Raw genomic sequence first — 57671 nt, 5'->3', positions numbered from 1 at the left:
TGCTCAAGCACTTAGTGACGAGCAAATAGCAGATGCACTAACTTATGTTTATGCTAGTTGGGGAAATAACAAAACGGTAGTGACTACTGCTATGGTTAAAGCGCAAAGAAAATAATAATTTAAAACTAAACACGATGTTTGCAATACTAAAAGCGAAAATAATTTTGCAACTATTTTCTTTGCTAATAGCAACATCTATGCTTGCCCAAGACACTAAAATGGTTTCAATCAAAAGGGGGGCTTATGTTCCCCTTTATGGAACTACTGATAAAAAAGCAGTAGAAGTGCAAGGTTTTAATGTGGATGTTTATCCGGTTACGAATGCTCAATTTGTTACTTTTTTAGAAAAAAATCCAGAATACAGTCGCTCCAAAATTAAAGGCCTTTTTGCAGAAAAAAGTTATTTGGCACATTGGGAAAGTGATTTCAATTATGGAAAGAACAATTTAAGTAATGCACCTGCGACCAATGTTTCCTGGTTTGCAGCCAAAAAATACTGTGAGTGCCAAGGGAAACGGCTCCCTACCATGGATGAATGGGAATATGTGGCTATGGCCGATGAAAAACGAATCGACGCAAGAACAAAAGAATCTTTTAATCATTACATCTTAGCTTGGTATGAAAAACCAAAAACCTATGCCAATCCTGTAGGCGGCACCTTCAAAAATTATTGGGGCGTTTATGATATGCATGGATTAGTTTGGGAATGGACTTCAGACTTCAACAGTATTTTTCTATCGGGGGAATCCAGAAAAGATAAAGATACGGACAAGAACCTTTTTTGCGGAAGCGGTTCTATAAATGCTACTGACTTAATGAATTATGCCGCTTTTATGCGCTATGGTTTTAGAGCCAGTTTAAAAGCAAAATACACGACAAGGAACCTTGGTTTTCGATGTGCAAAAGATTTAAAATAGACACTGAGAATCAATATAAAATAACACAAATGAAAAAAATAGCTTTGGGATTACTCGTAATCCTTTTATCCTTACAGAGTTGTAATTCAAGGAAAAACACACCAAATACAGTTAATAAACCAATATCTGATTTGTCGATATATAACCTTCCTTCAAAATGGACTAATCAAAATGGGGAGAATATAGAAATGAAAGAATTGAAAGGAAAAGTTCTTGTGATGGTTATGATTTATACCTCCTGTAAAGCTGCATGTCCTCGCTTAGTGGCTGATATGCGTAATATCGAAGAGCATTTACCAGAGAATATCAAGAACAATGTAAAATTAGTTTTAGTGAGTATCGATCCTGTTGTTGATACTCCAAAGCGATTAAAATCCTTTGCCATCGAAAATAAAATGGATAGTGAACAATGGGTTTTCTTGCGCTCAACGGAAGAAAATACACGTGAATTTGCAGCAGTTTTGGCTGTGAATTACAAAAAAATAGCGCCTTTAGAATTCTCACATTCTAATATTATAAGCGTATTTAATTCCGAAGGGGAATTGGCTTACCAACAAGAAGGTTTGGGCGTAAGCTCTGACCAAACCATAAAAAAAATTACTGAGGAAGCTCAAAAATTAAATTAAATATGAAATTACTTAAAACAATCCGTTTATCATTGTTGACAATGGTAAGCATAGGAACTTATGCTCAAGAATTAGATGCTAACCTCCAAATCAGACCGCGTTACGAATACCGAAATGGTTTTAAAAGCCTGATACCAAAAGGAGAAGATGCAGCCTCATTTATTTCGCAACGTTCCCGTATAAATTTTAATTACAAACAAGACAAATTAAAAGCAAAATTAACGTTACAAAACGTCCGTACTTGGGGAGATGTCGCTACTACTATACAAGCCGATAAAAACGGAATTGCTTTATTCGAGGCTTGGGCACAATATGATTTTGATGCTAATTGGAGTGCTCGTTTAGGGCGCCAGGTAATTTCGTACGACAACCAGCGTATTTTTGGTGAAATCGACTGGGCACAACAAGGACAAAGCCATGATGCTGCTGTAATTACGTTTCATCCTAAGAACCATCAACTGGATTTAGGATTTGCATTGAATGCTGATAAAGAAAATTTATTAGATCCTAAAACGGCGTATACGACTAACTATAAATCCTTGCAATATGCCTGGTATCATACTCAGTTTAGTAAGCTGAATATGAGTTTATTGCTTTTAAATACCGGTTATGAGTTTGAAAAATCAATTGGTAATTTAGAAGTAGATTGCAAACAAACTTTTGGAACATATCTCACATTTAAAGATAAAAAATGGGATACAAATCTAGGTTTGTACGGACAAACGGGAAAAAGTAATGATAAAAGTGTGAGTGCCTGGTATGCTGGTGCAAATTTGGGATATGCAGTTACAAATACCTTTAAAGCTAGTTTAGGATATGAATATCTCTCTGGTAAAGACCAAGATGATGCTAGTGTAAAAATAAAATCATTTAATCCTATTTTTGGAACAAACCACGGATTTAATGGTTTTATGGATTATTTCTATGTGGGGAATCACCTGAATAGTGTTGGATTGCAAGATGCTTATTTAAAATTAAACTACACCCAAAACAAATGGCAGTTTAATGTAATTCCGCATGTATTCTGTGCTCCAAATACTGTTTTAGACGCCACCAATAAAAAAATGGATTGTTATCTGGGAACAGAACTTGATTTTACTGCAGGTTACACTATCCAGAAGGATATTGTTGCATCGGCGGGATATTCCCAAATGTTTGGTTCTGGAACTTTAGAAAGAATAAAAAATGTTGCTGATGCTTCAAATACCAATAATTGGGTTTGGGCAATGGTTTCCTTTAGTCCTAGACTATTTAGTTTAAAATAACCCGATTACTAACAGAACAATATACCTCATTTCGGTTTAAATGAGGATTGATAATCAGGCAGATAGGAAAAACGCTAAATACAAGATTTTGAATTCTCCTGAAATGAGAGAGGAAAAGTACATTATTTTCCTTAAACATGACCAAAATCATATAAATCACAACTCCTGATTCAATATCTTTACACCGTGAAAAAAATAGCATTCATAATAATCGTGTTCATGTTTTTAAAGCCACTGTTTCCGGTTTTAGAATATGCAGTTAATTATGAATATATTTCAAAAGTACTTTGTATCAATAAGGACAAGCCTAAAATGCAATGTAACGGAAAATGCCATTTGATGAAAGAATTGGCCAAAGCACAAGAAGGAGAAAAACAAACCTCTTCTAACAAAAAGAATGTAGCAGTGGATACCGTTGATTTAATTTTGGACATTAAAAACGATTTTTCCTTGTTTGTTTATAATGGAAATGCCAAAACAACAATACATTCAAAATTTAGTAATCTATATTCCCACCTGAATTTATATTCTATTTTTCATCCGCCCATTTTTATTTCTTAAATTTTTAGTTGAAACACTTTTGCGTGTGCTTTTTCATTTGATAAATTTCATTTGAAAGTCTCTTGTGCGTGCAATTAATTGAAAGGAATACTACCAAATATTTAAAAATAAAAATGAAAAATTTACTAAATAAAGCAATAGCTATTATTGCATTAAGCGCTGTATTTGCAGGCTGTACGAACAATGATGAGGTAATCTCAGGAATAGGAAAATTAGGAGTAGAATTCGATAATTCTTTTGGTTCAAATGACCTGATATTAAGTACACAAACCAATACGACTTCAAACAACGAAGTGTTGAAAATCAATTCAGTTAAATACATTATCAGTAACATCGTCTTGACCAAAGAGGACGGAACAACCTTTACTTATCCAAAAAACGAAAGCTATTTTATCGTTGACGAAGCCACTGAAATCAGCCATTTATTGGAATTGACTAATGTTCCTGCGGCAAATTATACCAAAATAAAATTTGGAATAGGAGTTGACAAAGCGCAATGGGAATTGGGCGCAACGGGTCAGGGAAATTTCCTGGCAACAGCTCAGGCAGCAGGAATGATGTGGAGCTGGTCTGCGGGCTATAAATTCCTGGCTTTCGAAGGCACATTTACCTCTGCAACAGTGGCTAACAGCACATCGTTTAAGGTTCATACAGGACAAACGGGAACAGATTATAACTACACCGAAGTAACGCTTGATTTGCCTACAAAAGCGATGGTGCGTACTACTATTGCTCCGGAAATTCACGTTGTGGCCGATGTGTCTAAAATTATTGACGGAACAAATAAAATCAAACTTTCTGACAATAATATGGGCGGAATGGGAGCCATGATTATGGGCGGAACCAGTTTGCCTTTAATCACGGCAAATCTTAACGGAATGTTTACCGTAGCCCACGTTCATAACGATTGATTCGTTTTGAATTAGAAGCTATTTCCTGCTATACATTGCAAGTCCTCGCTAAAAAATGTGGTTTTCTAAGCTGGAAAAAGAGCTTCCTTTGGTCGCTTTTTTCCAGCAAGAAAAACTACATTTTTCTGCTGCGGGCTTTCCATTACTATCAGGGCTAAAAAACGTGAAGATGTACAAATTAATAGTATTATTTCTCTTTTTGACTTTGCTTTCCAGTTGTTCGGATCAAGAGGATGTTTATGTCAATAAACCTTTAGATTTTCAAGTGCCGGCTAATTTTCCGGATTTGGCTTATAATATCGCACTGAATCCGCCAACAGAAAAAGGATTTGAACTGGGTAAAAAGTTATTTTACGATGGAAGATTATCTTCGGATGGTTTGATTTCTTGCGGTTTTTGTCACATTCAGGAAAACGCATTTACACATCATGAACATACGTTCAGCCATGGAGTTGGTGATAATATAGGAACCAGAAATACACCTTCAATTCAAAATCTGGGCTATCAAACGGCATTTATGTACGATGGAGCAACGACGCATCTGGATTTACAACCTATTATTCCATTGACAAGTGCGATTGAAATGAATGGTAATCTGACAAAAATTGTTGCGATGATGAAAGCAGATAAAACCTACCAAAAGCTTTTTCAGCAAGCATTTACTGATGGAGCCATAAATACCGAAAATATGCTGAAAGCATTGTCTCAATTTATGTTGATGGTAACTTCATCCAACTCTAAATTTGATAAATACCGACGTAATGAAACAGGCGGTACATTCACTTCGGAGGAATTGTCCGGTTATACTCTTTTCAATACAAAGTGTGCTTCGTGTCACGCCACGGATTTGATGACTGATAATTCCTATCGTAATAACGGCTTGGCGGTCAATCCGCAGATAAATGATGTGGGAAGATTTCGTGTGACGCAATTGGCAACGGATTATTATAAATTCAAAGTGCCCAGTTTGCGTAATGTTGAAAAGACGACACCTTACATGCATGACGGGAGATTCGGGACATTAGAATCCGTTTTGGATCATTATGCTTCCGGAGTTGTAAATGGGGCAACTTTAGACCCGATTCTGAATCAAAACGGAAATTTAGGAATTCCGCTTTCTGAAATTCAAAAAATACAATTAATTGCTTTCCTAAAGACATTAACCGATAATCAATATCTCACTGATAAACGATTCTCAGATTATTAAAAAAACGAACATTAATACATTTCGGGCTCAAAGAACTTAATGTTCTAAATGCTTAATGGTTTTAAAATTTTAAAAAATGAAAAAATACATATTACTTTTTCTAATTCTTTTTCAATTTGCAAATGCAACAGAAAAAGATAGCATTTCGAGATTTGCCTTTCAAAAAATGCAATTACTCGAAGATTTCGAAGATGATTGTGATGCCTGCGGTTGTTCCGCAAGTGGCGGAAGTATGGGATTCAGTTCTATGCTAAACAATAATTTTATAGGCTTGCGCTATTTCAATCAAAGTTATACCAGCAGAGACGGAATTTTTGCCAACTCGCCGTGGATTGACGAAAATTTCAATACGGTTCAAATTTGGACTAAAATTCCAATCACAGAAAAAATCCAGATTTCGGCATTGGTTCCGTATCATTTTCACAATCGCGAGCGTTCCACCGGAACCGAAAATATTAAGGGGCTGGGTGATATTTCCGTTATGGCAATGTATTCCGTATATCAAACGCATAAAAACAGTACCGTTTTTACCCATAAACTGCAATTGGGTGGCGGGGTAAAAATGCCAACAGGGAAATTTGATGAAGCCAACAATACCGGAAGTGTCAACCAGAGTTTCCAAGTGGGAACTGGCAGTTGGGATTATCTTTTGGTGTCGGAATATGTGATTAAAAAGAAAAATTTGGGATTAAGTACCATGCTGAATTATACTTTTAAAACTGAAAACCAAAAGCAGTACCAATTTGGAAATCAATTTAATTACGGCAGTACACTGTTTTATCTTTTTGATTTACCTTCGATAAAGCTGGTTCCGCAATTGGGTTTAGCGGGCGAAATCTATGAAACAAATAAGCAATATGGAGAGAAATTACCAGATACTTCTGGAGATATTCTTTTTAGTAAATTTGGTATTGAAGCCGGAAAAGGGAACTTTTCCATCGGAGTCAATGCGATGCTTCCTATCAGTCAAAATTTATCCAATTCAAAAATTGAAGCCAATTACCGTTGGAGTGTCAATTTGAATTACACTTTATAACAACAGAAAAGGAGCTTCAATTGAAGCTCCTTTTTTATAAATATATTTCTCGAATAAACTTATTCTTTCAATCGGCACGCTTTACTTTCTCCTTCAACAACCACTTCAGTCAAGCCTAAAGAAGATAAGTTTTTCATGGCTTTGTCCCATTTTTTACCGCTCAATTCCGATTTGATTTTCAATAATCCAAAATCCATTTTGCTGTCATTCGTTTTCAAGATCGCAACAATCAATTTCTCATCGTCTTCCAATTCAATTTGGACTTGTTTTTTCTCGGGTCTCATTTGAGGGAACAACAACACTTCCTGAATAGAAGCATTATTGGTCAAGAACATCATCAAACGGTCCATTCCGATTCCTAATCCAGAAGTTGGCGGCATTCCGTATTCCAATGCTCTAAGGAAATCTTCATCGATAATTCCGGTAGCTTCGTCATCTCCTTTTTCCGACAATCGCATTTGCTCTTCAAAACGCTCTCTTTGGTCAATTGGATCATTCAATTCAGAATAAGCGTTCGCTACTTCTTTACCGCAAACCATTAATTCAAAACGCTCTGTCAATTCCGGATTGTCACGGTGTTGTTTGCACAATGGAGACATTTCCTTAGGATAATCCGTGATGAAAGTTGGCTGAATATAATTCCCTTCGCATTTAGCGCCAAAAATCTCATCAATCAATTTTCCTTTACCCATGGTTTTATCCACAATAATGCCCATTGCTGTTGCTGCATCGAATAACTCTGTTTCATTTTTTCCAGAAATATCAAAACCAGTAAAATGTTTGATAGAATCCGTCATCGTAACACGAGCGTAAGGCGCTTTGAAGTTCACAGTGTGTTCTCCAAAAGTCGCTTGTGAAGTTCCGTTTACACCAATGGCGCAATGTTCCAACAAGTTTTCGGTGAATTTCATCATCCAGTTGTAGTCCTTGTAGGCTACATATATTTCCATGGCAGTAAATTCCGGGTTATGCGTTCGGTCCATTCCTTCATTACGGAAATTTTTCGAAAACTCATAAACCCCATCAAAACCACCAACAATCAGTCTTTTTAAGTACAATTCATTTGCAATACGCATGTACAAAGGCATATCAAGTGAGTTGTGGTGCGTAATAAAAGGACGCGCTGCAGCACCACCGGGAATCGGTTGTAAAACTGGAGTTTCCACCTCAAGATATCCTTTGTCATTAAAGAAAGAACGCATCGCGTTGAATAATTTTGTTCTTTTGATAAACGTTTCTTTTACGTGATCGTTCACGGTCAAATCCACGTAACGACGACGGTATCTTTGTTCCGGATCAGCGAAAGCATCGTGTGTTTTTCCGTCAGCATCCGTTTTTACTACAGGAAGTGGTTTCAAGGCTTTCGCCAAAACCGTCAATCCATAAACATGAACCGAGATTTCCCCAACTTGTGTTTTGAAAACCGTTCCACGAACCCCAATAAAATCACCAATATCCAATAGTTTTTTGAAAACCACATTGTACATTGTTTTCTCCTCATCAGTCGAAATATCATCTCTCGAAACATAGATTTGAATACGTCCTTCAGCATCTTTCAATTCCGCGAATGACGCCTTTCCCATGATACGCTTACCCATCAAACGTCCTGCTAAAACAACTTCCTTTCCTTCGTAGTTCTCGAAATCGGCTAGGATTTCGCTTGAATAAGCGGTTGTGATAAATTCGGCTGCTGGATAAGGCTCAATGCCTAAATTGCGTAACTCGGTAAGTGCTTCTCTACGTAATATTTCTTGTTCGGATAATGCCATTTTATGCTGTTTTTAAGAGCGCAAAGATACTGTATAAGTAGCAAAGTAACAAAGTGCTAAAGGTTTTTTGGAGCTATTTCCAGCTTTCCGTTGCAAATAAATTCACTGAACACCAAAAAAGATAGAAGTATGGTGAAGTAATCTTTTTATTTTTGGCAGCAAAAATAAAAAGGATTTTCACTTCAATCTGGGCTAGAAATTGTAGTTATTATTTTACATTTGGTAAAAATTACCATTCAAAATTATAAAAATTGAAAAATAAAATTTACATCTTCATACTTTTAGTCCTTCTAACAACAAGTTGTCAAATCACCGAAACCATCCATTTAAACCAGGACGGATCCGGAAAAATAGAATCCGAATCCCTTCGCGATGAGCATAGTTACATGCAATTAGCGGGTGAAAATTATTCTAAAGAAGAAAAATTCGAGGATACTTCTTATGTTTTCAAGGATTTTATAACGAAATATGCGGAGACGTTTTCAAAGCTTCCAACATCGGAAAAAGCTGTTTTTCAAAAATATGCGACCGTAAACGTTCATATCAAGAAAAGTTCCTTCGAGAAAGAATTTAGAACAAAAATCAGTCAAGAATTTGATAAAATTTCAGCAGTTCCGGATTTATACAAAACCCAGGAATATGCGGATGATTTAGAAAATAATTATGCACTAAGCGCCGAAGAACATTATTATAATGTGAGTTATGCTTTTGACGGAAGTCTTTTCAAAAGAACAGTGAAAGTTACAGATGAAGTCGAATTAAAAAAACAACAAGATAAAATTTCAGAATTGAAAACCCGAGCAGCCAATTTTAAAATCAATCAGCCGTATGTTTTAAAATATCATTTTCCTCGCAAAATTAAATCGGTTTCAAATGCAAATGCAAAAATAAGCGAGGACAAAAAATCAATGGAATTGCAATTTCTTATAACCGATTGTTTGGTAAATCCTGAGAGCACGAATTTAGAGGTGATTTTGGAACCTGATGAAGTCAATTAAAAAAAAACTTGCAGGAAAAAACAGTAAACTCAAAACTTTGTACCTTTGCGAATCAAAAATAAGGGGATGAAAAAAGTTTGCTTTGCTTCGTGCCTCGCAACTCCTCGCAATGAAAAATGAACAAAACAATCCAACTTCAAGATTTAGGAACTAAAGATTACAAGGAAACTTGGGAATACCAAGAAGAATTGTTCAAAGGAATCGTTGACTTAAAAATTAAAAATAGGAGGGAAGAACTTAATCTTGAAACTCCCAATTATCTCCTTTTTGTGGAACATCCTCATGTGTATACTTTAGGTAAAAGTGGCGATTTAAGCAATTTGCTTTTATCCGAAAAACAACTGGTAGCCAAGGGCGCGACTTTCTATAAAATCAATCGTGGCGGCGATATTACGTATCACGGACCCGGACAAATTGTGGGTTATCCGATTATAGACTTAGAAAATTTCTTTACGGATATTCATAAATACTTGCGTTTTCTGGAAGAAGCCATTATTCTTACCCTTCAAGAATATGGAATTTCTTGTGGTAGAAGCGAAGGCGAAACGGGTGTTTGGTTAGGTACAGGAACTCCATTTGCCAGAAAAATTTGTGCCATGGGCGTACGTGCTTCCCGTTGGGTAACCATGCACGGATTTGCTTTAAACGTAAATGCTGATTTAGGTTATTTTGATAATATTATTCCGTGTGGGATTCGTGGTAAAGCGGTAACTTCATTGAATGTAGAACTCGGAGTTGAAAGCGTAAACGAGGCAGAAGTGAAAGAAAAAATCCTGAAACATTTCGCTATTCTTTTTGACGCGACTTTTGAGAAATCTGAAATTGTTAATCAGTAGTCAAAAATCTAAATTTCTAATTTTAACTGTTCCGGCAATAACCGAAATGTCATTCGGTGGTATTTAGTTGTGCCGTATTTCCGTATTGCTTCACGATGTTCTTTGGTGGGATAGCCTTTGTTTTTTTTCCAATTATACATCGGGAATTCCTCATGAATGCGATCCATATAATCATCACGATACGTTTTTGCCAAAACTGAGGCAGCAGCAATACTCATATATTTAGAATCTCCCTTTACTATACTTGTATTTGGAATCGAATTTAAAATTTCGAGTTCAGCGTAAGTAAAAATTTTTCCTCCACGGTTTTTTATTCCTTTTTTATGGATAAATGGCGCATTTCCATCCACAATAATATATTCAGGTCTTGGATTAAGTTGTAGGATGCTTTCCTGCATCGCTTTTATCGACGCATTCAAAATATTGATTTCGTCAATTACTCCAGGCTCCAGGTGCGTTACTGAAAAGGAAATGGCATGTTGCTCGATAATGGGTCTTAATTTTTTCCTGATTTTTTCTGATAAAAGTTTACTGTCATTCAGGATTGCGTTTTCAAAATCGAATGGCAATATAATGGCTGCCGCAGTTACAGGACCGGCTAAACAGCCACGGCCAGCTTCGTCAGTTCCAGATTCAAATAAAAATTTTGAAAAATTGCTTTGGAGCATTATTTTTTTTCGACAAATATAGAGAGAAAATATTTTTTTCTTTAGCTTAATTGTTTAACATAACAATTAACAAATGTTAAAATTTTATTTTTTCTTGTTAATTTTAGGTTAATTAAATTTTTATTGTGAGTTTTGCCGGATAACTAATTCAAAATAATTTAAAATGAGATTAAAATTCAAATGGATTTTTTCGTTAGTATTGGCATTGTCAATGCAATTTATGTTTGCCCAAGAAAAAACAATCACTGGTGTTGTTTCAGATGGTAATGGAACATTACCAGGAGCAAACGTTTTGATTAAAGGTACTAAATCAGGTGTTCAAACTGATTTAAACGGTAAGTATTCCATAAAAGCTAATACTGGAGATGTTTTAGTGTTTTCTTTTGTAGGAATGTCACAAACTACCAGAGTTGTAGGTTCTAACACAACAGTGAGTGTTAAATTGCAAGATGAAGCAAAGGCTTTGGAAGCAGTAGTTATTCAAGGGTACAGAACTGTTACTAAGAAAACGGCCGTTACAGCTGCAGCAACAGTAAACAGTAAAACAATTGAAAACCGACCAAATGCTAACGTATTGAATACTATTCAAGGTCAGTTAGCAGGTGTAAACATTACTGCAAGTACTGGACAGCCAGGAGCTAAATCAGCTATTGTCATTAGAGGAGTTGGAACCGTAAATGGTAATACAGACCCTTTATATGTTATTGATGGTTTTCCATCAAATAGTGATAGCTTTCGATCAATTAATCCTAATGATATAGCTAGTCTAGACGTTTTGAAAGATGCTGCGGCACTTTCTGAGTATGGATCTAGAGGGTCAAATGGTGTAATTGTTATAAGAACTAGAAAAGGAAGTTATAGTGAGCCAAAAACTACTTTTAGATATTCATCATCTTTTGGGGTTAACGAATTGCAAAAACCTAAATATAGTTATGCTAATGCAAAACAATTATTAAAAATTGAGCAAAATTATGGTGCTGGTTTAGGATCTACACTAACGGATGCTCAAATCGCGGCATACGGTGTAAATACAAACTGGGTTGATTATTTTTTCAACCAAGGGACATCTACAAGCCATAATATTAGTATTCAAAATAATAATAAAAGTATAAATTCTTATACATCTGCTAGTTTTTACGATCAGCAAGGAGTTCTTGAATCTACTAATTTGAAGAGATTTACTGTTAGAAATAATTTGAACGGAAAATCGGATAACGAAAAATTCAAATATTCAATAAATACCGCTTTTGGTCACTCAAAAAATAATGAGGCAACTAACTTAGGTACTGGAGCGATTAACAGAAATTATGTGACAGGTGCTTATTTAGGTGCTCCATATGTTTCTCCAAGTCAATATCAAAATTCTGCGCAATTATTTGCTTTGTATAATGCAGATGGTACATTACTGTACACTCCTTTGATGTTAATTGATAAGTTGAAAAAATATGAAAATTTAACTGAAGAGACTAGAATAGATGTGGCTACTGAACTGTCTTATGAGTTCGCAAAAGGTTTCACTGGAAGAGTACGTACTTCAGGACAATTGTTATCTACGAGATTTCACCAAGCTGAATTTCCAGGTTCATTCAATGCGTTGTTATTTTTACAGCCGGGTCAACTGTTTGGAGGTTTTGAAGATATTAATCAAAGAAGAGAGTTTTTATTCAATAACCTTTTTCAATTGGAATACAACAAGACTTTCGGAAAGCATACTTTTAATTTATCAGCAGCTTCTGAATACAATCACTCAAGATTGAATGTAAATAATCTTAGACAAAGAGGTTTAGATCCTAAAACTTTTGTGCCTAACAGCGGCTCAGGATACATAGGGGATACTTCTGCAAATGATTTTTATGTTCCAGTAATTGGGTCACAACAATTGAGAAATGATTTAATTGGTTATTTCACTTCATTTGATTATGATTTTAACAGAAAATACGGAGTTGTAGCTTCATTCAGAAGAGACGGTTCAAGTAGATTTGTTGGAGCCAACCAATTCGGTAATTTTTGGTCTGTTGGTGGAAGATGGAATTTAGAAGAAGAAGGATTTATGAAATCAATAGATTTTATAAATGTGTTAAAACTTAGAGGGTCTATAGGTACTGTAGGGAATCAAAGAATTGTTGACGGTACTATTTATGCAGGTATTAACCCACCAGCTTTTACAGATATTTATTCTAGTTCAAACAATGCTTATAATAATGGAACTGGTTACAATATTGCTTTTGGTTACCCTGATTTAAAATGGGAAACAACTGAACAATATAATGTTGGTTTAGATTTTGAATTATATAAAGGCAGAATTAGAGGGTCTTTTGATCATTATAACAAGAAAACGGTTGATTTGTTTTTGCAAGAGCCTATCGTTCCTGGAGTAGGATTTCCTGGAAATGCATCACTTCCTGCAAATGTAATTCTAAAAAATTCGGATGCTACTGTTACAAACAAAGGATTTGAATTGAGTTTAGGAGTTGATATTGTTAAAAATCAAGATGTTACTTTCACATTACGTGCTAATGGATCTGTAAATGACAATAAAGTAGATGGAATTAAAGCCAATAACGGTAGAATTTTAACAGGTACAGAACCGGTTTATATTACGCAGAATGGTGGAAGCATTGCAGAACCTTTTGTATATCATTATATTGGTGTAAACCCTGTTAACGGTAATTTATTATTTGAAGATATAGACGGAAACCCTACAGAAGCTCCTAAGGCTACAGATAGAAAGGCATTTGGTAAAAATAATGTACCTAAATATCAAGGTGGTTTTGGTTTTGATTTTGACTACAAAGGATTCTTTTTATCTTCAACTTTCACCTTTGCACAAGATGTTTGGAGATTTGATAATGATTTAGAGAATTTATATGACTCAGATAATATTGGTACTTTTAACGTTACTGATGATTTGGCGAATGCTTGGACTGCTACTAATACTGCTTCTAACATTCCTTCATTAAACGCTGCGAATTCAACAGCTGATAATAGTTCTGATCGTTTTTTAAGAGATGCATCTTATGTTAGATTGAGAAATGCTCAGATTGGTTATAGAGTACCTAGAGCTTTTCTAGAGAGAACTTTCTTAACAGATCTTTCTTTTACTTTGCAAGGTGAGAATTTATTTAACATCACAAAATGGAAAGGTTTCGATCCTGAAAGCTCAAGAGTTAATGATTTATATCAATATCCAACGGCAAAACAATTTACTTTTGGCGTAGACTTGAAATTTTAATTTATAATTTTATAAAAATGAAAAAAATATTTATATTATTTATATTTACAGGCGCATTCTTTGCTTCTTGTAATAATGATTTGCTGGAGCCTTTTACTCCGGGTTCTTTAACTGAAGATGTTGCAATTACTGCCTCATCCGACTTACAAAGAGTGATGAATTCTACTTATGGCTTGCTAGCAAACCGAGAAGATATTATTTTTAGTTCTGTTTTTACAGATGAAGTTGGTATTGGTTTTGCAAACGGTGGTCAGGGAATTAGTGATAATTATGTTTTCTTTTTAAACACTTCCTCAGCTTCACCAACGGCAATATGGAATTCTTCTTACTATGCTTTGTCAAGAGCTAATCGTGTTATTGCTTTTTCTGATAAAGTAACTCCAGTTAGCCCGGCAGATGCTGCTTTAATCTCAAGATTGAAAGCAGAAGCTTTAGTTGTTAGAGCATTATGTCATATTAAATTGCTTTCTTATTTTTCTCCAGATCCTAAAAGCAATGATGCTTTAGCAGCGATATTGGCTGATAAAATAATTTTATCTACAGAGGCGGGTTTACCAAGAAGCAAAAATGGAGAGTTTTATACTTCTATTCACTCTGATTTAGATGCTGCATTAGTTATATTTAATTCTTTAACTACTTCTCCATATACAGGTGCAGCTGTTACTTTATATCCTAATAAAAATTTAGCAAAAGCATTAAAAGCTAGAGCTTTTGCTTTAAAAGGGGATTATGTAAATGCTGAGACTTGGGCTAATGATGTAATTACTACTTCTGGAATTGTTTTGGCAAATGATACTAACTATAATAGTATTTTTCACACGGATAGTGAACCAGCTAATACTGAAGTAATTTTCAGATTAAAAAGAACAATCCAGCAGTCTACTCAGGCTACAAATTTAGGAAATGGTTATGCGTCTGTTACCACTACAATCACAGGTTCTCCATTTTTTGAGATTGGAAGATCTTTGTACAATATTTTAGACGCTAATCCTACTGATATAAGAAGATCTGCTATTGTTCACCCTTCATCGATTGCGGATCCTAATTATGCTACTTCAGCTGATTACAGAAACACTGATAAATTGATTATTGGTAAACACCGTGGTTCTGGATCTGTTGGTAATTTAAATAGTGATTTTAAAATCGTAAGATTATCTGAGATGTATTTTATTAAAGCTGAGGCTAGAGTAGCTGCAGGTGATTTACCTGGTGCTGCAATCGTTATCAAGGCCATTTTGGATAAAAGATTTCCTGTAGCTCAAGCATTACCTGTTTACACTTCTGCAACTAATGCATGGAAAGCTATATTAAACCAAAGAAGGTTAGAATTTGCATTTGAAGGTTATAGATTTATTGACTTAAAAAGATTGGGAGTTTTAGCCGGTGCAGGAATTGATAGAAATCCTGCTGATTATTCTTCAAGTTCTGCTAATTATCCTGCTGCAAATCCTACAAATTTACCTTTAACGAGTCCTAAATTTGCATTGCCAGTACCTCAAGATGAATTGAATGCTAATCCTGGAATTCAACAGAATCCTGGATATTAATTATTTTATCTTTAATTATTTAAACCGGCACTTAGTGCCGGTTTTTTTGTTTTAAACCATAAAATAAATACATATATTAGGAAATGTTTTCTTTTGATTTTAGTTACGCTTCTTAGCAATTTGGAATCTAAAGTCATTTTAATTTATTTGATGTAAATATTAATTTATAGATTTGGAAAAAGCTTCTTTCAACTGTTTTTTTGTTTATGTGTTTTTTAATTTACCTTTGCTTTACTAAGACAGTGAAAATATTTGTCTAATTATACAATCTACTAATGAGAATCTTCTTTTTTTTTATTTTTTTATCATTCTCCACTTTGTGCTTTTCTCAGGAAAAAAACAGCAACACTTTAGATTCAAATAGTAAATACAATAGTTCGGACTCCATAAAAAAAGCAAAACAACCTGTTGCCGACATAGATCAGTATCGAGTTATTACTTTGGATCGGGATACCACTTATATCGATACTTCTTTAAGCATACAAAGAGAATACAGTCATAATTATTTAAGAAAAGATACTTTTGGGCTTTTAGCTTTCGCTAATGATGGACAAACCTATAATACACTGCAATACAGTTTAACTGATTTTTCTCCTTTCCCTGAATTTGGATTTAAAGCAAAACATTTCAATTTTCTCGAAGCAAATCAGATACGATACAGCTCAGTGGCAACTCCTGCAACAGAACTATATTTTAAAACTACGATAAAAAAAGGCCAGTCGGCAGATTCATTTATTACTTTAAATACCTCTGAAAACCTTAATCTTTCTATAGCTTACAAAGGATTACGTTCTGAAGGGCAGTATATAAATCAATTGTCAAGTACAGGAAATTTTAGATTCACAGTAAGTTATAACACTAAAAATAAAAGATATTATTCTAATGCGCATTATACTTATCAGGATATTTTAAACTATGAAAATGGCGGAATCACAACAAATAGTGATTTTGAAAGTGAAGACCCGAATTTTGAAAACAGACAAAGATTAGAAGTGTTTTTGAATGATGCTAAATCATTTCTGAAAGGGAAAAGAGTATTTTTAGATCACAGTTTTAGAATCAATCCTACAAAAGGAGCTAATAATTTATATGTAAACCATCAGTTTAATTATGAAAATAAGTTTTTCGAATACAATCAAGCCACAGTCCCGTCTTCTGTAGGAGGAACTGTAGTGTATCGTTTTGGTGAATCTTTTAAAAGCAGTGGAATTAATGACCAAACCCATTACAATAAAATGTATAATAAAATGGGGTTAACTTATGAAAATACAACTTTAGGTAAATTTCAGTTTTTTGCGGATGATTTTAGGTCCAATTATTACTACAGTCAGATTTTGATTTTTGATGATAAAACGGTTCTAAGTTCGTTGAGCCAAAACATAAATAATATTGGTGGTCAATATGAATACCAAAAGAATAAGTGGAATGGAAAATTTTTATATTCAAGATCCGTTACCAATCAATCGCTTTCGAATTTAGATGCAAAGTTGAAATATGAGTACAATGATGAAACGGAATTGACATTTCAATATCAAAACATAAACAAGTTGCCAAATAACAATTATGATTTGTACCAAAGCAGTTATGTTCAATACAATTGGTCGAATGATTTCAAGAATGAAAAAATAAATTCTGTATCTGCCAATGCAATTACGCCGTGGGTTAATGCTTCGCTGCAGTATTCGGTATTAAATGATCACCTTTATTTTGCTGATGTTTCAACGGATGCTCAAATACAGGCTCGCACGCAAATCGTTGCGCCAACACAATATGATAAGACTATAAATTATTTATCCATTAAAGCGAACAGAGAATTTATTTTTGGCAGTTTTGCGTTAGATAATACGATTTTATATCAAAAAGTGGGTCAGCAAGATAACATCTTAAATGTACCTCAAATTGTAACCAGAAATACCTTCTACTACTCGGGTTATTTTTTCAAAAAGAATGCATTATTTTTACAGACCGGTATTTCACTGAATTATTTCACTAAATACTTTGGGAATGAATACAATCCGGTAATTGGTGAGTTTTTTGTTCAAAACAAAAAAGAAATTGGTAACTATCCCAACCTTGATTTTTTCATCAACGCAAAAATTCAAAGAACCAGAATTTATTTTAAAGCAGAACATTTCAATTCTTCGTTGACTGGTAATAACTTTTATTCGTCACCTAATAACCCGTACCGTGATTTTACAATCCGTTTTGGATTAGTTTGGAATTTCTTCAATTAATTTTTTGGAGCGAATGATTTGGCATTTTAATGATGATAGTTCCTGCTGTCCGCTGTATCTCTTCACTCCGTTACGAGGATGCTGCTTCCATCAGGACTAAAAAGCAAAAAATTTGCTAATTGCCAAACATTTTTTTAATTCTATCTTTGCACCGTAAACAGATTTCGGTAAACTTATAAACTCAAATGAAATATTCAGAAAATATATTAGGAACAATAGGCAACACGCCATTAGTAAAACTTAATAAAGTGGTTGCGGGTGTTGATGCATTAGTACTCGCTAAGGTAGAGACGTTCAATCCGGGAAATTCTGTAAAAGACAGAATGGCCGTAAAAATGATTGAAGATGCCGAAGCGGACGGGAGATTAAAACCAGGAGGAACCATTATTGAAGGGACTTCAGGAAATACGGGAATGGGATTAGCTTTAGTGGCTATCATTAAAGGATACAAATTGATTTGTGTAATTTCAGACAAACAATCCAAAGAGAAGATGGATATTCTTCGTGCTGTAGGTGCAAAAGTAGTGGTATGCCCTACCGATGTTGAACCAACGGATCCACGTTCTTATTATTCTGTTTCTAAAAGACTGGCAGAAGAAACACCTAATTCTTGGTACGTAAATCAGTACGATAATCCATCAAATGCGTTAGCACATTACGAGCAAACAGGGCCTGAAATTTGGGAACAAACAGAAGGTAAAATCACTCATTTTATTTCGGGTGTAGGAACTGGAGGAACGATTTCAGGAGTTGGTAAATACTTGAAAGAGAAAAACCCAAATATTAAAATTTGGGGAATTGATACCTACGGTTCTGTATTTAAAAAATACCATGAGACGGGAATTTTCGACGAAAATGAAATCTATTCGTATATCACCGAAGGGATTGGTGAAGATATTTTACCACTGAATGTTGATTTCTCTTTGATTGACGGATTCACAAAAGTAACGGATAAAGACGCCGCGGTTTATACCCGTAAAATCGCACTTGAAGAAGGGATTTTTGTTGGTAATTCAGCTGGTGCAGCAATAAAAGGATTGTTACAGCTCAAAGAGCATTTCAAGCCAGAAGATGTCGTTGTGGTTCTTTTCCATGATTCAGGAAGCCGTTATGTGGGTAAAATGTTCAATGACGATTGGATGCGTGAAAGAGGTTTTCTTGAAGAAGAAATTACAAAGGCCGAGGATGTAATCAAAGACCATATCGATAAGCCATTAGTAATCGTTCGTACGGAAGAATTAGTATCTCATGCTATCGAACGCATGCGAAAATATAAAATCTCTCAAATTCCAGTGATTGATATTACCGGATTTGTAGGTTCTGTTGATGAAAGTGATCTGTTTCAAAGTTATGTAGAGGACAAAAATTCAGCTGAAAGACCTATTCGCGAAATTATGGGAAAACCATATCCAATTGTAAAATTAGGTACGCCAATCGAAGAAGTTTCTAAACTTTTCAGTAAAGAAAACGAAGCTGTTCTAATTGATTTAGGGAACGGAAGACACCATATTATCACGAAATATGATATTATTGGTTCAATCAAATAGTAATTCAATTTCTAAATATTAAAGTTTCTGTAACCACAAATTTGACGACTTAATTTCGTTAAATTTGTGGTTTTTAGTTTTATAAAACACGAATAAAATGACCTTCACTGCTATAGATTTTGAAACTGCAATCGCATTCCATCCTTGTTCCGTAGGTATTGTTACCGTTGAAAACGGAATAATTGTAGATGAGTTTGTCAGTTTAATTAAACCACCAAATAATCTATATTCTCCTTTTACCATTCAGGTTCATGGGATATATCCGCGAGATACAATTAATGCAAAATCATTTGCACAAGTATTTCCAGAAATACAAAAACGGCTAAAGAATAGAGTTGTTGTGGCTCATAATGAGAGTTTTGACAGAAATGTTTTGGCTAAATCAATGGCGCTTTATGGCTTGAATTATGATGAATTAAACTTGGCTTCTCGTTGGGAATGCACAGTGAAAATTTATAAAGCTAAAGGACTAAAACCAGCTAAATTAAGTGATTGTTGCAGGGAAATGAAAATCCAGCTCAATCATCACGAAGCTTTATCTGATGCACGTGCTTGTGCCAAATTATATTTATTACGATAATTTTCAGTGAGAGCAACGGAGCAATTTGTATTGGATATTGTTTTTGTTTTGTAAGGTAAGTTGGTAGTTTTTTAGTACTTTAGTCTTTCATTTTTAAGCTATTATCTAAAAAACATAAAATGAAAGAAGATTTTCTCCATTACCTCTGGAAATTCAAGAAGTTTGATGCGTTAAATTTGAAAACTTCTAATGAGGAGGAAATCACAATCATCAATGTTGGGCAATATTTAGAATTAGCCGGTCCTGATTTTTTCAATGCCCAAATTACCATTGGAGATCAAAAATGGGCCGGAAATGTGGAAATCCATCTTAAATCTTCAGATTGGTATGTGCATCATCATGAGAGGGATTCAGCGTATGAAAACGTGATTCTTCACGTAGTTTGGGAACATGATACCGAGATATTCAGACGCAATAATACTGAAATTCCAGTTTTAGAGCTCAAAAAATATGTCGAAAAAGAGACTGTCGAAAACTATCAATCACTTATCTCTCCAAAATCGTGGATTTTTTGTGAAAAACAATTGATAGATGTCGATGAATTTACCTTAAAAAACTGGCAGGAACGTTTGTTTTTCGAACGTTTAGAAAGGAAATCTCAACCTATATTCGATTTATTGGAACAAACTAATCAAGATTGGGAAGCTGTTTTGTTCTGTCTTTTAGCTAAGAATTTTGGTTTAAATACCAATGGTGAAATTTTTATAAAAATAGCGCAATCTATCCCTTTTTCCATTATTAGAAAAGAAAGTTTTGAAGTCGAAAACCTCGAAGCTTTGCTTTTTGGTACTTCCGGATTATTGGACTCAGAAAAAGAAGATAATTATTTTAAAGATTTGAAATTCAGGTATTACTACTTGTTGCACAAATATCAAATAGAGAAAAATTCCGTAGAACCAGTTCAGTTTTTTAAACATCGTCCTGATAATTTTCCGACGATTCGATTGTCGCAATTAGCCAATTTATACCACAGCCAACAGAATTTATTTTCGAAAATAAATTCAGTGAGTTCGTTAAAGGATATTTATGAAGTGTTTCAGGTATCTGCTTCAGAATATTGGTTAAACCATTACCAGTTCGATAAAGAGAGTCCGAAGAAAAAGAAACCGCTTTCTAAATCTTTCATAGATTTGATTGTTATAAATACTATAATTCCGATTCAGTTTGCGTATGCAAAAAGTCTTGGAAAGGAAATTTCTGAGGATTTAATAAGTCTTTTAAATGAGGTGTCTCCGGAGAAAAATGCCATTATAGATAAATTTAGTTTTTTTGGAATAAAAGCAAAAAGTGCTTTTGAGACGCAATCTTTGTTGCAACTTAAAAATGAATATTGCAATAAAAGTAAATGTTTAGAATGTAGGGTTGGGATGGAATTATTGAAAAAAAGTTGATTCCGTTATTTTTGGATTTGTTTTATTGAAGAATGTTGTAATTTTGTTTTCTGAATAAATAATTAACCAACTCACCGAATAAACTTAAAGATGTCTGCAATAATTAAATTGAAGTTCTTTTTTGAAAAACATGGATTTCATGTCTCTTCGCGTTTAGCTGACACATTAGGAATGCGTGCCAGTAGCGTAAGATTGTTTTTTATATACTTATCGTTTGTTACTGTGGGATTATGGTTTGCGGTTTATTTGACATTGGCTTTTTGGATTCGGCTCAAGGATTTAATCCGCGCTAAACGCACTTCGGTTTTTGATTTATAAATGAAGGTTAATCTTATAAAAAAAGGGACTATAAAGTTGAATACTTTATAGTCCCTTTTTAGTTTATAGAATAAAAATTATTCTTTTGGATTGTTTAACACGCTATTTTTCTTTCCGTATGCAAAATATATTATAACACCTATTGCCATCCATGCAAAAAGTCTTAACCAGTTAGTCCAGCCTAAACCAGCCATCATTAACACACAAGTGATAACCCCTAAAATAGGAACTAAAGGCACAAATGGAGTTTTGAATTCTCTTACCATATTAGGTTCTTTCTTTCTAAGAATAATAACAGAAACACACACAAGTGAAAAGGCAAATAATGTTCCTATACTTGTCATGTCTCCTACGATATCTCCAGGAATAAAAGCAGCAAATAAACCAACAATTACTAAAATTGCAATATTTGCTTTGTATGGAGTTTTGTATTTTGGGTGCAAATCACTAAACACTTTAGGCAATAAACCATCTTTACCCATCGCATAAAATACTCTTGATTGTCCTAGTAGCATAACTAAAATCACAGAAGAAAACCCTGCTAAAATTGCCACAGTCACTAATTGACCTAACCAAGCATATCCAATCATATATTTATTAATTGCAAATGCTACAGAAGCTTCTTTTCCTCCAGTTCTGAAATCTTCAATTGTTGCAACACCAGTTAATACGTGAGCAAAAAGAATGTACAATACAGTACAAATCGCTAGAGATCCTAGAATACCTATTGGCATATTTCTTTTTGGATTTATTGTTTCCTGTGCAGCTGTACTTACTGCATCAAATCCAATAAAAGCAAAGAAAACGGTTCCAGCTGCTCCAATTATTCCCCAAAATCCTCCAAATTTATGATCGATTCCATGTTCATCTGTGAAAATTGAACTTGCTGGAATGTAAGGAGTGTGATTTGCCGGATTTACAAAATGCCATCCTATAATAATGATCATTATTACAATAGCAACTTTTACGATTACAATGATTCCATTTACAAAAGCGGATTCTTGTATTCCTTTTATTAGTAATAAACTAATAACACTAACGATAAATAAAGCAGGGATGTTGATCATTCCGTGTTCTCCAGTTACTGCATCAGTCTGAAATGGTGAATGCGATAATGAATAAGGAATTGGACTCATATGGAGCACATTGACCAGTAAATTGTTTAAGTATTCGCTCCACGCGATTCCTACCGTGGCAGCTCCTACTGCATATTCAAGAATTAAATCCCAACCAATGATCCAGGCTAAAAATTCACCCATAGTTGCGTAGGTGTAGGTGTAGGCACTACCAGAAATTGGTATTGAAGAAGAAAGTTCTGCGTAACACAATCCCGCTAATGCGCATCCAATTGCAGCAACAACAAAAGCTATTGTTACAGATGGTCCTGCATTTTGTGAAGCAGCCATTGCTGTTCTTACAAACAATCCTGCGCCTATGATTGCACCAATTCCTAATGCGATTAGAGTCCAAGCGGTTAATGTTCTTTTTAATCCCTTTTCAGAATCGGCTGCTTCTGCTAAAAGCTGAGCCAATGGTTTTCTTTTCCAAATAGACATGTTTTATGGTTTTTTTGTTATTAAGCACCAAATGTATTGTTTTTTATAAAAAATAAAAATAATAATTAGGATTTAAGTCATAAAATTATAATTCAGCAATGTTTTATAGGCTTTGGTCTTTTAGTAAGATGCCTTTTTTTAGAATAAACTAACTGTTAAATGCATTTGGTTTTGATATCTGTCATTTTTGTCTTTCGAATATTTTTTAAAGACGTAAAATTTTTCTTATTTTTAGAGTTCGAAAAGTTAAATCAGATAATAATAACTTAATTACAAAGTATGGCGTTTAAAACAATAAGTGGATATTTTATGTTTTCACGAGAACAACGTAAAGGTATTTTTGTGTTATTCGGAATTATTATCGTTTTACAAATGCTTTATTTTCTTGGAGACTTCAGTATGTTGGTAAAAGAATTTCCTGAGAAACAAAAATGGCTTTCGCTGCAATCTCAAATTGATTCCATGAAAATGGAAAAAAAAGAGTCCCCAAAAATTTATCTTTTCAATCCTAATTTTATTACGGACTACAAAGGCTATAAGTTAGGAATGTCTGTTCAAGAGATTGATCGACTGTTGGCTTTTAGAAAAGAGAATAAATACGTTAATTCAGCTAAGGAATTCCAAAACGTAACTCAGGTTTCGGATTCGTTATTAAATTCAATAGCGCCCCTTTGTAAATTTCCGGATTGGGTAAATAATAAGAAGCAGTTTAAATCTTATGAGAAATATTCAAACAAGGCTTTCGCCGAAAAAGAGAAAATATTTTTTATCGATATCAATAAAGCCACAAAAGAAGATTTGATAAAAATTTATGGAATTGGCGAAGCAATTTCCCTTAGAATCTTGAAACAAAAGGAAAATCTTGGAGGATTTGTTTCTATGGAACAAATGAAAGATGTATGGGGATTATCTCCCGAAGTTATTGAGAATTTGAATACTCATTTTAAAGTTTCGGTGATGCCAAATTTTAAAAAAATAGAAATCAATAATGCTTCATTAAAGGAACTTTCTCAGTTTTCTTATTTCAGGTACCCATTGGCAAAAGAAATTGTGACGTACAGAAGTATGAATGGAGATATTAAGAACATTGAGGATTTAACAAAAATTAAGGGGTTTCCTGTTGATAAAATAAAAATAATAGAGCTATATTTGGTTTTTAATTAAAAGTGCATAGTTAAGTGGTTTATTTGTTTTTTGGTTGGCTACAAAAGTGTCTTTTTGCTACTGATTTTAGTTTTTCTAATTAGTAGTAATCGTATTGACTCAAAACACTAAAATTTGGAACAAAAAAACCTGTTTTTTGACTTTAATTAAAAAATAGATGACTACAACTTATTAAAATAAAAAAAATATTATTTACATGGATTCAACATTTTTTACGGAAGAACATCAATTATTTAGAAAGAGTTTAAAAGATTTTTTACAGAAAGAAGTTGTACCTCATATTGAGAAATGGGAAAAAACGGGTACAATTGAGCGTTTTATATGGAAAAAGTTTGGAGAAATGGGTTTTTTTGGAATACGTTATCCAGAGGTTTATGGTGGATTGAATTTAGATTTATTTTACACCGTAATTTTTTTAGAAGAACTTCAAAAAATAAAATCTTCTGGTTTTGCCGCCGCTATGTGGGCGCATTCTTATTTAGCAATGACGCATTTGAATGCGGAAGGTGATGAGCGAATTAAACAAGACTATTTAGTGCCAAGTATTTCTGGTGATAAAATAGGAGCATTGTGTATTACAGAGCCTTTTGGAGGTAGTGATGTTGCCGGTATGCGCACTACTGCTGTGAGAAAAGGAGATAAATATGTTATTAATGGTTCTAAAACATTTATAACTAATGGTGTTTATGGTGATTATTATGTAGTTGCCGCAAAAACGAGTCCGGAGCTTGGGAACAAAGGTATTAGCATGTTTTTGATGGATAGTAATCTTAAAGGGATTTCTACTGTAAAACTGGATAAATTGGGTTGGAGAGCTTCAGATACTGCTGAAATTGCATTTGATAATGTCGAAATTCCTGTTGAAAACTTAATGGGCGAAGAAGGCAAAGGGTTTCCTTATATTATGCAGCATTTTGCTTTAGAGCGTTTGATTATGGCAATAAATGCGCACGCTAGAGCTGAGTATGCAATTGAGTATACAATAGATTACATGTCACAACGAGAGGCATTTGGCAGAACAATAGATAAGTTTCAGGCGTTAAGACATACAATAGTAGAGCATGCAACAGATGTTGAGCATTGTAAAGTATTTAATTATGCTGCCGTAGCCCGATTAGATAAGGGAGAATATGTGGTCAAGGAGGCTACTATGGCTAAATTAAAATCTACAAAAGTGGCTGATGAAACAATTTATAGTTGCTTGCAAATGCTGGGAGGTTATGGCTACATGGAAGATTATCCGTTAGCGCGTTTATTTAGAGATAGTCGTTTGGGACCAATAGGTGGTGGAACTTCAGAAATCCTTAAGGAGATTTTATCGAAAATGATAATTGATAAACAAAATTATAAGCCAGCTGTGGAATAATAACTTTTTTGAATATAAAGAATAGAATATAGAGCCAAGGAGCATGAAATTGTAACTTGGCTTTTTTAGCTATTATAGTGATCAAAAAAATAGGTCTTTGCATTATAATTAATTCATTTATTCTACTAATCTAAAGATATAATTGTCTAGAAATATAATTGAAAAATAAATATAGATTCATAACTCATAATTCAAAAGTTTGATTACTTTTGCACACTTAAAGAAAGGGGGTGTCTATATTATGTTAATTATACCAATTAAAGACGGAGAAAATATCGATAGAGCGTTAAAACGTTACAAAAGAAAATTTGATAAAACAGGAACTGTTCGTCAATTAAGAGCACGTACTGCTTTTATTAAGCCTTCAGTAACTAATAGAATCAAAATTCAAAAAGCGGCTTATATCCAAAATATGAGAGATAACTTAGAGAGTTAGTCAATATCTATTAAAATAAATTACCGTTAGTCATTAAAAGTTTTATAACTTTGATGCTAACGGTTTTTTTTATGAATAATAAAGACGCATTTCGGGATTATCTACAAATGGAGAAGAAATATTCTCCGCATACTGTAAATGCGTATTTGACTGATTTAGAATACTTCGAAAAATTCAACACCCTTCATTTTGATCAAGAAGATATAGACCAGGTAAACTATAATCAAATTAGAAGTTGGATCGTGGCGCTTGTCGATGAGAACATGTCAAATGTAACTGTTAATAGAAAGATTGCATCCTTAAAAGCATTTTACAAATTTTTATTAAAAACAAAACAAATCGAAGCTAGTCCTTTATTGAAACATAAAGCGTTAAAGGTTTCTAAGATGCTTCAAATTCCATTTTCTGAAAAAGAAGTTGCTGATGCACTCACTCAGATGCAAAACCCAATAGGTTTTGAAGGGATTAGAAATAAGCTTGTAGTCGATCTGTTTTATAGTACCGGCATGAGAAGAACTGAGTTGATTCATTTAGAGTTAATGAATGTTAATTTGTCAAGTTGTACGATAAAGGTTCTAGGTAAAAGAAATAAAGAAAGAATACTTCCGGTTTTGCCAATAATCGCAGAGCAATTCTCGTTGTATATGAAAGAGCGATTGTGTTTAGAATCTATCGTGGATAATGAATTTTTTTTTCTCACAAAAAAAGGGTTAAAATTGAATGATACCTTTGTGTATCGGTTAATAAATTCTTACTTTAGTGCTGTCTCTGAGAAAGTAAAAAAAAGTCCGCATATATTGCGACATTCGTTTGCTACTCATCTATTAAATAACGGGGCTGATTTGAATTCGGTGAAAGAATTATTGGGACATTCCAGTCTGGCATCAACACAAATATATACGCACAATAGTTTGTCAGAACTAAAGAAAGTATATAAAGATGCGCATCCAAGGAATCAGAAGTAATTTGAAAATGTTTAACTATTAAAAAAATTGATTATGAAGGTAAATGTTCAAGCGGTTAACTTTACTGTTGACAAAAAACTGGTAGATTTTGTTCAAGAAAGAATGGACAAATTAGAAAAATATTACGATAAAGTAGTATCGGCAGATGTCTTTTTGAAAGTTGAAAAGACCAGCGATAAGGAAAATAAAATTGCCGAGATTAAAATTAATGTTCCGGGAGATGATTTTGTAGTTAAAAAGCAGTGTAAAATTTTTGAAGAAGCAGTGGAGCTTTGTGCTGAATCTTTAGAAAGATTGTTGGTAAAAAGGAAAGAAAGAATAAGTTCACACATTTAATATAAATTTTTTTTAAAAAATGTTTTGAATGAGAGATAAAATCTCTACATTTGCAGTCCGTTAGAAATAGCGGACTTTTTTTATTGATTCGCCAGCGTAGCTCAGTTGGCTAGAGCAGCTGATTTGTAATCAGCAGGTCGTGGGTTCGAGTCCCTCCGCCGGCTCAAAACTGTAACGGTTTGACAATAATAAAAGTAGGGGAGATACTCAAGCGGCCAACGAGGGCAGACTGTAAATCTGCTGTGTAAACTTCGCAGGTTCGAATCCTGCTCTCCCCACAGAATAAAAGTAGATGTTGAAATTAAGGTTTTAAATTTTTTTTTGAATCTGAAATCTCAAATCAAATTCTGACATCAAGGATTCTGCCGGTGTAGCTCAGGGGTAGAGTGCTTCCTTGGTAAGGAAGAGGTCTCGGGTTCAATTCCCGACATTGGCTCAAGTAAGTAGGAAATAGAAATTAATATATAACTAAGATTAAAAATTAAGTAAAATGGCAAAGGAAAATTTTAACCGTAACAAGCCCCATTTAAACATTGGAACAATTGGGCACGTGGATCACGGAAAAACGACATTAACTGCGGCAATTACAAAAGTATTGTCTGATGCAGGTTACTGTCAAGCAAAATCATTTGATCAAATTGATAATGCTCCAGAAGAAAAAGAAAGAGGTATTACAATTAATACATCTCACGTTGAGTATGAAACTGCTAATCGTCATTACGCTCACGTTGACTGTCCTGGTCACGCGGATTACGTAAAAAACATGGTTACAGGTGCTGCTCAAATGGATGGTGCTATTCTTGTAGTTGCTGCGACTGATGGTCCTATGCCACAAACACGTGAGCATATCCTTTTAGGTCGTCAGGTAGGTATTCCTAGAATGGTTGTATTCATGAATAAAGTGGATATGGTTGATGATGAGGAATTACTTGAATTAGTTGAGATGGAAATCAGAGACTTGTTATCTTTCTACGAATATGATGGAGATAATGGTCCTGTTGTTCAAGGTTCAGCTTTAGGTGGATTGAATAATGATCCAGTTTGGGTACCAAAAATTCTTGAATTGATGGCAGCTGTTGATGCTTGGATCGAAGAGCCAGTAAGAGACGTTGCAAAACCTTTCTTAATGCCTGTTGAAGATGTATTCTCAATCACTGGTCGTGGAACTGTTGCTACAGGTCGTATCGAAACAGGAGTTGCTAATACAGGAGATCCAGTTGAAATCATTGGTATGGGAGCTGAAAAATTAACTTCTACTATTACTGGAGTTGAGATGTTCCGTAAAATCCTTGATAGAGGTGAAGCAGGAGATAACGTAGGTATTCTTTTAAGAGGTATTCAAAAAGAAGACATCAAAAGAGGAATGGTTATCTGCAAGCCAGGTTCAGTTAAGCCACACGCTACTTTCAAAGCTGAGGTTTATATCTTGAAAAAAGAAGAAGGTGGTCGTCACACACCATTTCATAATAACTACCGTCCACAGTTTTACGTACGTACAACTGACGTAACAGGTATCATTACTTTGCCAGAAGGTGTAGAGATGGTTATGCCTGGGGATAACTTAACTATTAGTGTTGTATTGCTTAGTGCAATTGCATTAAATGTTGGTTTACGTTTCGCTATCCGTGAGGGTGGTAGAACAGTAGGTGCTGGTCAGGTAACTGAAATCACAGCGTAGTTATATATAATTAAGTAAAGCCAGTAACCGCTTAGGTTGTTGCTGGCTTTTAACTACGGGCGTAGTTCAAGGGTAGAATAGCGGTCTCCAAAACCGTTGATGGGGGTTCGAATCCCTCCGCCCGTGCAAATAAACTAAATCACAATGACAAAAGTTGTTAATTACATATCAGAGGCATTTGAGGAGTTAAAGTCAAATGTAACTTGGCCAGCTTGGGCTGAAGTACAACGTCTAACGATTGTTGTTGCTGTATTTTCAGTAGTATTCGCTTTGGCAACTTGGGGAGTTGATGAAATTTTCGCAAAAGCATTAGCCGGATTTTTTAACTGGATAAAAGCATAATTTTTTTGTTATGGCAGATAGTAGTGTAAAAAAGTGGTATGTCGTTAGAGCGGTAAGTGGACAAGAGAATAAAGTGAAAGCATACATCGAAACTGAAATCGCAAGATTAGGGATGGGTGATTATGTTTCGCAAGTTCTGGTTCCTACTGAAAAAGTGGTTACTGTTAAAGAAGGAAAAAAAATAATCAAGGATAAAGTTTATTTTCCTGGTTATGTTATGATTGAAGCAAACCTAATTGGGGAGATTCCTCATATTATTAAATCTATAACAAGTGTTATTGGTTTTTTAGGTGAAACAAAAAATGGGGAACCTGTACCGTTAAGAGTTTCTGAAGTAAATAGAATGTTAGGTAAGGTTGATGAGTTAGCTGTTAATACAGATACTCGATCTATACCATTCAACTTAGGTGAAACTATAAAAGTTGTTGATGGTCCGTTTAATGGTTTCAATGGTACTGTTGAGAAAATTAACGAAGAAAAGCGTAAACTTGAAGTAATGGTTAAGATTTTCGGAAGAAAAACCCCGTTGGAATTGAGTTTTATGCAAGTTGAAAAAGTATAATTTTTGTTACATCTATAATATCCACCACAATCGCTTCCAATGATTGTTGTGTTAAATTTTTTAAAAAATGGCTAAAGAAATTAGTAAGGTAGTTAAACTACAAGTTAAGGGAGGTGCTGCGAATCCATCGCCACCGGTTGGACCTGCTTTAGGAGCTGCTGGGGTAAACATCATGGAGTTCTGTAAGCAATTTAATGCTAGAACTCAAGATAAACCCGGCAAAATATGCCCAGTACAAATTACTGTGTATAAAGACAAATCATTTGATTTTGTTGTAAAAACTCCTCCGGCAGCAGTTCAGTTAATGGAAGCTGCAAAGCTAAAATCTGGTTCTGGTGAGCCTAATCGTAAAAAAGTAGCTAGTGTTACTTGGGAACAAATTAGAGCTATTGCTGAAGACAAGATGCCAGACTTAAATGCATTCACTATGGAGTCTGCAATGAGTATGGTTGCTGGAACAGCTAGATCTATGGGTATAACTGTATCAGGAGATTCTCCTTTTTAATTAAGAGAAAAACATGGCAAAATTGACAAAAAAGCAAAAAGAGGCTGCTTCAAAAATTGAAAAGAACAAACTATATTCTCTTAAAGATGCTGCGGCATTAATAAAAGTAGTTTCTTCTGCAAAATTTGATGAGTCTGTTGACATCGCAGTTCGTTTGGGTGTAGATCCAAGAAAAGCGAATCAAATGGTTAGAGGTGTGGTAACATTACCTCACGGAACTGGTAAAGACGTTAAAGTATTAGCATTGGTTACTCCAGACAAAGAAGCGGAAGCTTTAGCAGCAGGAGCAGACTTTGTAGGTCTTGACGATTATTTACAAAAAATAAAAGACGGTTGGACAGATGTTGATGTAATCATCACTATGCCTTCTGTTATGGGTAAATTAGGTCCATTAGGTCGTATATTAGGACCTAGAGGTTTAATGCCTAACCCTAAAACAGGTACTGTAACTATGGATGTTGCAAAAGCTGTTCAAGAGGTAAAAGCTGGTAAAATTGACTTTAAAGTTGATAAAACTGGTATAGTGCATGCGGGAATTGGTAAGGTTTCTTTTGGGGCTGAACAAATTGTTGACAATGCTCACGAAATTATTCAAACATTAATCAAACTTAAACCAACTGCGGCTAAAGGAACTTACATCAAAAGTATTTACCTAACTAGCACTATGAGTCCTGCAATTGCATTGGATCCTAAAGCAGTATAATTGGTAGTTAAAAATTTTTAGTATGACTAGAGAAGAAAAATCAATCGCGATTGAAGTTTTAACTGCACAGTTAGCTGGTACAAACATTGTTTATGTATCTGATATTTCTGGACTTAATGCAGAGACTACTTCAAACTTGAGAAGAGCTTGTTTTAAAGCAGGTATAAAATTAGAAGTTGTTAAAAACACTTTGCTTGCAAAAGCAATGGAAGCTTCAGCTAATGATTATGGAGATTTACCTTCAGTTTTGACTGGTAATAGCGCTATATTCATTTCTGACATAGCAAACGCTCCTGGTAAGATAATAAAAGATTTCAGAAAAAAATCAGCTAAACCTGTATTAAAGGGAGCTTATATTAATGCTGAAATTTATATCGGAGACGATCAATTAGATGCATTAGCAACTATTAAATCTAAAGAAGAGCTTATCGGCGAACTTATTGGATTATTGCAGTCACCAGCACAAAGAGTTATTTCTGCTCTTCAAAACCAATTCGCAAAAAGCGAAGAGGCTACAGAAGAAGTGGAAGCATAATAAAAATAGAGTTTTGCTCTAGTTTTTATTTAAAAAAGCGCACAATAAATAAATTATATTTTTACAAATCATTTTAAAACGATAGAAAAAATGGCAGATTTGAAACAATTCGCAGAACAATTAGTTAACCTAACGGTAAAAGAAGTTAACGAATTAGCAACAATATTAAAAGATGAGTACGGAATCGAACCAGCTGCTGCAGCTGTAGTAGTTTCAGGTGGTGGTGAAGCTGCTGCTGAAGACGTTCAAACAGAATTTACAGTTGTATTAAAAGCAGCAGGTGCTTCTAAATTAGCAGTTGTGAAATTAGTAAAAGAACTTACAGGTTTAGGTTTGAAAGAAGCTAAAGATGTAGTTGACAGCGCACCAAGTAATGTAAAAGAAGGTGTTTCTAAAGAAGAAGCTGAAGGGCTTAAAAAATCTTTAGAAGAAGCTGGAGCTGAGGTTGAACTTAAATAGTTTAACTCTTTTTGAGAATTAGGTTTAGGTCTTGGATTCATATCCAAAGACCTAAACCATTTTTCGTATAACAAAAGTCTACCTTGTATAATTACATATTAGTCTTTTATAATAAATTCATTTTACCCATTACGAGGAAAAAAAATTAACAGATAATAAGAAAGTAGTTATCTTAAATTGGTTTTTAAAGATGTAATGGTAGTAAAAGAAAAGTATAAATAAATTATATTTATACGCAAATAATTACTTTTTTAATCAAAATTTTGTCCATTGATGATAACAAATCAAACTGAAAGATTGAATTTTGCCTCTACTAAAAATATTCCTGATTATCCAGATTTTCTAGATGTTCAGGTTAAATCGTTTAAAGATTTTTTTCAATTAGAAACTAAATCTGACGAAAGAGGCGACGAAGGGCTTTACAATACCTTCATGGAAAATTTCCCTATTACTGATACAAGAAACAATTTTGTATTGGAATTTCTTGATTATTTTGTAGATCCGCCTCGTTACACAATTCAAGAATGTATAGAAAGAGGTCTTACTTATAGTGTGCCTTTAAAAGCAAGGTTAAAACTGTATTGTACAGATCCGGAACATGAAGATTTTGAAACAATTGTTCAAGATGTTTATCTTGGTACAATTCCTTATATGACACCAAGCGGTACCTTTGTTATTAATGGTGCTGAGCGTGTAGTTGTTTCTCAATTACATAGATCACCAGGTGTTTTCTTTGGTCAATCATTCCATGCAAATGGAACAAAATTATATTCTGCCAGAGTAATTCCTTTCAAAGGTTCTTGGATAGAATTTTCTACGGATATAAACAGTGTAATGTATGCTTATATCGACAGAAAGAAAAAGTTACCTGTAACTACTTTATTCCGTGCAATTGGATTCGAAAGAGACAAGGATATCCTAGAGATTTTTGATCTTGCAGAGGAAATTAAAGTTTCTAAAACAGGACTTAAAAAATATATCGGTAGAAAATTAGCTGCTCGTGTATTGAATACATGGCATGAAGATTTCGTAGATGAAGATACTGGTGAAGTAGTTTCTATCGAACGTAACGAAATAATCCTTGATAGAGATACCATTATCGATAAAGATAATGTTGAAGAAATCATTGATTCTAACGTTAAATCTATTTTGTTGCATAAAGAAGATGCTAATCAAGGTGATTATGCCATTATTCACAATACGCTGCAAAAAGATCCAACAAATTCTGAAAAAGAAGCTGTTGAGCATATCTACAGACAATTGCGTAACGCAGAACCGCCTGATGAAGAAACTGCTCGTGGTATTATAGATAAATTATTCTTCTCTGATCAACGTTACAACTTAGGTGAAGTAGGTCGTTATAGAATGAATAAAAAACTTGGTTTAGATATCCCAATGGAAAAGCAAGTGCTTACCAAAGAAGATATCATTACCATTGTAAAATATTTGATCGAATTAATCAACTCTAAAGCGGAGATTGATGATATTGATCACTTATCAAACCGTCGTGTTAGAACAGTTGGTGAGCAATTGTCACAACAATTCGGTGTTGGTTTAGCACGTATGGCCAGAACTATTAGAGAGCGTATGAACGTTAGAGATAACGAGGTGTTTACACCAATAGATTTGATTAATGCTAAAACATTATCATCTGTTATCAACTCTTTCTTTGGAACAAACCAGTTGTCTCAGTTTATGGATCAAACGAATCCACTAGCAGAGATTACACACAAAAGAAGATTATCTGCACTAGGACCAGGTGGACTTTCGAGAGAAAGAGCAGGTTTTGAGGTACGTGACGTTCACTATACGCATTACGGACGTTTATGTCCAATTGAAACTCCTGAGGGACCAAACATTGGTTTGATTTCATCTCTTGGTGTTTATGCTAAAGTAAACGGAATGGGTTTCATTGAAACACCTTACCGTAAAGTAACAAATGGAACTGTAGATTTAGTTTCTACTCCAGTTTACTTAAGCGCAGAAGAAGAAGAAGGAATGATGATTGCTCAGGCAAACATTCAAATGGATGTTACTGGAAAAATTACTGCCGAAGACGTAATTGCACGTCAAGAAGGTGATTTCCCGGTAATTGAACCAACAAGAGTAGATTATACCGATGTTGCTCCAAACCAAATTGCTTCTATCTCAGCTTCTTTGATTCCTTTCTTAGAACATGATGATGCGAATAGAGCCTTGATGGGATCTAACATGATGCGTCAGGCCGTACCATTAATTCGTCCTGAAGCTCCAATTGTTGGAACTGGTTTAGAGCGTCAAGTTGCTTCTGATTCTAGAGTTTTAATTAACGCTGAAGGAGATGGAGTTATTGAATATGTAGATGCAAATATCATCACTATCAAATACGATCGTTCTGAGGAAGAAAGAATGGTAAGTTTTGAACCTGATGAAAAAACATACAATCTAATTAAATTTAGAAAAACCAATCAAGGTACAAGTATCAATCTAAAACCTATCGTAAGAAAAGGGGATAGAGTGGTTCCTGGACAAGTATTGTCAGAAGGTTATGCTACTCAAAATGGAGAATTAGCTTTAGGTAGAAACCTAAAAGTTGCATTTATGCCATGGAAAGGGTACAACTTTGAGGATGCGATTGTAATTTCTGAAAAAGTAGTTCGTGACGATATTTTTACCTCTATTCACGTTGATGATTATTCATTGGAAGTTAGAGATACTAAATTAGGTAACGAAGAATTAACGAACGATATACCGAACGTTTCTGAAGAAGCTACTAAAGATTTAGATGAAAATGGTATGATTAGAATTGGAGCCGAGGTTAAACCTGGTGACATTCTTATCGGAAAAATTACTCCAAAAGGAGAATCAGATCCTACTCCGGAAGAGAAATTGCTTCGTGCAATCTTCGGGGATAAAGCAGGTGATGTAAAAGATGCTTCATTGAAAGCGTCTCCTTCTTTACATGGTGTTGTTTTAGACAAAAAATTGTTCGCGAGAGCAGTAAAAGATAAACGTAAACGTACACAAGACAAGGATGCTTTAGGAGCACTTGAAATGGAGTTTGAAGTTAAATTTGTTGAATTAAAAGACAAATTGGTTGAAAAGCTTTTCTTGATCGTCAACGGAAAAACATCTCAAGGTGTAATGAATGATTTGGGTGAAGAAGTTTTACCAAAAGGTAAAAAATATACTCAAAAAATGCTTTATGCTGTAGAAGATTTTGCTCACTTAAGTAAAGGTCAATGGGTAGCTGATGATGCTACCAATAAAATGGTTAATGATTTAATTCATAACTATAAAATTAAATTGAATGATTTACAAGGAGCATTAAGAAGAGAGAAATTCACAATTACTGTTGGTGATGAATTACCAGCTGGAATTTTGAAATTAGCTAAAATTTATATTGCTAAGAAACGTAAACTGAAAGTTGGGGATAAAATGGCTGGACGTCACGGTAACAAAGGTATTGTTGCTCGTATTGTTCGTCATGAAGATATGCCTTTCCTTGAAGACGGAACGCCAGTTGATATCGTGTTGAACCCATTAGGTGTACCTTCACGTATGAATATTGGTCAAATTTATGAAACTGTTTTAGGTTGGGCTGGACAGAATTTGGGTAGAAAATTTGCTACACCAATTTTTGACGGAGCAACTTTAGATCAAATCAATGAATTGACTGACGAGGCTGGAGTACCACGTTTTGGACATACACATTTATATGATGGTGGTACAGGAGAGCGTTTCCATCAAGCAGCAACAGTTGGAGTAATCTACATGTTGAAACTTGGACACATGGTTGACGATAAAATGCACGCACGTTCTATAGGTCCATACTCGTTGATTACACAACAACCACTTGGAGGTAAAGCTCAATTTGGAGGTCAACGTTTTGGAGAGATGGAGGTTTGGGCACTTGAAGCTTATGGAGCATCAAGTACTCTTCGAGAAATCTTGACTGTGAAGTCTGATGATGTTATCGGTAGAGCTAAAACTTACGAAGCAATCGTTAAAGGTGAATCTATGCCAGAACCAGGATTACCTGAATCATTCAATGTATTAATGCATGAATTAAAAGGTCTTGGACTTGACATTCGTTTAGAAGAATAAATAATATTTGAAGTAGTCAGTCTCAATTTTTATTGGGACTGATTACTCATTTATAAAAGTTTTTAGGATTTATACCCGTAACCCGTTCCGATTTTTTATTTAGAACCAAGAGGTTTTATAATTAGCACTTCAAAAAAATTTTATTTGAAGTTTAGTGAAGTAATTCGAGGTAATAGTTTTAATGATTTAAGTAAATCATAAATCTAAAATCAATTTTTAATTGCAAATAAATCAATAGTAAAAACTATGATGAATAATAGAAATAATAACAATAAAGATAAAAACCCTGTAAAAAGGTTTAATAAAATCTCAATAGGCCTTGCTTCTCCTGAATCTATCTTGAAAGAATCAAGAGGTGAAGTATTAAAGCCAGAAACTATCAACTACAGAACGCACAAACCAGAGCGTGATGGTCTTTTCTGCGAAAGAATTTTCGGACCAGTTAAGGATTTCGAATGTGCTTGTGGTAAATACAAAAGAATACGTTACAAAGGGATCATCTGTGACCGTTGTGGTGTAGAAGTTACTGAGAAAAAAGTACGTAGAGACAGAGTTGGTCACATCAATCTAGTTGTGCCTATTGCTCATATCTGGTATTTCCGTTCTCTTCCAAACAAAATTGGTTATATCCTTGGTCTTCCATCTAAGAAATTAGATATGATTATTTACTACGAAAGATACGTAGTAATCCAAGCAGGTATCGCTAAAAATGCGGAAGGTGAATCAGTACAAAGATTAGACTTTTTGACAGAAGAAGAATATTTGAATATTTTAGATACTCTTCCTGCTGACAACCAATATCTTGATGATTTTGATCCTAATAAATTTGTTGCCAAAATGGGAGCAGAGTGTATTATGGACTTATTGGCAAGAATTGATTTAGATCAATTGTCTTACCAATTAAGACACAATGCTAACAATGAAACGTCTAAACAACGTAAAACTGAAGCGTTAAAAAGATTACAAGTTGTTGAATCTTTCCGTGAGTCTAACTTGAACCGTGAGAATCGTCCTGAATGGATGATTATGAAAGTGGTACCAGTTATTCCACCAGAATTACGTCCGCTCGTACCACTTGATGGAGGTCGTTTTGCAACTTCAGATTTAAATGATTTATACCGTCGTGTAATTATACGTAACAACCGTTTGAAGAGATTAATGGAGATTAAAGCTCCAGAAGTTATCTTAAGAAATGAAAAACGTATGTTGCAGGAATCTGTAGATTCACTTTTCGATAATACGCGTAAAGCTTCTGCAGTAAAAACAGAATCAAACAGACCATTAAAATCATTATCTGATTCCCTTAAAGGTAAACAAGGACGTTTCCGTCAAAATTTACTTGGAAAACGTGTGGATTATTCTGCTCGTTCGGTAATTGTTGTTGGACCTGAATTGAAATTATCTGAATGTGGTATCCCTAAAGATATGGCAGCAGAATTATACAAACCTTTTGTTATCCGTAAATTGATAGAAAGAGGAATTGTAAAAACTGTAAAATCAGCTAAGAAAATAATAGATAAGAAAGAGCCTGTAGTTTGGGATATCCTTGAAAATGTTATCAAAGGTCACCCAATATTACTGAATCGTGCTCCTACTTTGCACAGATTAGGTATCCAAGCATTCCAACCAAAATTAATTGAAGGAAAAGCAATCCAATTGCACCCTTTAGTTTGTACTGCATTTAATGCGGATTTTGATGGGGATCAAATGGCAGTTCACTTGCCTTTAGGACCAGAAGCTATTTTGGAAGCACAACTATTAATGTTGGGTTCTCACAACATTCTGAATCCTGCAAATGGTGCTCCAATTACGGTACCTTCTCAGGATATGGTCTTGGGTCTATACTATATGACCAAAGAACGTTTATCTACGCCTGAGCTTAAAATTTTAGGAGAAGGAATCACTTTTTATTCTGCTGAAGAAGTAAATATTGCTTTGAATGAAGGTAGATTAGAATTGAATGCTTCTGTGAAAATTAGAGCAAAACATTTTAATGAAGCTGGTGACTTAGTTTACCAAATTATTAAAACTACTGCTGGTCGTGTATTATTTAATGAAGTAGTACCTGAAGCAGCTGGATATATCAATGATGTATTGACTAAGAAAAACCTTAGAGATATTATCGGACACGTTTTAAGCGCTACCGATGTACCTACAACTGCGGCTTTCTTGGATAACATGAAAGATATGGGTTACAAATTTGCCTTCAAAGGTGGATTGTCATTCTCTCTTGGTGATATTAGAATTCCAGATCAAAAACCAAAATTAATTGCAGATGCCAGAGAACAAGTTCAAGGAATTTCTGTAAATTATAACATGGGTCTTATTACTAATAACGAACGTTACAACCAAGTTATTGATGTATGGACTTCAGCAAATGCTCAATTGACAGAATTAGCAATGAAAAACATTAGAGAAGACCAACAAGGTTTCAACTCGGTGTATATGATGCTTGATTCTGGAGCAAGGGGTTCCAAAGAACAAATTCGTCAGTTAACTGGTATGCGTGGTTTGATGGCTAAGCCAAAAAAATCTACTGCTGGTGGTGGTGAAATTATTGAAAACCCGATTCTTTCTAACTTTAAAGAAGGTCTTTCTATCCTTGAGTACTTTATCTCTACTCACGGTGCGCGTAAAGGTCTTGCGGATACGGCTTTGAAAACGGCCGATGCAGGATATTTAACAAGAAGGCTACATGATGTGTCTCAAGATGTTATTGTAAACATTGATGATTGTGGTACTCTTAGAGGTGTTGAAGTATCAGCATTGAAAAAGAATGAAGAAATAGTTGAAACTTTAGGAGAAAGAATTTTAGGACGTGTTGCATTGCAAGACGTAATTAATCCTTTAAATAATGATGTACTAGTTCGTTCAGGTGAGCAAATCACTGAGGCATTAATGAAACAAATTGAAGCTTCTCCAATTGAGAAAGTGGAAGTTCGTTCGCCTCTTGTTTGTGAAGCATTGAAAGGAATTTGTGCTAAATGTTACGGTAGAAATTTAGCTACCGGAAAAATGACTCAAAGAGGAGAAGCTGTTGGTGTTATTGCAGCACAGTCTATTGGAGAGCCTGGTACACAGTTGACATTACGTACATTCCACGTTGGAGGGGTTGCGGGTGGTATATCTGAAGAATCAAGCATCATTACGAAATTTAATGGTAAACTTGAAATCGAAGATTTAAAAACTGTTAAAGGTGAAGATAGCGAAGGTAATGCAGTTGATATTGTAGTATCTCGTTCTACTGAGTTAAAATTAATTGATGAAAGAACAGGTATTTTATTAAGTACTAATAATATCCCTTACGGTTCTAGTATCTTCGTTAAAGACGGTCAATCTGTTGTTAAAGGAGATGTGATTTGTAAATGGGATCCATATAATGGAGTTATCGTTTCTGAATTTACCGGTAAAATTGCTTACGAAGAATTAGAGCAAGGTCAATCATATATGGTTGAAATTGATGAGCAAACTGGTTTCCAAGAAAAAGTAATTTCTGAATCTAGAGCTAAAAAATTAATTCCAACTTTATTGGTTTACGGTAAAGACAATGAATTGATTCGTTCTTACAACTTACCAGTTGGAGCCCACTTGATGGTTGAAAACGGGGAGAAAATTAAAGCAGGTAAAGTATTGGTGAAAATTCCTCGTCGTTCTTCTAAATCAGGAGATATTACAGGAGGTTTACCAAGAATTACAGAGTTGTTAGAAGCTCGTAATCCTTCAAATCCAGCTGTTGTTTCTGAGATTGATGGTGTTGTTTCTTTTGGAAAAATCAAAAGAGGTAACCGTGAGATCGTTATCGAATCTAAATTTGGTGATGTTAGAAAATACTTGGTTAAATTATCAAGCCAAATTCTAGTTCAGGAAAATGACTTCGTAAGAGCAGGGGTGCCTTTATCTGATGGAGCGATTACTCCGGATGACATTTTAAGAATTCAAGGACCAGCTGCTGTTCAACAGTACTTAGTTAATGAAATTCAAGAAGTATACCGTTTGCAAGGGGTAAAAATTAACGACAAACACTTTGAAGTAGTAATACGTCAAATGATGCGTAAAGTAAGAGTACAAGATCCAGGTGATACTTTATTCTTAGAAGATCAATTAATTCACACTAAGGACTTTATCGTTCAAAATGATAAATTGTATGGTATGAAAGTGGTTGAAGACGCTGGAGATTCTAGTGCATTAAAAGAAGGACAAATTATTACGCCTCGTGAATTGCGTGATGAAAACTCTTTATTGAAACGTACAGATAAAAATCTTGTTGTGGCTCGTGATGTTGTTACTGCAACTGCAACACCTGTTTTACAAGGTATTACAAGAGCATCGCTTCAAACTAAATCGTTTATCTCTGCTGCATCGTTCCAAGAAACTACTAAAGTATTGAATGAAGCTGCTGTTGCAGGTAAAATCGATTACTTAGAAGGATTGAAAGAAAATGTAATTGTAGGACATAGAATCCCAGCCGGAACTGGTATGAGAGAATATGACAATACAATTGTAGGTTCAAAAGAAGATTATAATGACATGATGGCCAATAAAGAAGAATATATTTATTAAGGTATGAGTAATTCTAATCAACAACAGGAGCAAATCAACATTGAGTTGGACGAAAAAATTGCGGAAGGAATTTATTCCAACTTGGCAATAATTAATCATTCTTCTTCAGAATTTGTTTTAGATTTTGTAAGTATTATGCCGGGTATTCCTAAGGCTAAAGTAAAATCAAGAATTGTCTTGACGCCGCAACACGCCAAAAGATTATTGAAGGCCATTGGAGAAAACATTCACCGTTTTGAAGTCGCTCATGGCGAAATAAAAGACAGTGAACAACCTTCAATTCCTCTTAATTTTGGTCCTGCAGGTCAGGCTTAATTGTAATAGAATTGTAGAAAAGGCTCCAGAAATGGAGCCTTTTTTTTGTGTAAATTTTTTTGTTATTTTTTGATTTGAAGGAATACATCGATATGCACTAACCAAAAAGAATTGTGATTTCGTCGTTTAACCGATAAAGAAGCCGTTAATCGAAAATATTTTTTACTGCTATTTTAAAGATATAGTTTAGCTCAAGAATAGGGAATAAAGTTATCCTCTATAAAAGAATTATCTTATGAACAACTTTTCTAAGCAAGACAAGAATACTAAAATCACAACTATTTTAATAGTGGTAATCTTTGCTTTGTTTTGTAATGTTTCTGTTTTTGGTCAAACTGCAGAAAAAAATGAAGTTGTGAATAATACAATTGAAGGTAACACTATTGCAAAACAAGAAAACACTTCGGTTTCTTCAAACATAAATTTTGTTCTTTGGTTTATGGGATCAAAACAAGATCCTAACAGAACTATTTCAACTGAAACTTCTAATGCTAAAAAACAAATAATGACTTCTGGAATGGCTCCAAATCGTTTGTTAATTAAAGCCTTTTTGAAAAAAGCCATCAATTTAGAAAGTACGATTGCATAAATTAAGATTATAAATAACCAAACATAAAAAAAAACGCTAATTGAATAATTAGCGTTTTTTTTATGAAATAGTATTTTGAAAATTACTCAAACTCCGATGTGAAATATAATTTAACATTTGGATATTTATTTTGTGTCATTTGAATTGTAAAATCAGAATCGGCTAAAAACACTAATTGTCCGTATTTATCATGCGCCAAGAATTTTTGTTTGATTCTTCTAAATTCTTTAAACTCATCACTTTTTGGATCGTTAGGTTTTACCCAGCATGCTTTGTGTACCGGGAAATTTTCATACGTACATTTTGCACCGTATTCATGTTCCAAACGGTATTGGATAACTTCATATTGAAGTGCACCAACAGTTCCAATGATTTTTCGATTATTCATTTCTAACGTAAATAACTGAGCAACACCTTCATCCATCAACTGATCAATTCCTTTGTCGAGCTGTTTAGCTTTCATCGGATCAGCGTTGTTGATGTATCTGAAATGCTCTGGAGAGAAACTAGGAATTCCTTTGAAACTCATGATTTCACCTTCAGTTAAAGTGTCCCCAATTTTGAAATTTCCTGTATCGTGTAAACCTACGATATCACCAGGATAAGAGATATCTACAATTTCTTTCTTTTCAGCAAAGAAAGCGTTTGGACTGGAGAATTTTAAATTCTTTTTTTGGCGAACGTGATAGTATGGCTTGTTTCTTTCAAAAGTCCCTGATACAATTTTAATAAAGGCCAGACGGTCTCTGTGTTTTGGATCCATATTGGCGTGGATCTTAAAAACAAATCCTGTCATTTTTTCTTCTTTTGGATCTACTAATCGAGTTTCTGATTCTTTTGGTCTTGGTGATGGTGCAATTTCCACGAAACAATCCAATAATTCTCTCACTCCAAAATTATTTAAAGCCGAACCAAAAAATACGGGCTGTAATTTTCCATCTAAATAATCCTGACGGTCAAATTTTGGATATACTTCGTCTATTAACTCTAATTCTTCACGCAATTTATCAGCAGGTTTTTCGCCAATAATTTTTTCTAACTCTGGATTTTTAACATCAGAAAAAGCGATAGTTTCCTCTATATTCTTGCGGCTATCACCGCTAAATATGTTGATGTTTTGTTCCCAAAGGTTGTAAATTCCTTGAAAATCATAGCCCATTCCTATTGGAAAACTTAGAGGAGTAACTGTTAAGCCCAGTTTTTGTTCCACTTCGTCCATTAGGTCAAAAGCATCTTTTCCCTCTCGGTCTAATTTATTGATAAATACGATTATTGGAATTTTACGCAATCGACAAACAGCAACTAATTTTTCTGTTTGTTCCTCAACACCTTTGGCAACATCAATTACAACAATAACGCTGTCAACAGCAGTTAAAGTTCTAAAAGTGTCCTCTGCAAAATCCTTGTGTCCTGGGGTATCGAGAATGTTTATCTTTTTGTTTTTATAATTGAAGGCCAAAACAGAAGTAGAAACCGAAATTCCTCTTTGACGTTCAATTTCCATAAAGTCACTGGTAGCGCCTTTTTTGATTTTATTATTTTTTACTGCACCCGCTTCTTGAATAGCGCCACCAAAAAGGAGGAGTTTTTCAGTAAGTGTTGTTTTTCCGGCATCAGGATGTGAGATAATCCCGAAAGTTCTTCTACGTTGTATTTCTTTTAAAAAGCTCATGTATAATATAAATAGTCTGCAAAAGTACTATTTATAAATGCCAAATAAAAAAATAGTGTACTCTTAATTGATTATGTGAATTTGGAAGAGGGATTTGAGGAAGCCTTTAAGCAATCGTAGTATTTTTAATGTTTTTTGACCAATTGAAAAGAGGCTGTCTTTTTAGACAGCCTCTATAGTATTTGTATTTTACATGTTGATTGACCAAACAGAATATCCATTTGGTGGGCACTGGATTTTTACCCATTTGTCTGCTTGTGTTGTAGGAATCCAAGTCGAATTACCAGTAAAATCTTTAATTTGTGCATTGGTCCAATTCGTTTGAATCCATCTTTCTTGCCAAACGGATGAATTGTTTATGTACAATACTAATCCAGGATTTCCATTGTATCCGTTTCTTCGTGCAACATATTCATCGTTATCTGCATATAAAATCGAAGTTGTTCCGGTCGCTTTATTATTATGGATCCAAATTAGGTTGTTCATTTTTGTTTTATTCAACCATTCTTCATAATCTCTGTAGAAAATAGTTGGATAGCCTTCATGCGTTAGAATATAAGCATAAGCCAATTCTTTTTTCCATATTTCATCTGTGTCATGATTAGTAACGAAAGTAACCGCTTTGTACGGGTTTCTTTTCCACATCATGTCGTCATTCAAAAGAGCAAGATTATTACCGTCAAAAGCGTCGTTCATTTTGTAATAACAAGCAAAATCAAATACAGAGCTGTTGGCATTATTTGCCCACCACTCTAAAGTGTTTACGTTAGAATCCCAGTATTCTCCAACTGAGAAACCACCGACGTTTGCATTCCAATTGTTAATAACCCATGGGCCAAAACCTTTTACGTAATCAAATCTCCATCCATCAAATTTCATCGTATTTTTATAGTATTTACCCACGCCGTCCGCTCTTAGCCACAGCCAGTTCTGAACATTAGGGACAACATGTGCTAAATCTGGAAAACCTCCAAAAGCTCCCTCATCATTATTAGCATAAGAATTTTTATAAAAATCTGCGCTCGTTCTTGGGAATTTTCCTGAGGCTACGCCAGTAAAATTAGTGTACGTTTGTGTTCCTGTAAAAGGATTGTTTTCTAACTGTCCTCCACTGTTGTGGTTAATAACGATATCAGCATACACTTGCATATTTTCAGTATGCGCTTTAGTAATTAAACTAACCAATTCTGTTTTAGAACCAAAACGTGTTTCAATTGAGCCATTCTGATTAAAATCGCCAAAATCAAAATAATCGGTAGGGTCATATCCCATAGAAAATGCTCCGTTTTGAGCTTTTGAAACTGGAGGTAACCACACAGATCCAATGCCAGCATTTGACCATTCGGTTACTTTTGTACCTACTGTATTCCACCAAGTTCCGCCAGCAGGAACATCCCAATAAAATGCTTGCATCATAACGCCTCCTCCAGGATTTGCAACGTACTTCCCAGTTGGTGAATTAGTAGAATTTCCTGTGCTGAATGGATGTCCATCGTGATGGGTTACGTTGATTATTTTAAATTGCGAAGCTGCAGCAGCCGAATTTGTGACTACTTCATCGTTTGAATTACACGAATAAAAGCCAACAAGTAATGCCGCTAATGCATAAATTTTAAAATTTGGTTTTTTCATAAACTTAATAATTATAGGTTAGGTAATAGATTGGGTTAATGGTAAATTAATAAATAGTATGGAATGTTTTTTTTAATGAGTTACCGTATTAAATACACGGCAAACGAAATTTATATTAAAATCAAAAAAAATATACCAAAAAAATAATTTTAATTTAATTTTAGTGTTGATTTTTAATAAAATAGTCAATCATTTAGCTAATTTATATAAATAGTAACACTTCCTACATTGACTGCTGTAATCTTTTCTACGAAAACGTTATAGTGTTGAGAACTTTTTTAAAATGTATCCTAAAATGAGGATTTTAGGGATTTTAAATTAGGGATATTTAATAATAAGTAGTGGCACTTTAATTCAAAAGATAAATTATTAGGATAAAGTTAAAATGTAATATGGTCTTCAATTCTAAAAACGCATAAAATAGTGGTTGGGTTGTTTTAAAGATAGCAGATTTTTAATGCAGTTTAGTTCTTTTTATTTGTTTTAATTAAGATAGTACGGAAAGTAATTTGGCTTTCTAGAGGTATTTAAACTAATAAATTAATGCGTTTTACAAATTTTTGTTAATACTACAAAGGAAACTTGTATTATGTAATTGAATTGTTATTTTTGTTGGTTTTAAATTTAAAGAAATATAAGTATTTTCAATAAAAATTCAATTCATTTCTTGATTCTTAAAGTGTATATTTGGGCAAAATTGCCTGATTCTTTTTGAAATAAATTTAAATAGAAAAATAACGACACATTACGCTAATAATAAATCATAAAAATGCCATTAAAAACAGTACAAATGAGATTCATAAACAATAAAATTGCACTAACTTTTTTTCTTTTAGTGTTTTCAAGTGCGATTACAAACGCGCAAGAAATTATTAAAGACAGTGCAGTTGTTGCTACTAAAAAAATACAGTCCAATCAAAAGCAAAAAATTGATGGTGTTATTGCTACAATTGGAGATTATATTATTTTAGATTCAGATATTGACAAATCTTATTTAGAATTATCAAGTCAAGGGAATTCCGTAAAAGACATTACGAGATGTCAAATGTTAGGAAAACTAATGGAGGATAAATTGTATGCGCATCAAGCAGTTCAGGATAGTGTCAAGGTTACCGATTCAGAAATAAAAGGGATGATGGATGATCGATTGAACTATATGACGGAGCAATTAGGATCTCTTGAAAAAGTAGTGAAGTATTACAAGAAGAATAATGAAGAAGAGTTTAGAACTTACTTCTTTGATATCTTAAAGGAACAGAAGTTGACTTCAGAAATGCAAAAAAAGATAGTAGATGAAGTTGAAATTACGCCAGAAGAAGTTCGTAATTTTTTCAAAAAGATTCCTACTGCTGAACTTCCTCTTTTTGGGGCAGAAATGGAAGTAGCACAAATTATTGTGACTCCAAAAGTATCTGATGCTGACAAGCAATTAGTTATTGATAAATTAAATGGCTTTAAAAAAGAATGCCAGGAAGGAGCTAGTTTTGCTACAAAAGCAGTTCTGTATTCTCAAGATCCCGGTTCTAGTACAAATGGAGGATATTACAAGATGAATCGCAGAACCCCATTTGTAAAAGAGTTTAAAGACGTTGCCTTTAGTTTGGCAGAAGGAGAAATTTCGGCACCGTTTGAAACATCTTTTGGTTTTCATATTATTTATGTAGAAAAAATTAAAGGACAGGAAGTTGAATTACGTCATATATTATTGACGCCATCTGTTACTGAAGCTTCTATGAAAGAAGCCAAGGAGAAAATTGAATTAATCAGAAAAAAGATTGAAAGCAAGGAAGTTACTTTTGCGGAAGCGGCAAGATCTATGTCAGACGAAAAAGAAACCAAAGTAAACGGAGGAGCATTAATCAATCCTAAAACACAAGATACTCGTTTTGAATTGACTAAAATGGATCCTAGTTTATATAGTCAGGTTTCAAATTTGAAAGAAGGGGAAGTTTCTTTGCCATTATTGGAAGACGAACAAGGCAAGAAAAAATACAAATTAATTACTGTAACGAATAGAATAGACGAGCACACTGCTGATTACGCCAAAGATTATATCAAAATAAAAGAATTGGCATTGAAGGAAAAACAAATTAAAACCATAGGTAAATGGTTTGACGAGAAAATTAAAGGAACGTACGTTAAAGTTATTGGAGAATACAGAGATTGTGCTTTCACGAACAATTGGTTGAAAAAATAATTTTTATAAAATAAATAAAAAGAGTTAGCTTTATGAATTCATATCGCTAACTCTTTTTTTAATTTAATAAACAGTCGAAAATGTCTGACGTAGCTGCAATACATAATTTAGTTCAAAAAAGGAATGAACTAAAAAACGAAATAGCAAAAATCATTGTAGGTCAGGATGCCGTGGTAGATCAAATTTTACTTTGTATTTTTTCTGGGGGTCATGCGCTTTTAGTAGGAGTTCCAGGATTGGCAAAAACACTTATGGTAAATACTTTGGCGCAAGCCTTAGGACTTGATTTTAAAAGGATTCAATTTACGCCTGATTTGATGCCATCGGATATTTTAGGAAGTGAAATATTAGATGAAAATCGCCGATTCAAATTTATAAAAGGACCTGTTTTTTCGAATATTATTCTGGCGGATGAAATAAACAGAACACCCCCAAAAACACAAGCTGCTTTGCTTGAAGCCATGCAGGAACGTTCCGTTACTATTGCTGGGGAGAATTATAAATTAGATTTGCCTTACTTTGTTTTGGCCACTCAAAACCCAATTGAACAGGAGGGAACTTATCCCTTACCTGAGGCGCAGTTAGACCGATTTATGTTTGCCATAAAACTCGAGTATCCATCGTTTGCTGAAGAAGTACAGGTTGTAAAACGAACGACCTCAGACCTAAATAATACCATAAATCCATTATTTACGGCGCAAGAGATCATTGATTTTCAACAATTGATTCGCAGGATACCAGTGGCGGATAATGTCATTGAATATGCTGTTACGTTGGTGAGTAAAACAAGGCCGGATAATCCGCTTTCAAACGAATTCGTAAAGAATTATTTAGATTGGGGAGCCGGACCTCGAGCTTCGCAAAATTTAATTTTGGCAGCCAAAGCCAATGCTGCTTTTAATGGTAAATTTTCACCGGATATCGAGGATGTAAAAGCTGTGGCTACAGGAATTTTGCGTCATAGAATTATCAAAAATTATAAAGCTGATGCCGAAGGAATTACCGAAGAAGTTATTATTCAGAAGCTGATGTAATAATTTATAATATTGAGAAAAAAGCCAAACAAATTTCTAAAATCTGTTTGGCTTTTTTGTTTTTACTCAATATTTAAGTTTAACAAAAAAGAGCATTGAAAAATACAACTACAACGTTGTAAATGATAATTTATTAAAGGTTTTTAGCTGAAAACAGCGTAAAATATCACTCAATAAGTAATATTAAATTTCAACTTTCTCAAAGAAAACATTTTAAATTATTGATAATTTATTATTTTAATTTAAAATTGAATTTTTGACAATAAAAAGCAGTAAAACTCTTTATTTTGTAATAATAATTTTTGAAAAAGCTACATCTGTTATATTTTTTTTAATTCTCGGCATTAATTCCTAAATTTGCGTACAAAAAATAAAAATACCAAGAAAAGACTTCTATTATGAATATTTATAAGAATTACATTCAAGAAATTGAAGACCGAAAAGGTCAGGGGCTTCACCCTAAACCAATTGATGGTGCTGAATTGTTAAGCGAAATCATTGAACAAATTAAAGATTTAAATAACGAGTACAGAGCAGATTCTCTTAACTTCTTTATTTATAATGTTGTTCCAGGAACTACTCCTGCTGCGAATGTAAAAGCTAATTTTTTAAAAGAAATCGTTTTAGGACAATCAGTAGTTTCTGAAATCACTCCTGCTTTTGCTTTAGAGTTATTGTCACACATGAAAGGCGGGACTTCTATCAACGTTTTACTTGATTTAGCTTTAGGAAATGTTGTTACTGTTGCGAAAGATGCTGCAGAAGTTTTAAAGACGCAAGTTTTTCTTTATGAAGCTGATACAGATCGTTTAGAAGCTGCTTTCAAAAGCGCTAATGTAATCGCTAAGGATATTCTAGAGAGTTATGCGAAGGCTGAGTTCTTTACTAAATTACCAGAAATAGCAGAAGAAATTAAAGTAATTACTTTTATTGCTGGTGAAGGAGATATTTCAACTGACTTACTTTCTCCAGGAAACCAAGCACACTCGCGCTCAGATCGTGAATTGCACGGTAAATGTATGATTACACCTGAAGCACAAGCCGAAATAAAGACACTTCAAGCACAACATCCAGACAAATCGGTAATGTTAATTGCTGAAAAAGGTACTATGGGAGTTGGTTCTTCAAGAATGTCAGGTGTAAACAACGTGGCACTTTGGACTGGTAAACAAGCAAGTCCTTATGTTCCGTTTGTAAACTTTGCGCCAATTGTTGCAGGAACAAACGGTATTTCTCCAATTTTCCTTACCACTGTTGATGTCACTGGTGGTATTGGTTTGGATCTTAAAAACTGGGTAAAAAAGACTGACGCTAATGGTGAAGTAGTTCGTAATGAAAGTGGTGATCCTATTCTTGAGGAAGTATACTCAATTGCTACTGGTACTGTTCTCACAATCAACACAAAAACAAAAAAACTTTATAACGGCGATAAAGAATTGATAGATATTTCTAAGGCATTTACGCCTCAGAAAATTGAATTTATAAAAGCGGGAGGTTCTTACGCAATTGTGTTTGGAAAAAAATTGCAAACATTTGCATCAAAGACACTTGGTGTTGATATTGTACCTGTATATGCTCCGTCAAAAGAGGTTTCTGTTGAAGGACAAGGTCTTACAGCTGTAGAGAAAATATTTAATAAAAACGCAGTTGGTTCAACTCCGGGTAAAGTTTTACACGCTGGTTCAGATGTTCGTGTTACTGTAAATATTGTTGGTTCACAAGATACAACTGGTTTGATGACTTCTCAGGAATTAGAGTCTATGGCCGCTACTGTGATTTCGCCAATTGTTGACGGTGCTTACCAATCAGGTTGTCACACTGCTTCGGTATGGGATAATAAATCTAAGGCAAATATTCCTAGATTGATGAAATTCATGAACGATTTCGGATTAATTACAGCTCGTGACCCGAAGGGTGTTTATCATGCGATGACTGATGTAATTCATAAAGTACTTAATGATATTACGGTAAACGAGTGGGCTATCATCATCGGTGGTGATTCTCATACAAGAATGTCTAAAGGTGTTGCTTTTGGTGCTGACTCAGGAACGGTTGCTCTTGCATTGGCAACTGGTGAAGCTTCAATGCCGATTCCTGAATCTGTGAAGGTAACGTTCAAAGGAGAAATGAAGGGCTACATGGATTTCCGTGATGTAGTTCACGCGACACAATCTCAGATGCTTAAGACGTTTGGTGGAGAGAATGTATTCCAAGGAAGAATTATTGAGGTTCACTTAGGAACTCTTAATGCGGATCAAGCATTTACGTTTACGGACTGGACTGCAGAAATGAAAGCAAAAGCTTCCATCTGTATTTCTGAGGATTATACATTGATTGAATCTCTTGAAATTGCAAAAGGTAGAATTCAGATCATGATTGATAAGGGAATGGATAACAAAAATCAAGTGCTGAAAGGATTGATTGCTATAGCCGATAAGAGAATTGCTGAGATTATATCAGGAGAGAAACCAGCACTAAGACCGGATGCAAACGCTAAGTATTACGCTGAAGTTGTTGTAGATTTGGATCAGATTGCTGAACCAATGATTGCTGATCCTGACGTGAATAATGCTGATGTTTCTAAAAGATATACTCACGACACGATTCGACCTCTATCTTTCTATGGAGGAGTTAAAAAAGTAGATCTTGGATTTATTGGTTCTTGTATGGTTCACAAAGGAGATATGAAAATTCTAGCTCATATGCTTAAGAATATTGATGAGCAAGAAGGTAAGGTAGAGTTTAAAGCGCCACTAGTTGTAGCGCCACCTACTTATAATATTGTTGATGAATTAAAAGCAGAAGGTGATTGGGAAATTTTACAAAAATATTCTGGTTTCGAATTTGACGATAATGTTCCTAAAGCAGCAGCGCGTACATCATACGAAAATATGTTGTACCTAGAGCGTCCAGGCTGTAATCTTTGTATGGGTAATCAGGAAAAAGCAGCTAAAGGAGATACAGTAATGGCAACATCTACACGTCTTTTCCAAGGAAGAGTCGTTGAAGATACAGAAGGTAAAAAAGGAGAATCTTTACTTTCGTCTACACCGGTTGTGGTATTATCTACAATCCTTGGTAGAACCCCAACGATAGAAGAATATAAAACGGCAGTGGAAGGAATCAATCTAACTAAGTTTGCGCCTTCTCATAAGTTATTAGTTAAATAATTCACATAATTAGTTAATTATAATTTAAAAGCCTGAGTCTATTGACTCAGGCTTTTTTTTATACTCTATTTTTTTGTATCTTGTATGTCTAAATTAAAATAGTAACAATTATATATAAATCTTATGGCTTTTGATATTGAAATGATTAAAAAAGTGTACGCAAATATGACATCTCGTGTGGATAAAGCACGTGAGATAGTTGGTCGTCCGCTTACCTTAACAGAGAAAATTTTGTACAACCACCTTTGGGATGGAACGCCGTCAACTGCTTTTGGAAGAGGTGTCGATTATGTAGATTTTGCTCCAGACAGAGTTGCTTGCCAAGATGCAACGGCTCAAATGGCCTTGTTGCAATTCATGCACGCTGGAAAGAAAACTGTTGCCGTTCCTACAACGGTTCACTGTGATCACTTGATTTTGGCTAAAAATGGAGCTGAATTTGATTTAGCTGCAGCAAATACACAATCTAAAGAGGTTTTTGATTTTCTTTCTTCAGTATCGGATAAATACGGAATTGGTTTCTGGAAACCAGGTTCGGGAATTATTCACCAAATCGTTTTAGAGAATTATGCATTCCCTGGAGGTTTGATGATTGGTACGGATTCACATACTGTAAATGCAGGTGGATTAGGAATGTTGGCTATTGGTGTTGGTGGAGCTGATGCAGTAGATGTAATGTCAGGAATGTCATGGGAATTAAAATTCCCAAAATTAATAGGTGTGAAATTGACTGGAAAACTTTCTGGTTGGACTGCACCAAAAGATGTTATTCTTAAAGTAGCTGATATTCTTACTGTAAAAGGTGGAACAGGCGCTATTGTTGAATATTTTGGAGAAGGAGCTACTTCAATGTCATGTACTGGAAAAGGAACTATTTGTAATATGGGTGCCGAGATTGGCGCTACTACTTCTACATTTGGTTATGACGAGTCCATGAGAAGATACCTTTCTGCAACTGGTCGTCAGGATGTTGTAGATGCTGCGGATAAAGTAGCATCTTACTTAACTGCTGACCCAGAAGTTTATGCAAACCCAGAGACTTATTTTGACCAAGTAATTGAAATCAATCTTTCGGAATTAGAGCCACATATCAATGGTCCTTTTACTCCGGACAGAGGTACTCCGGTTTCTAAAATGAAAGAAGAAGCTGCTGCTAACGGATGGCCAATTAAAGTAGAATGGGGATTAATCGGTTCTTGTACGAACTCGTCATACGAAGATATGGCTCGTGCTGCGTCTATTGTAAACCAAGCTGTTGAATTAGGAATTAGTCCAAAAGCGGAATTTGGTATCAACCCAGGTTCGGAACAAATCAGATATACAATCGAAAGAGACGGAATTATAGCTACTTTCGAAAAAATGGGAACCAAAGTATTTACCAATGCTTGTGGACCATGTATCGGACAATGGGATAGAGCGGGAGCAGATAAAGGGGAGAAAAATACAATCGTTCACTCTTTCAACCGTAACTTCTCTAAGCGTGCCGATGGTAATCCAAACACACACGCTTTTGTAACGTCTCCAGAAATGGTTGCTGCTTTAGCAATTGCAGGTCGTTTGGATTTCAATCCTATAACGGATACTTTGATTAACGACAATGGTGAAGAAGTAAGATTGACTGCACCTTTTGGTGATGAATTACCTAAAAAAGGATTTGCTGTCGAAGATGCAGGATTTCAAGCACCGGCTGCCGATGGATCAGGAGTTCAAATTTTAGTAAGTGAAACATCAGATCGTTTGCAATTATTAGCACCATTCCAACCTTGGGACGGAAAAAATATTTCAGGAGCTAAATTATTGATTAAAGCTTTCGGAAAATGTACTACAGATCACATCTCTATGGCGGGTCCATGGTTGCGTTTCCGTGGTCACTTAGATAATATTTCTAATAATATGTTGATTGGAGCAGTCAATGCTTTCACAGACAAAACCAATTCAGTTAAAAACCAATTGACTGGAACGTATGATGCAGTTCCTGCAGTTGCGCGTGCATACAAAGCGGCTGGAGTTCCATCTATTGTTGTGGGAGATCACAATTATGGAGAAGGTTCTTCTCGTGAGCATGCAGCGATGGAGCCTCGTTTCTTAGGTGTTAAAGCGGTATTAGTAAAATCATTTGCTCGTATTCACGAAACAAACCTTAAAAAACAAGGTCTTTTAGGATTGACATTTGCTAACGAAGCAGATTACGATAAAATCCAGGAAGATGATACTATTAACTTCACAGATTTAGTTGATTTTGCTCCAGGGAAACCTTTAACGGTAGAATTCGTTCATGCTGATGGAACCAAAGATGTTATCTTGGCAAACCACACCTACAACGAAGGACAAATTGGTTGGTTCAAAGCAGGTTCAGCGCTAAACTTAATCGCTGCTGCCAGTAACGCATAAGTCAATTAAATATATTTATATTCAGAACTCTCAAGGCAACTTGGGAGTTTTTTTATTCTATTTTTTTAGAAGCTATTCCTGCTGACCGCTTCAAGCTTTTTCATAGAATTGCTTTTTTCCAAGACAAAAAACGAGCTTCCATTGGTCGCTGTTTTTTCTCAGGAAAAAATGCATTTCTACTTCAAAAGGCTTTCCGCTTTCATCAGGGCTAAAAATAAAAGGATGATTTTTCTAAATTTTCAAGATTTTTTTTTAAAGAAAGAAATGGAATTATTTTGTATAAAATGAAATTTTCTATTCCGAATAGCACTAAAAAATGCTAAAAAATCTGCGTTTTGTTTTTTTAACACGTTAAAATCAAAAAAACTTATGGTTTTTTTGATTGAATCAGTTATATTAGCAATTCAGAAAAATCAAATTTGTAAAGAAGTATTTTTTTTGATTACAAGTAGGAATCAAATCTTCTTTTTAATTTTTTATTTTCAACGTGGCAATACATTAAGATTGTATTGCGTTACAGTTTAAGTTGCTTTTGCAATCTGAACAAAAATCACAATATTTTAAAATGTATGTATTACGCCCTCTTTTTATAAAAGAGATAAGATTTTTTTATATTTTTTTAAACAAATGAGTTAAGCAATAAACCATAGCGAGATTTAATAATTATATCCCGAAATCGCTATTTAGAATAAAATGGGGTAAGTAATTTGAAAAAAATGAATATGAGTTTAAGATTAGTTGTAACATTGTTTTTATTTAATAGTATCGTTCTTTTTTCACAGGAAAAAACCAAGAAACATACCATCGTAAAAGGGGAAACTGTTTCGAGTATTGCAGAGAAATACGAGGTCAAACCCAGTGAAATTTATAAGCTGAATCCAAAAGCCAAGAATCTGCTAAAACTCAATTCGGTTCTGTTAATTCCTACAACTGCTGAAAAAAACAACAATACCAAAGCTAAACTTGCAACAAACCACTCCGAAAAAGAACATGAAGTACTCGCCAAAGAAACACTTTACGGAATAGCAAAAGAATACGGAATCACTCTGAAAGAATTAAATCAAGCCAATCCAACATTAGAAACTTCAGGATTAAAAATTGGTCAAAAAATCACAATTCCCGGTAACGTAAAATCAAATACAGAAATAGCAGTTACCTCTCAATCCAAAAAGACTACGCAAAAAAAATCTGTAGAAACAATACCTCAAGCAGAAGAAACTACAAATTCACGCACAGAAGTTACCACAGTAGAAGTGCTTCCAAAAGAATCTAAATATTCAATAACAAAAAAATACGGAATCACCATTAAGGAATTCGATAAAATCAATCCTACAATTGGTGTTAAATCCCTTAGAGTCGGGCAGAAAATAAATATTCCGGTTACTGCGAATGTAAAAGCTGAAATTGCAGCGGTGCCTGAAGAAAGTAAAGAAGGATCCAAGTTTCTTCCTGAACCGATAAAAGAGATAACAAAAGCAGAATTAGTGGTTTTAACCCCAACAACCGAAACTTCGGTAAACACTGCCGAAAATAGTGTTAGGGAGGTTTTACCTAAAGAAACTAAATACGGAATTGCAAAGCAATACGGAATAACAGTTCAGGAATTGGAAAGGCAAAATCCAGAAATAAAAAATAATCTCCCCGTAGGTTATCTATTAAATATAAAAGCAGGGAGTTCCAATCGACAAAGCGTAGCACATATATCTGTTGAAAAAAAGGAAAAACAATTAGAAATAACCCCTGAAGAAATCGAAGAGGATAGTGATTTTGAACCAAGAGGGAGTAGTGAATTTAAAAGTTTTTTAAAACCAGCTTCTAATCCTAACTTTTTAGATGAATTAATAGAAACCGCTGCTGCAAATATAGGAACAAGATATCAAAGCGGAGGTACCTCAAAGTCCGGGTTTGATTGCTCTGGTTTAATGTGTAACACATTCGGGGCTTTTGATATTAAATTACCAAGAACTTCCATAGAACAATCCCGTTTAGGAACTGTTGTCACGCCGGAAGACGCTCAAAAGGGTGATTTAATCTTCTTTAAAACAAATGGAAGAAGCCGTATCAACCATGTTGGGATGGTAGTTGAAGTATGCGACGGAGATATAAAATTCATTCATGCCTCAGTAGGTGGCGGCGTAGTAATTTCATCGGTCAAAGAGAAATACTACGAAAAAAAATTAACTCAAATCAATCGCGTTTTACAATAACCACATTTTTTTTAAAAAATAGTGCAACTTATATATAATGGAAACTCTTCAGGAAACTGGGGAGTTTTTTGTTTTTTATTGATTCATTCATATCTAAAAAAAATACACGGTAGCTAGGCTATGTAGAAGTTTTATTTTATGATGTAAATTTAGTTCAAAATAGAACTGAAATCTATGATACAAAGATGCGTAACTAACTCGAAGTAAAGGTTACACAATTTAAAAGAAAAGTTTCATCTTTCACAGTTCTTATTAAAAAAGGATAAAAAATACTAGATTGAATATTTAATCCAATGTCACACTATTGACTTCAATCCAATATCCGTCCGGATCCTGAAAATATATTTGTTTAATACCGTCGGCACGAACGGTTATTTTATTAATAATTCCAGGCCAATCTGAAAAAGTAATATTTCGTTTGACCAGTACTTGTATAAGTGCATCAAAATTAACGGTTTTAAAGGCGAGATGTACCGCTTTATTTATTGTAACGGGTTCTTTAATGGTAGAAACGAGATGCAATTCTTTGCCATCTCCTAACGAAACCCAACGAATTCCTTCTTTTCTGGTGAGGTTTGTGATTTCATGGAGTTTCAAAACGTTTGTATAAAAATCAATGGATTGATCCAAATCTTTTACAGAAAGAGCCACGTGATCCATCTTCAAAGAAAATGATTCCTGTGCCCACAGCGATCCGGTAAATATAATGGCAAGTATCAGGAAGGTTGTTTTTTTCATTGGTTAACTAATTTTGATTTTATTAATAGTTAAAAGTACATAATAATTCTTGATATATTTTTTGGTGTTTTAATTTTAAGAAAGGAAAAAAAAATGCTAGACTCTAAAGAAAGAATCTAGCATTTTGAAGGAGAATTGTAGTTTTATTTTTTGACAATTTTATCGGTAAATAAAACTTTGTTTTCGGCACTTAATGTGTAGATATAAACACCTCTTCTAAGATTACTTACATTGATTTGAATCGCATTTTCAGTTGATGTCCCGCGAATTTCAATAGGAGATCCAACTAACATTCCAAAGATATCATATAGTTTCAATGTCATGTTTTTTAATACATCTGTTTTTATAGTAATAGTAACTAAATCACTTGCAGGGTTAGGGTAAGCTACTACTGAAAGTACTGGATTTGCATCGCTATTTTTAGGCGTAATTGCTTGAACCACATTTACAGTGAAAGAACAACTTGCAGTATTTCCTGCAGCATCAGCTATTTTAAAAGTGTTAGTTGTAACTCCTAATGGGAAAATACTTCCTGAAGGTAATCCTTCTGTTTGAGTAATGATAAATCCATTGCAATTGTCATTTCCTGCAGGAAGAGCGTAAATAACGGGTACTCCATGTAGTTTGCCTTCTTTTTTCTGAATGATGTTTCCTGGACAGATTATGGTAGGCAATTCAGTATCAACAACTGTTACAGTAAATATGCTGGTTGCTGTATTTCCGGAAACATCTTTTACTTCAAAAGTATTAGTTGTAGTTCCTAACGGATATTCAGCGCCTGAAGGTAATCCAGTAATTTGTAAAGTGGTCGCCCCTGAACAATTATCGGT

Annotated in this window: 45 protein-coding genes and 4 tRNA genes (1 of these 49 running past the window's edge); 42 read left to right on the top strand and 7 right to left on the bottom strand. The window is 34.4% G+C overall.

Translation table 11 applies throughout. The features are described from left to right. From BUC23_RS00245 to BUC23_RS00210, 8 genes are all read left to right on the top strand, one after another. Positions 1 to 115: the 3' end of a c-type cytochrome gene (locus BUC23_RS00245; protein ID WP_073203569.1), read on the top strand. It extends 326 nt beyond the left edge of the window; the window shows 115 of its 441 coding nt (coding positions 327-441); its start codon lies off the left edge, out of view; the stop codon is at positions 113 to 115. Positions 116 to 134: 19 nt separating this feature from the next. Further along, a complete protein-coding gene (locus BUC23_RS00240) occupies positions 135 to 917 on the top strand; it encodes a formylglycine-generating enzyme family protein (RefSeq protein WP_073203566.1) in 783 nt (260 codons plus the stop codon). Between the two features lie 29 nt (positions 918 to 946). Beyond that, a complete protein-coding gene (locus tag BUC23_RS00235) occupies positions 947 to 1543 on the top strand; it encodes an SCO family protein (protein ID WP_073204749.1) in 597 nt (198 codons plus the stop codon). A 2-nt stretch (positions 1544 to 1545) separates the two neighbouring features. Further along, complete coding sequence (locus BUC23_RS00230) at positions 1546 to 2808, top strand: alginate export family protein (protein ID WP_073203563.1); 1263 nt, start codon at positions 1546 to 1548, stop codon at positions 2806 to 2808. 219 nt (positions 2809 to 3027) lie between these two features. Next, a complete protein-coding gene (locus BUC23_RS00225; protein ID WP_073203560.1) occupies positions 3028 to 3369 on the top strand; it encodes a hypothetical protein in 342 nt (113 codons plus the stop codon). A gap of 113 nt (positions 3370 to 3482) precedes the next feature. After that, positions 3483 to 4280, top strand: a complete 798-nt coding sequence (locus BUC23_RS00220; protein ID WP_073204746.1) for an MbnP family protein — start codon at positions 3483 to 3485, stop codon at positions 4278 to 4280. A 169-nt stretch (positions 4281 to 4449) separates the two neighbouring features. Then, positions 4450 to 5487 (top strand): cytochrome-c peroxidase, encoded by a 1038-nt coding sequence (locus BUC23_RS00215; protein ID WP_073204744.1) that lies wholly within the window; start codon positions 4450 to 4452, stop codon positions 5485 to 5487. 76 nt (positions 5488 to 5563) lie between these two features. Continuing rightward, complete coding sequence (locus tag BUC23_RS00210) at positions 5564 to 6523, top strand: transporter (RefSeq protein WP_073203557.1); 960 nt, start codon at positions 5564 to 5566, stop codon at positions 6521 to 6523. A gap of 59 nt (positions 6524 to 6582) precedes the next feature. On the opposite strand, the gene lysS is transcribed toward BUC23_RS00210, so the two are convergent. Next, entirely contained in the window at positions 6583 to 8292 is a 1710-nt protein-coding gene (gene lysS, locus BUC23_RS00205; protein WP_073203553.1) for a lysine--tRNA ligase, read from the bottom strand. A gap of 251 nt (positions 8293 to 8543) precedes the next feature. Here lysS and BUC23_RS00200 point away from each other — a divergent pair, with 251 nt between their 5' ends. Continuing rightward, a complete protein-coding gene (locus tag BUC23_RS00200; RefSeq protein ID WP_073203550.1) occupies positions 8544 to 9290 on the top strand; it encodes a hypothetical protein in 747 nt (248 codons plus the stop codon). A 116-nt stretch (positions 9291 to 9406) separates the two neighbouring features. Continuing rightward, positions 9407 to 10126, top strand: a complete 720-nt coding sequence (lipB, locus tag BUC23_RS00195; RefSeq protein WP_073203547.1) for a lipoyl(octanoyl) transferase LipB — start codon at positions 9407 to 9409, stop codon at positions 10124 to 10126. 8 nt (positions 10127 to 10134) lie between these two features. On the opposite strand, the gene BUC23_RS00190 is transcribed toward lipB, so the two are convergent. Beyond that, entirely contained in the window at positions 10135 to 10794 is a 660-nt protein-coding gene (locus BUC23_RS00190) for a ribonuclease HII (protein ID WP_073203543.1), read from the bottom strand. 163 nt (positions 10795 to 10957) lie between these two features. Between BUC23_RS00190 and BUC23_RS00185 the strand changes: the two genes are divergently transcribed. The 7 genes from BUC23_RS00185 to BUC23_RS00155 all read left to right on the top strand — a co-directional run bounded on the left by BUC23_RS00185 (position 10958) and on the right by BUC23_RS00155 (position 21643). Further along, positions 10958 to 14026, top strand: a complete 3069-nt coding sequence (locus BUC23_RS00185) for a SusC/RagA family TonB-linked outer membrane protein (protein ID WP_073203539.1) — start codon at positions 10958 to 10960, stop codon at positions 14024 to 14026. Between the two features lie 17 nt (positions 14027 to 14043). Continuing rightward, positions 14044 to 15573: a RagB/SusD family nutrient uptake outer membrane protein gene (locus BUC23_RS00180; RefSeq protein ID WP_073203535.1), complete on the top strand. Its 1530-nt coding sequence runs from the start codon at positions 14044 to 14046 to the stop codon at positions 15571 to 15573. Positions 15574 to 15848: 275 nt separating this feature from the next. Further along, the gene (locus BUC23_RS00175) at positions 15849 to 17807 is read left to right on the top strand and encodes a putative porin (protein ID WP_073203532.1); all 1959 of its coding nucleotides are present in this window, start codon (positions 15849 to 15851) and stop codon (positions 17805 to 17807) included. A 185-nt stretch (positions 17808 to 17992) separates the two neighbouring features. Beyond that, positions 17993 to 19354 carry a pyridoxal-phosphate dependent enzyme gene (locus BUC23_RS00170; protein WP_073203529.1) on the top strand — a complete coding sequence of 454 codons (1362 nt, stop codon included), beginning with the start codon at positions 17993 to 17995 and terminating at the stop codon, positions 19352 to 19354. Positions 19355 to 19451: 97 nt separating this feature from the next. Beyond that, positions 19452 to 19934 carry a 3'-5' exonuclease gene (locus BUC23_RS00165; RefSeq protein ID WP_073203526.1) on the top strand — a complete coding sequence of 161 codons (483 nt, stop codon included), beginning with the start codon at positions 19452 to 19454 and terminating at the stop codon, positions 19932 to 19934. 119 nt (positions 19935 to 20053) lie between these two features. Continuing rightward, positions 20054 to 21325: a DUF2851 family protein gene (locus BUC23_RS00160; protein ID WP_073203522.1), complete on the top strand. Its 1272-nt coding sequence runs from the start codon at positions 20054 to 20056 to the stop codon at positions 21323 to 21325. Between the two features lie 90 nt (positions 21326 to 21415). Continuing rightward, positions 21416 to 21643, top strand: coding sequence for a PspC family transcriptional regulator (locus BUC23_RS00155; RefSeq protein WP_073203519.1), 228 nt, complete (start codon positions 21416 to 21418; stop codon positions 21641 to 21643). 77 nt (positions 21644 to 21720) lie between these two features. Here BUC23_RS00155 and BUC23_RS00150 read toward each other — a convergent pair whose 3' ends face one another. Then, positions 21721 to 23199 carry an amino acid permease gene (locus tag BUC23_RS00150; protein WP_073203514.1) on the bottom strand — a complete coding sequence of 493 codons (1479 nt, stop codon included), beginning with the start codon at positions 23197 to 23199 and terminating at the stop codon, positions 21721 to 21723. Positions 23200 to 23478: 279 nt separating this feature from the next. Here BUC23_RS00150 and BUC23_RS00145 point away from each other — a divergent pair, with 279 nt between their 5' ends. The 20 genes from BUC23_RS00145 (at position 23479) to BUC23_RS00050 (ending at position 41800) form a co-directional block, all read left to right on the top strand. Continuing rightward, positions 23479 to 24363 carry a ComEA family DNA-binding protein gene (locus tag BUC23_RS00145; RefSeq protein ID WP_073203511.1) on the top strand — a complete coding sequence of 295 codons (885 nt, stop codon included), beginning with the start codon at positions 23479 to 23481 and terminating at the stop codon, positions 24361 to 24363. 196 nt (positions 24364 to 24559) lie between these two features. Then, positions 24560 to 25729 (top strand): acyl-CoA dehydrogenase family protein, encoded by a 1170-nt coding sequence (locus BUC23_RS00140; protein ID WP_073203508.1) that lies wholly within the window; start codon positions 24560 to 24562, stop codon positions 25727 to 25729. A gap of 241 nt (positions 25730 to 25970) precedes the next feature. After that, entirely contained in the window at positions 25971 to 26165 is a 195-nt protein-coding gene (gene rpsU / locus BUC23_RS00135; protein WP_035670421.1) for a 30S ribosomal protein S21, read from the top strand. 71 nt (positions 26166 to 26236) lie between these two features. After that, positions 26237 to 27130 carry a tyrosine-type recombinase/integrase gene (locus BUC23_RS00130; RefSeq protein ID WP_073203505.1) on the top strand — a complete coding sequence of 298 codons (894 nt, stop codon included), beginning with the start codon at positions 26237 to 26239 and terminating at the stop codon, positions 27128 to 27130. 33 nt (positions 27131 to 27163) lie between these two features. Beyond that, complete coding sequence (gene hpf, locus BUC23_RS00125) at positions 27164 to 27466, top strand: ribosome hibernation-promoting factor, HPF/YfiA family (RefSeq protein WP_073203502.1); 303 nt, start codon at positions 27164 to 27166, stop codon at positions 27464 to 27466. Positions 27467 to 27556: 90 nt separating this feature from the next. Continuing rightward, positions 27557 to 27630 (top strand) — tRNA-Thr (locus BUC23_RS00120). 33 nt (positions 27631 to 27663) lie between these two features. Further along, positions 27664 to 27744 (top strand) — tRNA-Tyr (locus BUC23_RS00115). 86 nt (positions 27745 to 27830) lie between these two features. Continuing rightward, a tRNA-Thr gene (locus BUC23_RS00110) sits at positions 27831 to 27902 on the top strand. 54 nt (positions 27903 to 27956) lie between these two features. Continuing rightward, complete coding sequence (gene tuf, locus BUC23_RS00105; RefSeq protein ID WP_073203499.1) at positions 27957 to 29144, top strand: elongation factor Tu; 1188 nt, start codon at positions 27957 to 27959, stop codon at positions 29142 to 29144. Positions 29145 to 29199: 55 nt separating this feature from the next. Next, a tRNA-Trp gene (locus BUC23_RS00100) sits at positions 29200 to 29270 on the top strand. Between the two features lie 18 nt (positions 29271 to 29288). Next, positions 29289 to 29486: a preprotein translocase subunit SecE gene (secE, locus tag BUC23_RS00095; RefSeq protein WP_073203496.1), complete on the top strand. Its 198-nt coding sequence runs from the start codon at positions 29289 to 29291 to the stop codon at positions 29484 to 29486. 10 nt (positions 29487 to 29496) lie between these two features. Next, the gene (gene nusG, locus BUC23_RS00090; protein WP_073203492.1) at positions 29497 to 30048 is read left to right on the top strand and encodes a transcription termination/antitermination protein NusG; all 552 of its coding nucleotides are present in this window, start codon (positions 29497 to 29499) and stop codon (positions 30046 to 30048) included. A 67-nt stretch (positions 30049 to 30115) separates the two neighbouring features. Then, the gene (gene rplK, locus BUC23_RS00085; protein WP_035619182.1) at positions 30116 to 30553 is read left to right on the top strand and encodes a 50S ribosomal protein L11; all 438 of its coding nucleotides are present in this window, start codon (positions 30116 to 30118) and stop codon (positions 30551 to 30553) included. Positions 30554 to 30566: 13 nt separating this feature from the next. Then, positions 30567 to 31256 (top strand): 50S ribosomal protein L1, encoded by a 690-nt coding sequence (rplA, locus tag BUC23_RS00080; RefSeq protein ID WP_073203489.1) that lies wholly within the window; start codon positions 30567 to 30569, stop codon positions 31254 to 31256. Positions 31257 to 31278: 22 nt separating this feature from the next. Then, complete coding sequence (rplJ, locus tag BUC23_RS00075; RefSeq protein ID WP_073203487.1) at positions 31279 to 31791, top strand: 50S ribosomal protein L10; 513 nt, start codon at positions 31279 to 31281, stop codon at positions 31789 to 31791. 90 nt (positions 31792 to 31881) lie between these two features. After that, positions 31882 to 32250, top strand: coding sequence for a 50S ribosomal protein L7/L12 (gene rplL / locus BUC23_RS00070; RefSeq protein WP_039109063.1), 369 nt, complete (start codon positions 31882 to 31884; stop codon positions 32248 to 32250). A 273-nt stretch (positions 32251 to 32523) separates the two neighbouring features. Beyond that, positions 32524 to 36336 carry a DNA-directed RNA polymerase subunit beta gene (rpoB, locus tag BUC23_RS00065; protein ID WP_073203483.1) on the top strand — a complete coding sequence of 1271 codons (3813 nt, stop codon included), beginning with the start codon at positions 32524 to 32526 and terminating at the stop codon, positions 36334 to 36336. A gap of 246 nt (positions 36337 to 36582) precedes the next feature. Beyond that, positions 36583 to 40896, top strand: coding sequence for a DNA-directed RNA polymerase subunit beta' (rpoC, locus tag BUC23_RS00060; protein ID WP_073203480.1), 4314 nt, complete (start codon positions 36583 to 36585; stop codon positions 40894 to 40896). Between the two features lie 3 nt (positions 40897 to 40899). Next, complete coding sequence (locus tag BUC23_RS00055) at positions 40900 to 41211, top strand: DUF3467 domain-containing protein (protein WP_073203476.1); 312 nt, start codon at positions 40900 to 40902, stop codon at positions 41209 to 41211. A 235-nt stretch (positions 41212 to 41446) separates the two neighbouring features. Beyond that, complete coding sequence (locus BUC23_RS00050; RefSeq protein WP_073203473.1) at positions 41447 to 41800, top strand: hypothetical protein; 354 nt, start codon at positions 41447 to 41449, stop codon at positions 41798 to 41800. An 82-nt stretch (positions 41801 to 41882) separates the two neighbouring features. Here BUC23_RS00050 and BUC23_RS00045 read toward each other — a convergent pair whose 3' ends face one another. Further along, positions 41883 to 43472 carry a peptide chain release factor 3 gene (locus BUC23_RS00045; RefSeq protein ID WP_073203469.1) on the bottom strand — a complete coding sequence of 530 codons (1590 nt, stop codon included), beginning with the start codon at positions 43470 to 43472 and terminating at the stop codon, positions 41883 to 41885. Positions 43473 to 43661: 189 nt separating this feature from the next. Then, entirely contained in the window at positions 43662 to 45104 is a 1443-nt protein-coding gene (locus BUC23_RS00040) for an alpha-amylase (RefSeq protein WP_073203465.1), read from the bottom strand. A gap of 769 nt (positions 45105 to 45873) precedes the next feature. Here BUC23_RS00040 and BUC23_RS00035 point away from each other — a divergent pair. The 5 genes from BUC23_RS00035 (at position 45874) to BUC23_RS00015 (ending at position 56103) form a co-directional block, all read left to right on the top strand. Further along, complete coding sequence (locus tag BUC23_RS00035) at positions 45874 to 47301, top strand: peptidylprolyl isomerase (RefSeq protein ID WP_073203463.1); 1428 nt, start codon at positions 45874 to 45876, stop codon at positions 47299 to 47301. An 80-nt stretch (positions 47302 to 47381) separates the two neighbouring features. Beyond that, on the top strand, positions 47382 to 48335 hold the full coding sequence (locus BUC23_RS00030) for an AAA family ATPase (RefSeq protein ID WP_073203458.1): 954 nt from the start codon (positions 47382 to 47384) through the stop codon (positions 48333 to 48335). 398 nt (positions 48336 to 48733) lie between these two features. Then, a complete protein-coding gene (locus BUC23_RS00025; RefSeq protein WP_073203447.1) occupies positions 48734 to 51505 on the top strand; it encodes a bifunctional aconitate hydratase 2/2-methylisocitrate dehydratase in 2772 nt (923 codons plus the stop codon). A gap of 123 nt (positions 51506 to 51628) precedes the next feature. Then, entirely contained in the window at positions 51629 to 53896 is a 2268-nt protein-coding gene (locus tag BUC23_RS00020) for an aconitate hydratase (RefSeq protein ID WP_073203445.1), read from the top strand. Positions 53897 to 54618: 722 nt separating this feature from the next. Then, positions 54619 to 56103, top strand: coding sequence for a peptidoglycan endopeptidase (locus BUC23_RS00015; protein WP_244153750.1), 1485 nt, complete (start codon positions 54619 to 54621; stop codon positions 56101 to 56103). A gap of 285 nt (positions 56104 to 56388) precedes the next feature. On the opposite strand, the gene BUC23_RS00010 is transcribed toward BUC23_RS00015, so the two are convergent. Both BUC23_RS00010 and BUC23_RS00005 read right to left on the bottom strand, forming a co-directional pair. Beyond that, entirely contained in the window at positions 56389 to 56841 is a 453-nt protein-coding gene (locus BUC23_RS00010; RefSeq protein WP_073203441.1) for a VOC family protein, read from the bottom strand. Positions 56842 to 56984: 143 nt separating this feature from the next. Then, positions 56985 to 57671, bottom strand: a 687-nt coding sequence (locus BUC23_RS00005; RefSeq protein ID WP_139259744.1) for a T9SS type A sorting domain-containing protein, incomplete at its 5' end; no start/stop codon positions are given.

Source organism: Flavobacterium xinjiangense, assembly GCF_900142885.1.
GTDB lineage: Bacteria > Bacteroidota > Bacteroidia > Flavobacteriales > Flavobacteriaceae > Flavobacterium > Flavobacterium xinjiangense.
The sequence above is the reverse complement of the archived record's forward strand: the minus strand, read 5'-3'. Positions and strand labels throughout refer to the sequence as shown.

What these genes read in the sequence shown, in the direction of transcription:
- BUC23_RS00180 (WP_073203535.1), top strand. Translation starts at nt 14,044, where the DNA reads ATGAAAAAAATATTTATATTATTTATATTTACAGGCGCATTCTTTGCT.
- BUC23_RS00055 (WP_073203476.1), top strand. Translation starts at nt 40,900, where the DNA reads ATGAGTAATTCTAATCAACAACAGGAGCAAATCAACATTGAGTTGGAC.
- BUC23_RS00025 (WP_073203447.1), top strand. Translation starts at nt 48,734, where the DNA reads ATGAATATTTATAAGAATTACATTCAAGAAATTGAAGACCGAAAAGGT.
- BUC23_RS00015 (WP_244153750.1), top strand. Translation starts at nt 54,619, where the DNA reads ATGAGTTTAAGATTAGTTGTAACATTGTTTTTATTTAATAGTATCGTT.
- rplL (WP_039109063.1), top strand. Translation starts at nt 31,882, where the DNA reads ATGGCAGATTTGAAACAATTCGCAGAACAATTAGTTAACCTAACGGTA.
- BUC23_RS00190 (WP_073203543.1), bottom strand. Translation starts at nt 10,794, where the DNA reads ATGCTCCAAAGCAATTTTTCAAAATTTTTATTTGAATCTGGAACTGAC.
- BUC23_RS00185 (WP_073203539.1), top strand. Translation starts at nt 10,958, where the DNA reads ATGAGATTAAAATTCAAATGGATTTTTTCGTTAGTATTGGCATTGTCA.
- BUC23_RS00045 (WP_073203469.1), bottom strand. Translation starts at nt 43,472, where the DNA reads ATGAGCTTTTTAAAAGAAATACAACGTAGAAGAACTTTCGGGATTATC.
- BUC23_RS00130 (WP_073203505.1), top strand. Translation starts at nt 26,237, where the DNA reads ATGAATAATAAAGACGCATTTCGGGATTATCTACAAATGGAGAAGAAA.
- BUC23_RS00230 (WP_073203563.1), top strand. Translation starts at nt 1,546, where the DNA reads ATGAAATTACTTAAAACAATCCGTTTATCATTGTTGACAATGGTAAGC.
- rplJ (WP_073203487.1), top strand. Translation starts at nt 31,279, where the DNA reads ATGACTAGAGAAGAAAAATCAATCGCGATTGAAGTTTTAACTGCACAG.
- BUC23_RS00160 (WP_073203522.1), top strand. Translation starts at nt 20,054, where the DNA reads ATGAAAGAAGATTTTCTCCATTACCTCTGGAAATTCAAGAAGTTTGAT.
- BUC23_RS00175 (WP_073203532.1), top strand. Translation starts at nt 15,849, where the DNA reads ATGAGAATCTTCTTTTTTTTTATTTTTTTATCATTCTCCACTTTGTGC.
- BUC23_RS00220 (WP_073204746.1), top strand. Translation starts at nt 3,483, where the DNA reads ATGAAAAATTTACTAAATAAAGCAATAGCTATTATTGCATTAAGCGCT.
- BUC23_RS00155 (WP_073203519.1), top strand. Translation starts at nt 21,416, where the DNA reads ATGTCTGCAATAATTAAATTGAAGTTCTTTTTTGAAAAACATGGATTT.
- BUC23_RS00035 (WP_073203463.1), top strand. Translation starts at nt 45,874, where the DNA reads ATGCCATTAAAAACAGTACAAATGAGATTCATAAACAATAAAATTGCA.
- secE (WP_073203496.1), top strand. Translation starts at nt 29,289, where the DNA reads ATGACAAAAGTTGTTAATTACATATCAGAGGCATTTGAGGAGTTAAAG.
- BUC23_RS00140 (WP_073203508.1), top strand. Translation starts at nt 24,560, where the DNA reads ATGGATTCAACATTTTTTACGGAAGAACATCAATTATTTAGAAAGAGT.
- lipB (WP_073203547.1), top strand. Translation starts at nt 9,407, where the DNA reads ATGAACAAAACAATCCAACTTCAAGATTTAGGAACTAAAGATTACAAG.
- rplA (WP_073203489.1), top strand. Translation starts at nt 30,567, where the DNA reads ATGGCAAAATTGACAAAAAAGCAAAAAGAGGCTGCTTCAAAAATTGAA.
- BUC23_RS00030 (WP_073203458.1), top strand. Translation starts at nt 47,382, where the DNA reads ATGTCTGACGTAGCTGCAATACATAATTTAGTTCAAAAAAGGAATGAA.
- rplK (WP_035619182.1), top strand. Translation starts at nt 30,116, where the DNA reads ATGGCTAAAGAAATTAGTAAGGTAGTTAAACTACAAGTTAAGGGAGGT.
- BUC23_RS00165 (WP_073203526.1), top strand. Translation starts at nt 19,452, where the DNA reads ATGACCTTCACTGCTATAGATTTTGAAACTGCAATCGCATTCCATCCT.
- BUC23_RS00235 (WP_073204749.1), top strand. Translation starts at nt 947, where the DNA reads ATGAAAAAAATAGCTTTGGGATTACTCGTAATCCTTTTATCCTTACAG.
- BUC23_RS00210 (WP_073203557.1), top strand. Translation starts at nt 5,564, where the DNA reads ATGAAAAAATACATATTACTTTTTCTAATTCTTTTTCAATTTGCAAAT.
- BUC23_RS00020 (WP_073203445.1), top strand. Translation starts at nt 51,629, where the DNA reads ATGGCTTTTGATATTGAAATGATTAAAAAAGTGTACGCAAATATGACA.
- tuf (WP_073203499.1), top strand. Translation starts at nt 27,957, where the DNA reads ATGGCAAAGGAAAATTTTAACCGTAACAAGCCCCATTTAAACATTGGA.
- BUC23_RS00170 (WP_073203529.1), top strand. Translation starts at nt 17,993, where the DNA reads ATGAAATATTCAGAAAATATATTAGGAACAATAGGCAACACGCCATTA.
- nusG (WP_073203492.1), top strand. Translation starts at nt 29,497, where the DNA reads ATGGCAGATAGTAGTGTAAAAAAGTGGTATGTCGTTAGAGCGGTAAGT.
- BUC23_RS00050 (WP_073203473.1), top strand. Translation starts at nt 41,447, where the DNA reads ATGAACAACTTTTCTAAGCAAGACAAGAATACTAAAATCACAACTATT.
- rpsU (WP_035670421.1), top strand. Translation starts at nt 25,971, where the DNA reads ATGTTAATTATACCAATTAAAGACGGAGAAAATATCGATAGAGCGTTA.
- BUC23_RS00010 (WP_073203441.1), bottom strand. Translation starts at nt 56,841, where the DNA reads ATGAAAAAAACAACCTTCCTGATACTTGCCATTATATTTACCGGATCG.
- BUC23_RS00240 (WP_073203566.1), top strand. Translation starts at nt 135, where the DNA reads ATGTTTGCAATACTAAAAGCGAAAATAATTTTGCAACTATTTTCTTTG.
- BUC23_RS00215 (WP_073204744.1), top strand. Translation starts at nt 4,450, where the DNA reads ATGTACAAATTAATAGTATTATTTCTCTTTTTGACTTTGCTTTCCAGT.
- BUC23_RS00225 (WP_073203560.1), top strand. Translation starts at nt 3,028, where the DNA reads ATGTTTTTAAAGCCACTGTTTCCGGTTTTAGAATATGCAGTTAATTAT.
- BUC23_RS00150 (WP_073203514.1), bottom strand. Translation starts at nt 23,199, where the DNA reads ATGTCTATTTGGAAAAGAAAACCATTGGCTCAGCTTTTAGCAGAAGCA.
- rpoC (WP_073203480.1), top strand. Translation starts at nt 36,583, where the DNA reads ATGATGAATAATAGAAATAATAACAATAAAGATAAAAACCCTGTAAAA.
- lysS (WP_073203553.1), bottom strand. Translation starts at nt 8,292, where the DNA reads ATGGCATTATCCGAACAAGAAATATTACGTAGAGAAGCACTTACCGAG.
- BUC23_RS00145 (WP_073203511.1), top strand. Translation starts at nt 23,479, where the DNA reads ATGGCGTTTAAAACAATAAGTGGATATTTTATGTTTTCACGAGAACAA.
- BUC23_RS00040 (WP_073203465.1), bottom strand. Translation starts at nt 45,104, where the DNA reads ATGAAAAAACCAAATTTTAAAATTTATGCATTAGCGGCATTACTTGTT.
- rpoB (WP_073203483.1), top strand. Translation starts at nt 32,524, where the DNA reads ATGATAACAAATCAAACTGAAAGATTGAATTTTGCCTCTACTAAAAAT.
- hpf (WP_073203502.1), top strand. Translation starts at nt 27,164, where the DNA reads ATGAAGGTAAATGTTCAAGCGGTTAACTTTACTGTTGACAAAAAACTG.